Origin of the sequence: Methylobacterium sp. GC_Met_2, assembly GCF_026540795.1 — a bacterium.
Lineage (GTDB): Bacteria > Pseudomonadota > Alphaproteobacteria > Rhizobiales > Beijerinckiaceae > Methylobacterium.
This window is the reverse complement of the sequence record NZ_JALNUM010000014.1, coordinates 1-55,287: the sequence shown is the minus strand read 5'-3', so window position 1 is coordinate 55,287 and position 55,287 is coordinate 1. Positions and strand designations below refer to the sequence as shown.

Sequence of the window (55,287 nt, the reverse complement as noted above, 5' to 3'; positions counted from 1 at the left end):
CTTGAAGTAATACTCGACCGCCTGGAGGGTGTCCGGGTCCCGGTAGAGACCGACATGCGCGACCCTGGCCGAGGGAACCAGCGACAGCATCCCGTCCAGAAACCCGACCCCCGCGCGCAGGATCGGGGCCAGGACCAGCTTCTTGCCCTGGATCTGGCGGCCCTCCATCGGCTGCAACGGTGTCTCGATCGTCACGGCTTCCAGCGGCAGGTCGCGCGTGACTTCGTAGGCCAGGAGCATGCCGATCTCATTCAGGATCTGGCGGAAGCCCTTGGTCGAGCGGTTCTTGTCGCGCAGGTATGTGAGCTTGTGCTGCACGAGTGGGTGATCCACCACGGTGACCCGACCCATCGGCACAGCCCTCCCCTCAGCCTCGTCGATCGAGACATGCAGGACCCTGGGCGGGGGTGCAACTTTGAAGGCTGGGCGACTCGGCGCGCCGCAGCGACCTGGGGCGTCTGCCCGTCCAAGGGCAGGGCCTCGTTCCGGACTTGGTGGCTCCAATCCCGGAACGCGCACTTGCCGACAGGGCCGAGGACGATCGTAGACAGAGTTAGAACAGTTCCCTCTCCCGTCGAGAGATCCTCTGGACTGTGCACATTATATGCCCCGCGTCGCCACTTTTCGCTGAGCGACGAAACGATGCGTGAGGCCGCCATTCAAATTCTCGTTAGCGATCGCGCCGAATGGCTCCAATTTTTAATCGTTCGAGGAAAAATTATACCTTTATATTCGAACGTTTATATTGATCTATGGCCGTTACAAGACCCATATAATACAAAATATCATCGATGTATATTTCTTATACGAGCGCGTTATTGCAAAGATATAAAAATTTTATGTCTCACAGCGGCGTTTTCTTTGGCTTGCTGTTCGCGCATTCCGGCTTAATTCGGGCATCGCATTTTTTTGCTTCCGACAAGCACCCCTGAAGCAGGCAGAACCGAACGCGCCATGCACCTCAACCTCTCCATCAAAGCGACTCTGACGATCCTGTTCGGTGTGCTCGCGCTGATCTCGACAGGACAGGGCGGGCTGTCGCTCCGGGACGCGGCCGCTGTACGCCGATCCACGACGGCACTGGCAATCAACTGGCTTCCCTCCGTCGAGAGGATCAGCACGATCGAGGTCGCGGTTTCCGAAGTTCGGATCAAGCAATACCGCCTGATCCTGCTGTCGAACACGCCGGACAAGCGCACTGAGAATGAGGCCAACCTCGCGGCCACGCATGCGCGCCTGCGCGAGGCGCGCAACGTCTATGAGGCGCTGATCACCACCCCCGAGGAGCGGACGTTCTATGAAGCCTTCGCGGCAGCCTGGAGCAAGTTCGAGCGGGTGGATGGTGATGCGCGCCGCCTCGTCGCAGCCGGGCAAGCGCAAGACGCCATGGCGCTGCTGGTCAAAGCCGATGTGGTCGCCCTCTACGACGACGCCCGAAAGACCCTCACACGTCTCGTCGCACACGACGAGGAGATGGCCGGGCGTGACGCGAATGACGCGATGGCGGGCGCGAACTCGGCATCCGTCACGGCCATCGCCGGGATTGGGCTTGCGCTCGCGTCGGCCCTGGGTGCAGCCATTTTCGGCCTCCTGTACATCTCGCGGCCGATCGAGCGCATGACCGCTGCGATGTCGAGGCTCGCGGACGGCGAAACCGGCACGGCGGTGCCGCATGTCGGCCGCCACGACGAGATCGCCGCGATGGCGTCAGCCGTGCAGGTGTTCAAGGACAACCTGATCCGCAGTCGCGCCCTGGAGACCGAAGCCGCGGAGGCGCGCGCGGCGGCGGAGGAACAGCGCAAGGCCGGCATGCGCGAGATGGCCGACAGCTTCGAACGGGCGATCGGCGGCATTGTCGGGCAAGTCTCGGCGTCCGCTACGGAACTGCAAGCGACCGCCGGCTCGATGTCGGCCATGGCCGGCCAGACCTCGGCCCAGTCGACCGCGGTTGCCGCCGCCGCCGAGGAGGCCGGCACCAACGTCAACACCGTGGCGGCCGCGGCCGAAGAGCTGGGCTCGTCCGTGCAGGAGATCGGCCGACAGGTTCAGGGCTCGTCCCAGCTCGCCCAGGCAGCCGTCGACGAGGCCGATCAGACCGGCACGCTGGTGCAGGAGCTGAGCACCGCCGTGGCCCGGATCGGCGACGTGGTCGGGCTGATCACATCGATCGCCGGCCAGACCAACCTGCTCGCGCTGAACGCCACGATCGAGGCGGCGCGGGCCGGCGCCGCAGGCCGCGGCTTCGCGGTGGTGGCCTCCGAGGTCAAGGCGCTGGCCGAGCAGACCGCCAAGGCCACCGAGGAGATCGGCCAGCAGATCGGCCGGGTTCAGGGCGTGACCGGTCAGGCAGTGGGCGCGATCGGCACGATCACGGCGCGGATCCGGGAGCTCAACGCTGTGGCGACCACGATCGCGGCGGCGGTCGAGCAGCAGGGCGCGGCCACGCAGGAGATGGTGCGCAATGTCGGGCAGGCGGCGCAGGGCACCGGCGAGGTGACCAGCAACATCGTGGGTGTCGCCGAAGCCGCCGAGGAGACGGGTCGGGCGGCGAACCAGGTGTTGGGCGCGGCCTCGGAACTGTCACATCAGTCCGAGCATCTGACCGCTGAGGTCAGCCGCTTCCTCACCAGCGTTAGGGCCGCCTGACGTCGGCGGCCATCGCGGGTCGGAAGCGGTCGCGTTCCGGTCTTGCTCCGCGGGCGCCTAAGCTGGCGTCCGCGGAGAGGCATCGTGGGTTCAGGCCGTCTGGCCCTCACCGCCGGTGGTCCCGCGCTTCGCCATGAAGGCGTCGAACTGCTCGCGGTCCTTCGCCCGCTTCAGCTCATCGACGAACGCCGTGAAGGCGCGGCTCTCCTCTTCGAGGGCACGCCGCTGCGCTTCCAGCCGGTCGAGTTCCTCGCGGCGGTAAGCGTCGAAGGCGGCATTGCCGGTGCTGCTGCGCCGGTTAGCGGCCTCGAAGGCACGGGCGAACCGGGAGACCGGGCGCGCGCCTTCGAAATCGGACATGGTCCGTCGCGCCGTATCGCGCATCTCGGCGAAGGCCGGATAGCCGGTAAACTTCCAGGCCAGCAACGCGAGGCCGACCGGCCACCAATAGATGAAGCCGACGACGATCGCGCCGATCTCCAGGGAACGACGCGGGAACGGGCCGGACCGGCTTAGCTTGCCGGTCGCCCAGGGTGAGGAGGTTTGAGAGGTCACGGCAAGGCTCCGCTGTTCATGTGAACGGAGTTAACATGCGGGCGCCACGCGCAGCTTTCAAGGCCGCCCTGAAGCGGGTCCGTGGGCTGCCCCATGGACGAGGGCGAGAACGCCGGCCCGGAGCAACTCGAACTTGTCGGGAAAGCCGGGGCCGCGCGGCAGATGTCCGGCGGCCGATAGGGTCGCAAGACCGTGGGCGAGTGCCCAAACCTCCAGCGCGATGAAGCGGGGCGCGACGCCACCGAACCCATCGGCGAACGTCGCCTGAAGCGCTTCCACCAAGAGATCGAATGGGCTCGGCCGGGCGACGGGGGCGCCGACGCCGGACCCGCCGTCCTTCTCGACGGTCGGCAGGCCGCGGGTCTCGAAGATCGCGGCATAATAGGCCGGTTCCTCCTCTGCGAAGGCGAGGTAGGTCTCGCCCATGCGGGTGAACCGCTCCAGCGGCGTGCCGCGCGACGTGAGCGCCCGAGCGAGCCGGGCGGCCAGTTCGGCGAAGCCGCGCCCGGCCAGTTCCTCCAGCAGGGCTTCGCGACCACGGAAGTGCCTGTACAGGGCAGCCGGCGTGACGCCGACGAGGCGTGCGGCGTCCACCAGCGTGAAGCCACCGATTCCGCGCTCGGCGATGAAGCGGCGGGCCGCCTCGATAAGCGCCTCTTTCAGGTTGCCGTGGTGGTAATTCCGCCGGTCGTTCGGTCCGTCCCGCCAGGGTCGCAAGATCCCAAATCCTTCGCGCGCTCGTGTGCACCTCACAGACCTTCCGCGATGCTGTCGAGTCGGAAGACCGCTGGGGCGGATGGATTTCGCGGGGTGCCGTCCAGCATTACCATTGAACGCGGGCTTTGTTGCGATTCAGGATTTTGCGGTCGCGCTTGACCGGCGCGGATCCGCGCTCCACGCTCAATGAGGATGGAGTGGCCGACGTCGCGTGCTCAGGCGCTCGGTGCCGGCCCCACGCGCGACTGAGGACACGCCTCCCATATGGCTTTTGTCAGCCTCAAGGCTTGGCGTGCGCGCTCCGCGGAACGCGCCGAGATCGCAGCCCGGCTCAAGCGGGATCTGATCGCCGCCCTCGACCTCGGTGAGGCCGACGCCCTGGCGGTGAACGAGATCAGCTGCCCCGACCCCGGCTGCCCCGACATGGAGACGGTCGTTCTGGTGATGCGCGCGGGGGCGCCCACTCGCGCCCTGCGGATCCGGTGCCCGATGGAGGCCGTCGGCCCCGCCGACATCGATGCCCTGGTCGCCGAGGACCGCAACGGCTCATCCCGATGATGTGACCGGCCGTGCTCACTTTCGGGTTGTTCGCACCGTGGGCCGGAGCAACCTTTCGAGGCCGGTCGCGTACTGTACGCCGATGCCCCGAAACAACGGGGATCGGAACGTCCGGGAGGGGCGAACTATGATGACCCGCCGTCACGCCATGGCCCTGTCGTGCCTTGCCGCGCTGGGATCGATCCTTGCCGTCGCTTGCAATCCGGCGGCCGCCGGCGAGACCATGCCGTTCTCGGACACCGCCTTCGAGGCGGCGCAGAAGAGCGGGAAGCCGATCCTCATCGAGGTCAGCGCGCCCTGGTGCCCGATCTGCAAAACCCAGAAGCCGATTCTCGCCAAGCTGGCGCAGCAGCCGCGCTTCAAGGACCTCCAGATTTTCGATATCGATTTCGATAGCCAGAAGCCGCTGCTGAAGCGGCTGGATGTCCGCATGCAGAGCACGCTGATCGCCTACAAAGGGGCGACCGAGGTCGGTCGCTCCGTGGGCGAGACGCAGCCCGAATGGATCGAAGGGCTGATCGAGAAGACGCTCTGATCGGGCAGCCCCGGGACGGCGCTTGCGCGGCACCGATCCGCTTTTGCATTCGTTCAGGCAGCCTCCGGTAGAGCGCCACGGAGCCCGACTGCTTCGTCGGGGCCCGACGGAGACGATTCGGTGTCGCGCGTTCCTCCCCCAGCCGCCCCGATCCCGGATGCGATCATCGCGATACCGGTCCGTAACGAGGAGGAGCGCATCGCGGCCTGCCTGCAGGCCATCGACGCGCAGGTCGGCCTCGAGCCCGGACGTCTCGGGCTCGTCCTGTTCCTCAACAATTGCACGGACCGGACCGAGCAGATCGTCGCCGCGACGGCGCCGACCCTGTCGATCCCGGTCCGCGTGCTGACCGAGTCGTTCGCGGACGCGCATGCCGGCTGGGCCCGGCGCCGCGCCATGGATGCCGCAGCGGACTGGCTCGGAGACACCGGCGGTGGCGGGATCATCCTGTCGACCGATGCGGACAGCCGCGTGCCGCCGGACTGGGTCGCGCGCAATTGGGCGGCCATCCGGGTGGGAGCGGATGCGGTCGCAGGCCGCGTCGAGCTCGATGAGGCCGAGGCGGCGCTGTTGCCGCCGTCCCTGCCGGCCCGCGGCCGGCTCGAGGATCGCTATGATGCGCTGATCACCGAAGCGGAGGCGCGGATCGATCCCGATCCGCACGACCCCTGGCCGTGCCATCGGACTGCGATCGGCGCGACGCTGGCGGTGACCCGTGCCGCCTACCATGCGGTGGGGGGCATGCCGGAGATCCCCCTAGGTGAAGACGGCGCCTTCATCGCCCGTTTGATCGAGAACGGCCTGCGGGTGCGCCACGCCACCGATGTCTGCGTGACCATTTCGGCCCGCCTCGCCGGGCGGGCGCCCGGCGGGGTAGCCGATACGATTCGCGCGCGGTGCGAGGAGCCGGACGCCCTTTGCGACGCCCGGATGGAATCGTTTGTCCACGCCGTGCGCCGCTACGTCTGGCGGCGGCGATTCCGGCATGAGCACGGAAGTGGGCGGCTTGCGCGGGATCAGGCCTGGGCGCGACGGCTTGGGATCGGGCCGGCAGAGGCCAGCCGGATCGCGGCCCTTCCCCTCGGTCAGGCCGTGGCAGAGGCCGAGCGCGCGAGCGCCCGCCTCGCCTACCGCCCTATAGGCCCGCGCCAGTTGCCGCGGGAGATCCGCATCGCCCGCATGGGCGTCGCCACGATCCGCCTGTATTCGGCTCTCGCAAAATCGCTGCACCGGTTCACAGCGGCCCTGCCTGAGCGTCACATTATCGACGCGGAACGGGGACGCTCCTGATCGAACCGGCCAACGCCCTAAGCGAGCAGGTCCCGGGGCGAGAGACCGAAGCGCTGCCGGAAGGCACGGCTGAACGCGGCCGGATCGGTCAGACCGCAACTCGCCATGATCGACCCGATCCTGAACCCCATCTTGGGCGCCCGAAGGATCCGCTCGTGCGCGCGGTCGAGCCGCGCGTTGCGGATCGTGGCCGCGATCCCCTCGCCGCCCGCGAAGGCTGCGGAGAGGCGGCTGCGAGACACGCGAAGGTCGGCGACGAGGTTCGCCGACCCGAACGCGGGATCGTGCAGACACCGCTCGATCCGCGCCAAGGCCAGCGAGCGCAGGGCGTGCGCTGAGATGTCCTGTTCCGCGTCTGGGTTGTACCCATCGACGATGCCGCGCAGCAGATGGAGCGCACCCTCGATGGCGATGGCGGTCTCTGCCTCCGACATGGTGTGGACCGAAACCGCGAAGCTGCGAAGATAGGCGGAGAACAGCTCGTTCAGCGGCCCCGCGGGGATCTTGCTCCCGGCAAGCTCCCTGAGATTGCCGATCTGAGATTGAAACGTCTCACGGGGAATCAGGAGGCGAATCTCGTCGAAATCCGTCAATCCGCCTCCCGAACCGGGTTTACTCCAGGTCTGAAACGCGATGTCGCCGACGCCCAGCAGAGTTCCGTTGCGGTCGTTCTCGAGATAGCCGCGCCCCTTGCGCACCACCATGACGCCGACCTCGTCGCGGCCATCCCGGCGGATGTGAGCGGGCGTTCGTTCGAGGCTGTAGGGCCGACTGATCGTGTGAATGATGCCACCGTGCGGCGACTGCGCGATCATGCGGCTGGCCGAGAACGGTCTGTCCAGATCGAGCTGCTGCAGGTCGACGGTCGACATGACCGTGCTGCGCCAGTAGTCGAAGGCTCGTTTCTCTTCGACCGACTCCGTCGTGCCGAAGAAGACTGCGACCGTACTTGTGCCACTCACAGCCGACCAGCCTCGCTTCCCTCGGCCGACGACGCGCGATTTTTTGCCGAAGCGCCGGCGGGGACAGATTTTCAGGCCTAGCCCTTGGATGCAATTGCGCAGCAATGGTTCTCAAAACCTTGAGTTGCCAAGATCCTAAACTCGAAGAGTTTAGTATCTATTGAGCACAACATGGAGTTGTGAAACTATTCGATCAACGGTTCTTGTTCAAAAGCACTCGTTGAGACTGCTATCCGCATCGCGACAATTTAGCATCAGCGATCCAGAAAAGAGAGCTTGCGCAACCTTTCGCAGTCGCTTCTCGCAAAAACGATGCGACTGTACGTTGGTTGCGCGCTCTTGAGCCCGATGTCGTTTGAGCGGATCTTTCATCGCCTCAGACGATCGGTTGCGCCCTGAACGTTTTTGAATGGCGTTGGATGCGCAGCCGCTCAATTCGATCGGCCATCAACGCGGCTCGATCGTGCTCGATCGTTCGTTCGTCTGGTCGAACAGGTCGCGGCGTATCTTAACAGTGCGGCGCCGCGAGCCGTGGCCGGGCACTCCAGCATTGCGCGTGGCTCTCCACCTTAATCGCGAAGCCTTCGCGCAATCGGGATCGGATTTTCTTTCGGCAGGAGGCCGGCTAGTCGTGGCCGGATGCGATCCGGGCCGCCGCCCGCGACGAATCTGTCTGAGCGAATCGCACCACGATGGCGCGCCCTTCGACGGGGGGACTCGTCAGCGAGCCGCGGAAGCGCGCGGCCTCGGCGTGACCGAGTACCGCCCGCGGTGCCGCAACCGGAAACGTCCGGAGCACGCGACCTGCCGCGTCGAGGATTTCGGCGCTGAGCGGCGCGACGGGTACGTCCGATGCCGCGACGCCCATCAGATCGCCCTCGACGACGAGCTCGGCCGACCGGCCGTCCTCGCCCGGGTTGCTGTTGGCCATGACATCGCGGATCGCGATGCCGCGCAGGTTTACCGGAAGGCCGATCCGGGCGAACAAGGCTGCGGTTTGCGGCACCGTGCGCACCACGCTCGCGCGCGCCAGACAAACGAGCGGCAGGGCCGCCAGCAGCGTCAGCCCGAAAGCGAGGGCCGGGGTGAGGCCGATTCCCCGGCCGCGGGCCGTCGGACTCTTCGATGCGCTTGCGCGGGCCACGGGGATCGGAAGATCGGCGGCCTCCCGGACCGCGGCGGTCGCCTCCTTCCAGGCCGAATCGGCGACGGGATCCGTCTCCGCCGCCAGTTCGGCTTCGTGCCCGGCCAGAACATCGGCCGGCGAGATGAACCACGTCTCACGGCAGGCTGCGCAGCGGACCGAACGGCCCTCCATGCCAACCTTGCCGGCCTCAATCTCGTATCCGCTCGCGCAGCTCGGGCAGACGATCAGCATACGCACCATACTCGCATCGATCGGCCGAACCGGGGCCGGACAGTGAATTCGATTGAGAAAGTGTCGCTGAACAGGGTTAAGCGGCCGTGAAATCCGGAAGGCCTTGAAAACGCCCGCCGGTCCGGCGATGCCGGGATCGGGATCGGCGAGACACGGGACGGCGTTGAATTCACAGGCGAGCATGAGAAGCCTGCTGCCCGGCGCGGAGCGGCCGGTGGTGCAGTTCGAGAATGTCGGCATGCGCTACGGCCTCGGGCCGGAGGTGCTGTCGGATGTGAGCTTCCGCATCGCCCCGCGCTCGTTCCAGTTCCTCACCGGGCCGTCAGGCGCCGGCAAGACGACGCTGCTGCGGCTGATCCTGCTCTCCGCGCGGCCGACGCGGGGGCTGGTCTCGATCTTTGGCGAAGAGGTGAGCGGCATTTCGGCCAAGGCGCTGACCGGGCTGCGGCGCCGGATGGGCGTGGTGTTCCAGGATTTCCGCCTGCTCGACCATCTCACCACCTACGAGAACGTGGCGCTGCCGCTGCGCGTCCAGGGACGGACGGAGGCGAGTTACCGGGCCGAGGTGGTCGAATTGCTGCGTTGGGTCGGACTCGGAGAGCGGATGCATGCCCTGCCGCCGCTGCTGTCGGGTGGCGAGAAGCAACGTGCCGCCATCGCCCGGGCGCTGATTGCCCGGCCCGACCTGCTGCTCGCCGACGAACCCACCGGCAACGTCGATCCGGGTCTCGGCCGGCGTTTGCTGCGACTGTTCCTGGAACTGAACAAGCTCGGGACCTCGGTCGTCATCGCCACCCACGATTTCGGCATCATGGATGCCGTCGACGCCCGGCGCATGGTGCTGGGCGAAGGCCGGCTGCGGATCGAGGAATGAGCACCCAAGCCATCCCACGCGCGCGGCCCGAGCCTGCCGCCGGCGCGCCCTCCCCGCCCGTGCCGGCGCAACTGCGCCGCAACGCAGCTTTGGTGCCGACCGATACCGCGGCCGGACGATCCCTGGCGGCGGTCATTGCCATCCTGACCTTCCTGGCGGGGCTCTGCGCCGGCGCCGCCGAGATGGTGGCGGCCAACGCCGCCCAGTGGCAAGGGGACGTGGCCCAGGAAGTCACGATCCAGATCCGCCCGAGCCCCGGCCGCGACGTCGATGCCGATCTGACCCGGGCTGCCGGAATCGCCAAGGCGGAGCCGGGCATTGCCGAGACGCGGGTCTTCTCAAAGGCCGAGGCCGAGCGGCTGCTGGAACCCTGGCTCGGCAGCGGGCTCGATCTCTCGGACCTGCCGGTGCCGCGGCTGATCGCCCTCAAGCTCGACCGGGGACGGGGCTCCGACCTGAAGCGGCTGCGGGCACGGCTGCTCGAGGCGCTGCCCGGCGTCGCGAGCCTCGACGACCACGCGCTCTGGCTCCAGCGGCTGTCGACCGCGGCCGGCGCGTTCGTGGGGATCGGGATCGGGCTCGTGATTCTCGTGCTGGTGGCCACAGGCCTTGCCGTCACCTTCGCCACGCGGGGCGCCATGGCGAGCAACCGCGAGGTGGTCGAGGTGCTGCACTTCGTGGGCGCCGACGACGACTACATCGCCAAGGCGTTCCAGCGGCGGTTCTTCGGCCTCGGGCTGCGCGGCGGCGCCATCGGCGCGGGCTGCGCCATCCTGGCCTTCGTGACCTTGGGACTGCTTGCCCGGGCCGCACGGTCCGGGCCGGCGGGACAGGAGGTCGAAGCCCTGTTCGGGGCCTTCCAGATCGGGCTGCGCGGCTATGCCAGCGTCGTCCTCATCGGTGTGATCGCCTCGCTCGTCACGGGCGTGGTCTCACGCATCACGGTCCGCCGGTTCCTTGCCTGACCGGCGGCGGCGTGGATACCGGGGGCCTGTGCCGCGCGTTTACGAACCGGAAACTTAATCGTCGCGGTGTGGTTGCTGGGTTCCGGACTGCCTCCGGGCCGCCGTAATCGAAGCCGATCCTTCGGAGGATGACCACGCGTATGCTGCGCGCATCGGATCCGCACCAGTCCGACACCGTCGGCTGGTCCTGGCACGAATGGAGCCTCCCGCACCGGGCGGCCTGCCCCGCGCTGCCGCGCCATCGCGGCTCCATCCTCTGGCAGGTGTTCGGTCTCGGAGCGGGCCTCGCGACGGCGGCCCTGCTGATCGGCTTCCTGATCTTCGTCGGCGCCCTCGCCCGCCAGGAGCGAACCCCGTCCGATCGGGCCGACGGCATCGTGGCCCTCACCGGTGGCGCGCAACGCATCGGCGACGCCATCGACCTGTTGGCCGGCGGTTACGGGCGACGCCTGCTCATCACGGGGGTCAACGAACGCACCAGCCGTGACGAGATCGCCCGGCTGAACCCGACCCAGCGCGCGCTGATCGCGTGCTGCGTGGATCTCGATTACCGCGCCCGCAACACCATCGGGAACGCGATCGAGACCCGCCGCTGGATGCGGGCGCACCGGTTCAGCACCGTGGCGGTGGTCACCTCGAACTACCACATGCCGCGGACGCTGATCGAACTGGTCCACGCGCTGCAGGATAGCGATCGCGTCCTGCCGCACCCGGTCGTCACGGAAGCGTTCGATGCCGACCGCTGGTGGCAGAGCCCGCCCGCCGCGCGGCTGGTCGCCTCCGAGTACGTGAAGTTCCTGGCGAGCTGGGTCCGGACCCGGTTCGAGGACGATCCCGAACGCTCCCGAGCAGCGATCCTGATCGGACGCGGCAAGCCCGTGAAGATGGTGGCCGAGCCGCTTGCCGCCCGCACCCTGGACTGACGTATCCCGGGGTCGCGATGCTGCGTCGCCCTATGGGCCGTGACAGCGGGCCTTGATGGCCGCCGAGAATTCCCGGTCCGAGCCCTGAACCTGGGCCAGGCGCTCGCCGCGCTCCGAGCCGGACAGGCAGCGTCCGTAGACCCCCGCGACCCGGCGCATCGTTTCGACGTGGCGCCGCCAGATGCGGCAGTTCTTGGCCTCCTCGCCGTCCGCCTGCTCCAGCTGATCGACTGCCTGCCGCTGCATCGACTGCGCCACCAGGAGATCGCGCGCGCAGGTGGACTCGCCCTGCGCCAGGGCGGGACCGGCCATCATTCCCGCAGCCAGCAGCAGGCCCGCAGCTGCGATTCGAGAATCGGACATCAGGCGGCCTGCGGCGCCGTGGAGCGGGTCAGCAGGGCGTAGAGTGCGCCCGCGTCCCGGGCGGCCCGAATGTGGGCCAGCATCCCGGGCTCTCGAAGGACGCGCGCAACCTGTGCCAAAGCCTTCAGGTGATCGGCCCCGGCCCCCTCCGGCGCCAGCAGCAGAAACGCGATGTCGACCGGCTGACCGTCCAACGCCTCGAAATCGACCGGCCGGTCGAACCGCGCGAACAGCCCGAACAGCCGGTCCAGCCCCGGCAGCTTGCCGTGGGGGATCGCCACGCCGTCTCCAATGCCGGTCGATCCCAACCGCTCCCGCTGCAACAGCGTGTCGAAGATGGGACGCTCGCCGAGGGCTGGCAGACGACGCGCAGCCTGGGCGGCGAGGTCTTGAAGCACCTGCTTCTTGGCCCGCGCGCGCAGCGACTGCACGACCGACTCAGGGTCGAGGAATTCCAGAACTGGCATCGAACGACCGTTGCCCCGTCGCCCGTCCGGTGGGGAACGGGCCTCGTCGCGGGAGCATCGACGGCCAGCTCGGCCGTGCTCCCGCTCACCAATCGACCGGGAAACAAGCCGGTTCCGGCTCCGTTCCTCCCGACCGCCGCGTCAGTCGACGGCGTTGGGCGGGTCCACCCAGCCGATCGCGCCGTCGCTGCGCCGATATACGACGTTGATGCGCCCGGTGCCAGCGTGGACGAACACGACCACCGGCGAGCCGGTGAGATCGAGGGCCGTGACCGCCTCGCCGATCGTGCGGCGCTGCAGCGTTCGGGTGCTCTCGGCGACGATCGGGGGATGCGCATCCCCTTCAGCCGGCTCGTCGTCGTCCTCTTCCGGAGCGGCGAGAACCGCGTAGGCCGCCTCGACGGCCAGATCGTCGCTCGGCCCGGTGGCGTGCTGCTTGAGCTTGTGCTTGTAGCGGCGCAGCCGGGTCTCGAGCCGCTCCGCCGTCTGCTCGAAGCTGGATCGTGCTTCGTGCGCGAAGCCGTTCGCCTCGATGGTCAGGCCGGACGTGAGATGCAGCACGCAATCGGTCCGGAAGGCGGTGCCATCCCGCCTCAGGGTCACGTGGCCGGTGCAGGCGTCGCTCATGTGCGAGTCGAGGTACTTGGCCTGTATCGCAGCCATGCGTTCCTCGACGCGGCCGCGCAGACTCTCTCCGAGATCCACGCCGTGGCCTGTGACGCGCAACGACCCCATGCTGCCTCCCCCGTTTCGATGCAGGTGACCGAATTAGAGAGCCGGCTCGGGTTAAGTCAACGGAGCGGCTCATGGTTCGATCGCGCGCTTAACCCTGGGTTCAGCCGGAATGTCCGTATAGAGACCGATGCTAAGCGGGTCCCGACCGTACGGCGCCGGGCGCGGACATCGCTCCGGCGCCTTCCGTTCGTCTGGGATCCGCCCCGAAGCCTGCACAGCCGGGGACGGCGTGAGACACGAGAGACCGACGACCGCATGACGAGATACGCTCGCCAGCCCGTAACCCTGAGCCGCCGCGTCGTGCTGGCGGCCGCCCTCGGCGCGGCCGCAGGCTCGCTGCCCGGCCCCACGCTGGCGGCCGATCCCGAGACGATGCCGGATCTCCCCCGCGCGGGCGCGGCGTTCGAGGCGAATACGCTGACCGATCTGGCCCGCGCCCGCTCCAGGGTGGCTTACGTCGGCCCCAAATCCGGCGATCTGCCGGCATCCCTCAAGAACCTGTCGCGGGACGCCTACGAGGCGATCCGGCCAGCCGAGGGGCGCGGGATCTGGGCGGGGCAGGATATCGGATACAGCCTCGAACCGTTGCTGCGCGGCTCGATCTACGACACGCCGGTCGCGCTGTTCCTCGTCGAGAACGGCCTCGTACGGCCGGTTTCCTACGACAAGGCCTCGTTCCGGGCTCCGGGCTTCGACTTGCCGGACCTCGCGGACGACGCCGCATTCTCGGGTTTCCGGCTGCGGGCACGCTTCGCTGACGGGGGCGCACTGTCGGATTTCGCCCTGTTCCAGGGCGGATCGTTCTTTCGCCTCGTGGCGGAGGGGCAGGATTTCGGAATCAACGCCCGGGCGCTGGCCCTCCGGCCGGCAGATGCCCGCGGCGAGGAATTCCCGCTGTTCCGCGCCCTGTTCATCGAGACACCCGCCCCGGGGCAGCCGATCGTGATCCACGCGCTCGCCGAGTCCGAATCCGCCACGGCGGCCTTCAAGCTCACGCTCACACCGGGCCGGGAGGCCTCGGTGGCGGGGATCGACGGCACGGTCTTCGCAAGGGCCGATCTAGACCATATCGGGCTCGGCGGCATGCAGGGCAGCTACCTGTTCGGGCCGCTCGACCGCCGCCACGTCGACGACCTGCGCGCCGCCGCGTTCTCGGTTGAAGGCCTGGCGATCCATAACGGCTACGGTGAGCCGCTCTGGCGCCCGGTGCACAACCCCGAAACCCTGCAGATCTCGGCCTTCGTGGATCGCGGGCCCAAGGGCTTCGGCCTGATGCAGCGCGCCCGCGCGTATACTGATTTCGATGACGACCGGCGGCATTGGGAACAGCGGCCGTCCCTCTGGCTGGAACCGCTGGACGACTGGAACGAGGGCGCCGTCACGCTCCTCGAGATCCCGAGCGATTCCGAACTCAACGAAAACGTCTTCGCCTACTGGCGTCCCAAGGCGAAGCTCGCCAAGGGCGGGGAGATGCGCTTCCTCTGCCGCCAGCATTGGTCCAAGGGCTGGCCCGATCCGTTGCCGCCCGAGATCGCGCGGGTCAGCGACAGCCGCTGCGGCCACGGCAGCACCGGCAACCGACGCCTGTTCGCCGTCGACTTCCAGGGCGACGCGTTGTTCGAGCCTGGGGACATCGACGTCGATCTCAGTGCCTCGGCCGGAACGATCACCCGGCAGGACCAGTACCGCTACGCCGGTCGCAAGACCCTGCGGATCGTGTTCGAGCTCGATCCGGGTAGCGAGAGGGCCAGTGAGTTGCGCCTCGCCCTTCGGCGCGGACAAGCTCGGACCAGCGAGACCTGGCTCTATCGCTGGACACCCTAAACCCCGCTCACTGAACGAGGATCAGCCTTCGCCGTGCGATTGGACGAGACGATGACCCTGCCTCAGCCCGCGCTCCAGCCGGTATCCGCGTCCGGTGCGGCGACGCCGGAGATCGGACCCGTGCTGCCGCCTGAGGCACCGCTGGCGATGCCGGTCCAGAACCTGTCGCGCTGGGATGCTACAGCCGCCCACCGACCCGCGCATCAGCGACGCAACCCCTGGCTTGCGCGGCTCTGGGTGTTCGGCGGCGCGCTGGCGCTCACGGCTTACGGCGGCTGGCAGATGGTCGAGACCGTGTCGGTCTCCGGCAGCCCGACCGCGCTCCAGCTCGCCCTCGTCGTCCTGTTCTGCCTGACGTTCTCGTGGATCGCGCTGGCCTTCACCAGCGGGCTGCTGGGCTTCGCGATGCTGCTGCGCCGCGAACGACCGTCGCCGACGAACCCGGCGGCGCTGACGACCCGGACCGCAATCCTGATGCCGGTCTATAACGAGGCCACGGCCCGCACCTTCGCGGGCGTCGAGGCGATGCGGGAGGCCGTGGAAGCGACCGGCCTCGGGCGGCATTTCGACTGGTTCGTGCTGTCCGATTCGACGCAGGCCGATGCCTGGATCGCCGAGGAGCGCGCCTTCCTCGACCTGCGCCACCGCCTCGGCCCGGACGCCCGCCTCTACTACCGCCACCGGCCCAAGAACCATCACCGCAAGGCCGGCAATATCGGCGATTTCGTCACCCGCTGGGGCGGCCGCTACGACCACATGCTCGTGCTCGACGCCGACAGCCTGATGAGCGGCCCGGCGATCGTGGCGCTCGCCGCCGCCATGGAGGCGGACCCGGATGCCGGCATCATCCAGACGCTGCCGCTGATCATCAACCGCAACACGCTGTTCGCCCGGCTTCAGCAATTCGCGGCGCGGATCTACGGCCCGGTGATCGCCGCGGGGCTCTCCGCATGGTCCGGCCGGGACGGTAATTACTGGGGCCACAACGCGATCATCCGGACCCGCGCCTTCGCGGAATCCTGCGGTTTGCCGGATCTGCCGGGCAAGCCCCCCTTCGGCGGCCATATCCTGTCCCACGACTTCGTGGAGGCCGCTTTGATCCGCCGGGCCGGCTGGGCGGTCTACATGCTGCACCGCCTGGAGGGCTCCTACGAAGAGAGCCCGCCGTCCCTGATCGACGTGGCTGTCCGTGACCGGCGCTGGGCCCAGGGCAACCTCCAGCACGCCCGGGTGATCCGCGCCGCAGGCCTGCATCCGGCCACCCGCCAGCACTTCGCCACCGGGATCGCCGGCTATCTCGCCTCGCCGCTGTGGCTGCTGCAACTGGTGGTGGGTATCCTGCTGGTCCTCCAGACAGCGACGGAGCGGCCGGACTATTTCGGCGGTGCCGGGTTCTCGCCGGTCTTTCCGCGCTTCGACCCGGTCCGCGCGCTCCAGCTGTTCGGCCTGACCATGGCGGTGCTGCTGGCGCCGAAATTTCTGGGCCTGATCCTCGCCCTGCTCGACCGATCGGTCCGGCGGGCCTGCGGCGGCGGCGGGCGGCTCGTCCTCTCCAGCTTGGTCGAGATCCTGCTTTCGGCCCTGGTGGCGCCGGTAGCCATGGTGGTCCAATCCGGCTCCGTCATGAGCATCCTGCTCGGGCGCGACACGGGCTGGAACCCGCAGCGCCGCGACGATGGCTCGATTCCGCTGCGCGACATCGTCGGACGGCACACGTGGCACACGCTGCTCGGTGTCGTGGCGGGCATCTCGGCCTTCGCCATCGCGACCTCGCTGTTCCTCTGGATGAGCCCCACGATCGTGGGTCTGGTGCTGGCCATCCCGATCTCCTGGGCGAGCGGCCAACTCGGCCTGGGACTGGCGCTCAAACGCCGGCGGCTGCTCGCGACACCGGAAGAGGTCGCGCCCCCTGCAATCGCAAGCCGTGCCGCCGTTCTGGCGGCCCGCAACGTGGAAGCCGGGTTCGACGAGGCTGATTCCCTCGCCGTGCTCCACGCCAACCCGAACCTGGCCGAGACGCATGCCGACATGCTGCCGCGCGGTTCGCATCGGCCCCGCGGCGCGATCGACCCCGACCGAACCCTCGCCGCCGCCAAGATCGGCGAAGCCGAAACGGTCGCGGAGGCGCAGGCTTGGCTGACACCGCGGGAGCGCATGGCGCTGCTGCACGATCCAGCCCTGATCGAACGATTGGTCCGTCTCGCTTGACCGGACGGCCCGGCAAGTCCGTGCGTCGTGGACCGCGCGGCGATCCGGTGCCCAGGATCGTCACGCGCGGTCCAGCCGTTCCGGCGCAATTAACCGTTCAGCCGGTAGATTCACCCCGGTCCATCGCTCCCGTCGACCGGAACGCGCCATGATTCTACTGATCGGTTTCCTGCTTCTGCCGCTGACGGTCGCGATCGTGCTGGCGCGGTGTGAACCCGACCGCACCATCAGCTGCCTCGGCGCCATGGGCGTGGGCTGCGCGATCGCATGCCTCAGCACGATCGGTATGGTCCGTCACCGGACCTGACAGATCGGCTTCGATCAAAAAAATCCGACCTGACGCGGACCACCCGACAAGGTGCGCCCGGCCCGGGCAACGAGCTGCGAGAACGCCAGGGCGGCAGCAGTCGCCTGCGCCCGCGATGGAAAGCTCCGGCGCGACTCGGTGACCGTCTCGGCTGTCTCGTTCACGAGCACCCAGGACCACAGGGACCGATTGTTCTCGCGGATCACGAACTGCACGAGGCGCCTGCCTTTCGGAGCATGCGGCGGGAAAAGGATTGCATTCGGCTATGACATCGGGATGACACGCACAGTCTGCCGTCAAGATCCGCGCATGCGGTGCGACAGGCGATGCAGCCGATAGACTGAGGCGGCAAAGCATTCGCAAGATTTGATAGGCTTGGCTTGTGGCGCTTTTCGCGAGATGGTTGCAGGTTTCCGGTGACGCAGATACGCTCATTGCCTTGGCCCGGCTATCTGGGTCTTGTCCACAGATTGAACCTCTGGATCATTCACGTTTCGGGGCGGATCCAGCTGTGGCCGATCACTTCGCCGACCGGACGCCACGTTTCCGGCGGCTTGGCAGGCCAGGCGCATCTCACCCAACCGTCACCCTGCCGATCGGAGACCGCATGAAAGCCGTGACCGCGCTCATCGCCGAGGAACTCGGCGTCGCCGAAGCGCAGGTGGCAGCCACGGTGGCGCTGCTCGACGGCGGGGCGACCGTTCCCTTCATCGCGCGCTACCGCAAGGAGAATACAGGCGGGCTCGACGATACGCAGCTGCGCAAGCTGGAGGAACGCCTGTCGTATCTGCGCGACCTGAACGACCGCCGCCGGGCGATCGTGGCGAGCATCGAGGCGCAGGGCCGGATGAACCCGTCCCTGGCCGCAGCCCTGGTGGCGGCCGACACGAAGGCGCGCCTCGAAGACCTGTACCTGCCCTTCCGCCCGAAGCGCCGCACCAAGGCTCAGACTGCCCGCGAGGCCGGTCTCGAACCGCTGGCCCAGGCGATCTTGAAGCACCCCGATCACGATCCCGAAGCAGCAGCGGCGGCTTACGTGTCCGCCGAGCGCGGCGTGGCCGACGTGGCGGCGGCGCTGGAGGGCGCCCGGGCGATCCTGATCGAGAACTTCTCCGAGGATGCCGACCTGATCGGCCGCCTGCGGACGGATTACTGGCGCAGCGGCCAGCTCATCTCCAAAGTCCGCAAGGGCAAGGCGAACGAGGGGGCGAAATTCTCGGACTATTTCGCGTGGAACGAGCGGCTGGATCGGATGCCGTCGCACCGCATCCTTGCGATCTTCCGCGGCGAGCGCGAGGAAATCCTGGACCTCGTCTACGCGGCGGACGGCGAAGACTCCCCGCCTGGGATTCCCGGCCCGTTCGAGACAGCGATCTGCCGGCGTTTCGGTGTCGCAGCGGCCGGACGTCCGGGCGACGCATGGCTCCTCGAAACCGTACGAACCGCTTGGCGCACCAAGATCCGCACCGGGATCAAGCAGGACATGCGCACCCGGTTGTTCGAACGCGCAGAGAATGAGGCGGTCAAGGTTTTTGCCGGCAACCTCAGGGACTTGATCCTGGCCGCACCGGCCGGCGGTCGGCCCACGATGGGGCTCGATCCGGGCTATCGCAACGGCGTGAAGGTCGCGGTCGCGGACCGGACCGGCCGGATCGTCGCGGTCGAGACCACCTACCCGCACGAGCCGCAACGCCGCTGGCGCGAGGCTGTGGCCGCACTCGGGCGGCTCTGCCGTCTTCACGGCGTCGAACTGCTCGCCATCGGCAACGGCACCGCATCCCGCGAGACCGAGCGGCTGGCCGCCGAGATCGTCGCCGAGAACGCCGACCTGAAGCTCGTCAAGGTCACGGTTTCGGAGGCTGGCGCGTCGGTCTACTCGGCCTCCGAGATCGCGTCGCGTGAATTGCCCGATCTCGACGTGTCCCATCGCGGCGCGGCTTCGATCGCCCGGCGCCTGCAAGACCCCCTTGCCGAGCTGGTGAAGATCGATCCGAAATCCATCGGGGTCGGTCAGTACCAGCACGATGTGAGCGAGGCGAAACTGTCGCGCTCCCTGTCGGCGGTGGTGGAAGATGCCGTGAACGCGGTCGGCGTCGATGTGAACACGGCCTCCCCGGCCCTGCTGGCGCAGGTGTCTGGCCTCGGATCGACCCTGGCCGAGAGGATTGTCACGCATCGGGACACGCATGGCCCGTTCCGCTCGCGGGCCGCCCTGAAGACCGTGCCAGGGCTCGGTCCGAAGACCTTCGAGCTGGCCGCGGGCTTCCTGCGGATCCGCGCGGGCGACGACCCGCTCGACGCGTCCGGCGTCCACCCGGAGGCCTATCCGGTGGTGCGGCGGATCCTGCAGGCGACGAAGAGTGACATCCACGTCCTGCTCGGCAACACGGCAGCCCTCGCCAAGCTCGATCCCGAGAGCTTCGTCGACGCACGTTTCGGCCTGCCGACCGTGCGCGATATCATGACCGAGCTGGAGAAGCCGGGCCGCGATCCGCGCCCCGGATTCAAGACCGCGCGCTTCGAGGAGGGTGTCGAGACGATCGGCGACCTGCGGCCGGGGATGCAATTGGAAGGCGTCGTCACCAATGTGGCTGCGTTCGGCGCCTTCGTGGATATCGGCGTCCATCAGGACGGCCTCGTCCACATCTCGGCGATGGCGCGCCGCCGGATTGCATCGCCCACCGAGGTGGTGCGCATCGGCGAGGTGATCCGCGTCCTTGTCCTCGGCGTCGATGTCCCCCGCAAGCGGATCGCGCTGTCGATGCGTCTCGACGATCCCGTGGAGACGCAGGCTCCGGCGCGACCCATGGCAGACGCACGATCCGAACCGCGGCCGGCGCGCCCGCGCGCGTCGCCGGAGGCCACGCCGAACGGTCCACTCGCGGATGCGCTCCGCCGGGCGGCCTCATCCACGCGACGGCGCTGACCGGATATTCACGACGCACGTGAAACGGCCGAGACCGGCAGGCCCTCGGCGGGAGTGATCAGATGTCATCGCCAGCGACCTACGAAGCCGATCCCAGCCCGATGATCGGGCCCGCGCGCCTCATCCGAGCGGCTTTCGAGGGGGCCGATATGGCCGCCCGGGCCGACGCGATCCTGACCCAGGCCGGAAGCGGTACCCTTGAGGCCGGTACCGCCCTCGATCTGTCGACCATCCTGTTGCTGATGCATCGCTTTGAGCCTGCCTTGCAGCTCCAGAACGAGGTCCTGCAGAGCTGCCGTCATTTCCAGCTTCAAGCGAATGGGTGCGACGCGAAAACGCGCGTTCTGGTCATCGTCACGGCGGGAGACCTCATGGCCAACACGCCGGTCGATTTCCTGTTGGACCACCCGAGTTTCCGGCTCGAATACCTGTTCGTTCTCCCTGGGGAGGCGGTTCCAGCACCTCTACCCGATCACGACGTTTGCGTCGTCGGCGTCGCCTATTCCACGGCGAACGAGCCTGTGCTCGAAGCCTTGGCCATGGCCGCAGCGCACTGGGACCGCCCGGTGGTCAACCATCCGCGCCACGTGCTCAAGACATCCCGCCACGGGCTGGCCGAGGCGCTCGATGGGGCGGAGGGCCTCCTGATCCCGCGCGTCGTCCGTACGACGGGCGCGGACATCGCTTCAGGGGCCAACCAGCCGCCGGCACATCTCAGCTTCCCGATGCTCATCCGGCCGATCGATACCCATGCCGGCAATGCACTGCAAAAGATCGATCGCAGCGAGGATCTTGCAGCGTATGCCCGCAACACCGATGCGGCGACGTACTACATCACGCAATTCTGCGATTACAGCGGGCCGGATGGGCTGTACCGGAAGCTCAGGATCGTCCTCATCGATGGTGTCCCGTTCCTCTGCCACATGGCGATTCGGGATCATTGGATGATCCATTATCTGAATGCGGGCATGAATGCCGATGCCGCCAAGCGCATCGCCGAGGCCGCGGCGATGTCGGAGTTCGACGATCTGTTCGTGCCGCGTCACCGGACGGCTTTCAAAGAGATCCATCGTCGGACCGGGCTCGACTATCTGATCCTGGATTGCGCCGAGAGCCGCGATAACCGGTTGCTCGTCTTCGAAGCCGACACCGGCATGGTCATTCACGACATGGATCCGGTGGAGCTCTATCCCTACAAACGGCCGCAGATGCACAGGGTCTTCGCCGCCTTCCAGCGCGCCGTCGAAACCAGGGCTGCGGGCTCGAGGCGGCGCACGGGCAGTTCACCCGGCCCGAACGAGGTGTGAGGGCAGAGATAGCTACCTTCACGTGTCCGATTGCGGTGAAATGCACTATTTCTTTCGATGTTACATCTAAATCAAAATATATAAATGACATTGCTTGTAATTTTGAAGATCAAGTAGCTTACGAATAGCAAGGGCATCGGTGACCAATTGCGATTACAGAGAATCTGAATCGAGATACGCAGAGAAAATTAAGGATCGTCTCGCTTACTTGCAAACGCCGCCACCCTTTAACGCGAAAGAAACTTGTGCGGCGGCATTACTGCGGCACCCGAGAAACGGGTGGCACTTAATCAGAAAGATCAATCGATGTCCTCCATCACCCTGTCGGCCGCCACGCGTCAGAACCTGCTCTCGCTGCAGGATACGGCGGCCCTGACCGCGACCACCCAGAACCGCCTGTCCACCGGCAAGAAGGTCAACTCGGCCCTCGACGATCCGCTGAGCTTCTTCACCGCTCAGAGCCTCGACAACCGGTCCAACGACCTGAACAACCTGCTCAACGGCGTCAGCAACGGCGTGCAGGTCATCCAGGCCGCCAACCAGGGCATCACCAGCATCCAGAAGCTGATCGACAGCGCGAAGTCGCTCGCGAACCAGGCGCTGGCCAGCAAGAACTACGCGACCGCGGCTGTTTCCGGGTCAACGACCTCCACCACGGGTGGAACTTATACGGCTGCGACCAGCGGCACGACCGCTGTGAGCTTCACCGTCGACGGTGTCACCAAGAACGCGACGCTCGCAGCCGGCACCGGTACCAGCGGCGCCACGACCGCCAGTGACGTGACGGCGGCCATCAGCGCCCTCAACACCGCCGCCGGCACGAACGCCTTCTCCGCGGATGCTTCGGGACTCAAGATCGTGGCGGCTTCGTCCACGAATGCGGTCACGTTCGACGCGACGAACGGTGCGAAGATCGGCTTCGCGTCCGGCATCACCGGAACGGCCGGCACGCCGGCTTCGGGCGACGCCACCCGTACCAGCCTCGCCACGCAGTTCAACAACCTGCTGACGCAGATCGACCAGTTGGCCTCGGATGCGAGCTACAACGGTGTCAACCTGCTCGGCGGCGGCGGCTCGAACCAGCTCAAGATCCAGTTCAATGAGAACGGAAAGTCGAACCTTCAGGTCCAGGGTGTCGATTTCTCGTCGTCCGGGCTCAACCTGACAGCTGTCGCCACGTCAGGCGCCAACTCCAACTTCCAGGCGGACTCGGATATCACCGCCGTCCTGACCAAGCTCGACAGCGCCTCTTCGACGCTGCGCGCTCAGTCCGGCACCTTCGGCTCCAACCTGACCGTGGTGCAGAACCGTCAGGACTTCACCAAGCAGCTGATCAACATCCTCGGCACAGGCTCGGCGAACCTCACCAACGCCGATCTCAACGAGGAGGCCGCCAACTCGCAGGCGCTGTCGACCCGTCAGTCGATGGGTATCTCGGCGCTCTCGCTGGCGAACTCCGCGCAGCAGGGCGTCCTGCAGCTCCTGCGCTAAGATAGCTCTCGATCAATATAGAGGCCGGCCGGGGTCATGCCCGGCCGGCCTTTTCGTTTGGGTCCTGCCCGACCCCGTTTCGACCGACGTTCCTCACCAACGGACACGCAGGATCAAGCCGCGGCCTCGGCCGAGCGATGTCAGGCCTCAGGGATCGCAGCGACCAAGCCGAACCCGCATCGACGCAATTTGCCATTCCGGAATCAGACCGATCCATGGACCTCGCCGGTCACATCTCGGAAATTTTGCGGCTTCGGCCACGGGTCCAGTCGAGAGCCGGCTACTCGGCGGCCTCAGGCGCAACGACGTCACGCTCTGTCTCGTGCCGCAAGACCTCGAGGATGCGTTGACGCACCTCCGGGTGACGGATTGTACTCCAGAGGCTCAACAACTCGCAGGTCATGCCGACACCGAACGCGTCTTCGCCAGGTGCGTAGAAGCTGTCGACGGGGCAGCCCAAGAGTGCCGCAATCTCAACCAAGCGCCTGGCGGAGGAGTCCTCGACGGCCATGTCAGCCTCTGTACCCGCTTCGGCCATCGCCGAACGTTATACCCTGTAGCGCATACCGACAAGTGATCGATGCGTACTAGATATGACGGATTCATACTAAGTCAATTCAGTTTTCGGCAGCCTAATGGCACGCTCCTATCCAATGATCGTAGCCTGTCATACGAACGATTCAAACGCCGTCGCGCTCCACCGGACGCGGGAGCCGACGCAAGCTTCCGGCTCAGTTCCGCAGCGACGATCTGCGTAGCCGCGTCGCGTTCAAATCCACAAGCTCAGTAATCCCCGACGCTGTGATCGGTGAGAAAAATGGATTGGCGAATTATAGAAATAGAAACTCAATGTTGACCCTCGATTAACCGCGCCGGCGTAGTCACATGGAGGCTGTTGCAGAAGCAGTTCCAATTGGGTCGGGCGAGGCTGTGATGATCGTCCTGTTGGCTGTCGCACTCGGCACTGGGTTCCTCGCTGCGATTGCCCTTTTTCCTCTCGGGGCATGGGCCGCAGCCATCGGCGCGTCCCTGGCCGCGAGTTCGGCAACGGTTCTGGTCGGATGCTTCCTGGCGTGGCGAGCTCTTCGACACGACCGGCACCGCCGTGAACTCGACGCACAGACCGGTATCATGGTCGCGGCACTTCGTGACGTGTCGGAACAGGGAGAGCCGATTTCTCCTACTCCGAGGGTCGCACAACGGCGTCTGGGCGCCTGATGGGTGCCCCACCCGGCGGTCGGACCCGGCCCTTGTCCATGTCTGGCAATGGGGGCGGGACCGTGCCGATCGTCATTCGATACAGTCCGACTCCCCGGAGCATTGGGCTGAACGACAGGGACGCGCTCGAGAGCTGCAGTAGGCAGCTGATCGAGGGTAACCGCCACGAATTCGAGGGCTTGTCGCATGGCGCGAGTAAGCTACTCAACGGGAATGCCACCATTGCCAAGTATCTATGATCGAAAAATCACTTGCTGAATTGGATAATGGAGCTTGATTGAATTTACCGATGATTGCTCGGGCGCGATCACGACCATAGAAAAACAGACGCTAGCTTTTGCAGCATGGCCTGACTGAAACGGCAGCTAACGCCTCTTTCGAGTATGACGGCTTCGGCGCACGGATCGATGGAATCACCTCGATTGCCCGCACGATGACTCACAACGCGGGCGCAGACACGAGCGTGGAGATGCGGCCGCGCGTCAACCCGGGCACAAGCCAACGCTTCCGGCCGCCAGCGTGATGACATCCGTAACTGCACGGTGTGACCTTCGATCCGGCGCGATACCGATCGGGACCGCGGATGGGCGCGGCGCTTCAGACTGGGTTTGATGTCCGTGGCGACCTCAGCGAGGCCGACGCATGCTGGCGGAAGGGGTGGGATTCGAACCCACGGTAGAGTTGCCCCCACGGCGGTTTTCAAGACCGCTGCCTTAAACCACTCGGCCACCCTTCCAAGCCATTGCAATGCTTGGACAATCTGCCTGGACGGGTGGGCCTGAAAAGCGGCGTTTGCTACCGCTTTGCTACCCAATCATCCGGCGGACCTGTCTATGGCCGCGCGGAGGGCAGCGTCAACCTTCGCGGCTGCGTCTTCCTGCATTCCCGGCAGGACGTGCGAATACAGGTCCAGCGTGATTGCAATCGAGGAGTGCCCGAGGCGCTCCTGCGCAATCTTCGGATGCACGCCGTTCGCCAGCAATTGCGTCGCGTGGCTGTGCCGCAGGTCGTGGTAGCGAACCCGCGGCAGCGTCTTGGACAGCGCCAGGATGCGCGTGAACTCGTGCGTCAGGCTGTTGGGCTGGACCGGCCGGCCGTCGGCCTGGGCGAACACGTGATCATCGTCTGTGAGCCGCACGCCCAGCTTCAGCAGCTCTTCGGCCTGGCGCACCCGGTGACTGCGCAGTTCCTCGATGGCGAACGACGGCAGCGCCACGCGACGAGACCTCCCGCTCTTGGTGTCCTTCGTTCGGATGCCGGCCTTGGTCTGCTCGGTGCTCTCGACGATCGCGATGTGACCGGTGGCGAAGTCGACGGCCCGCCAACGCAATGCTGTGACCTCGCCTCGGCGCAAACCGCAGAGAACGCCGAGCACAACCGGCACGAACATGCGAGTTGGCCGGAAGTGCGTCAGGAGCGCCGCGGTCTCGTTGGCGTCGAGCGCCCGCATCTTGGTCCGCTCGACCTTAGGCGGGTCGACGGCGTCCGCGGGGTTCCGCGCCAGGATGCGCCACTTCACGGCTTGGCCGAGCGCTTGGCGGAGGATTCGGTGCATGTGGTGGACGGAGCGGGGCGCCAGACCACCGGTACCGTCCCGGCGGCCGCTGACGAGCGCCTTCGCGTAGGCCGCCGAGATCTGCTCCGGTCGGAGGCTCGTCAGCACCGCGTTGCCGAGGAGCGGCACGATGTTTTTGCGGGCGAGCTCCGTGTAGCGCTCGTGGCTGCGGGGCGAAATCAGCGTCCGCACATGTTCGAGCCACCGATCGAGGAACGCCGCCACCGTTTCCTTGGCCGGCTCGACGTAGTCCCCTCCCCCGATTGCCGTGATCAGCCGGGCACACTCCTTCTGCGCCTCGCGCTTCGTGCCGGCGAAGGTGTGCCACTTCCGTTTGCGCTTGCCGGTCTCCGGATCCCGCAGGTCCAGGATGATTGCCCATTTGCCTGGCGAGCGCTCGCGGATGTGACCTTTCATCGACGCGACCTCTTCTTCGGCGGTGAGGCAAGCTGCTTCTCACGGTCCAGGCGGTCAGCCTCAGCTCGCATCTGGTCCGCCGTACCCTGGAAGATGTGCGGTCGGTCAGCAAGTTCGCCCAGGTCGCTCTTAATCAGCGATCGGATCTGCGCCTTCCGGCTCCCGGTGAGTGGAAGAGCCCGCTCGGCATCCTGGATCCCTTTCAGGACTACCGCCGGATGTTCTGTCGCCGTCACGTCGGCGAGCGCTTGCTCGAGGTCGGATAGTTTCTGCGGCTCGCCTGGCGGGCGCATCGCCTTCAACACGGCAGAGATCTTTTTACAAACCTGATCGTAGGCCGTGGGATCGTGCTTCCAGTCAGCGGCGAGATCGGCTGGGTTATGCCAAAGCTCCAGCACCATCGAGATTACGCGCATCAAAGCGTAATTTTCTCGGCTGCCGAACGCGCTTATAATCTCGTCTTCCTGAATGAAGCTCCTTCTAATTCTATGTTCTACTTCCCGAGATATAGTGTTATTAGGTCGCTTCTCTACCTCAGACTCCAGTCTCGACCGGAGATCCGGCGTGAGACGCGTCGAGAGCACGGCAGTCTGGCCGACATACTCGCCCTTCGGGGCCGGTCCGCGCTTACCCATTCGACCACTCCAAAACCTGCTTACAAATCGTATGAGCATGGCTTGCGATGGTCAAGGACGAAGCAATATCATCTTTCAGATCGTAGGATAGTTACGGAGCTACGGTAATGAAGATGAGTCGTTCAGCCGGCACGGGTTCGAAGACGATCAGCGTCGAAGAGGCAGGCCGCTGGCTCGGGATCAGCCGAAACGCCGCCTACGAGGCGGTGAAGCGCGGCGAAATCCCGACGATCAAGATTGGCCGACTGTTGCTTGTGCCGGTCGCGCCATTTGAGCGGATGCTCGGCCTGTCCGTGAATACGAACACGGAGGCCGCGTAGCACGATGGCCCAGAAAACAGTTGAGGGACGGAGCGCTGGCCGGCGCTCACGTCCCTCGGAAGATGTCGCCTCGACAGCCGACGTCTTTCACATAGCGCACCGGGACCTCGCGGTCCATCGGATCACCCGCCGCCTCGGCTGCGGGATCGAGGTCGCGGCGGTCGTCGCACAGCTCGCCGGGCTCGGCCCGCGGGACGGTGCGCGATGATCCCCACCGCCGACGCCTGGGGGCCGTTCGCCAGCAACATCGAGCCGGGCGAGCGCATTGCTCGCCTCCGATGCCTCCGGGCGATCGCCCACCTGTCCTGCGGGCCCCGCGGTGTCGAGCTCGTCGCGTCGCTGCAGGCATCAGAGGTGGATTCGGGTGCCCTGCCGGAGGCGCTCGCGGCGCTGAACCGGCTGGCTCCGCTCGACCAGCGCCGGATCTGGGCCGCCTACGCAAACCTCACGGCTCCGACGCGGCGGTCCCGCGGCGACAATAACGCGGAGGATAGGCCATGAGCGAACCCCGCCACATCGCCACCGTGCCGAAGAACGCCTCGGAGGAGGTCCGCATCGCGCTGACCGAGTTCAATGGTCACGAGCTCGTCGACGTGCGGATCTTCGCCGCCTTCGACACCGAGGGCGAGCGCCGCGCCACCAAGAAGGGGGTGAGTCTGAGCCGGAGGCACCTGCCGGAGCTGATACGCGCGCTGCAGGCGGCCGAGCAGGAGGCATCGCGATGATTGACCTCCGCTCGGCCGCCCATGCACTCGGTGGCGAGGTGGTCGGCCGGGGCGTACTCTGCCCGGGGCCCAATCACTCCGCCCGCGACCGGTCGCTCAGTGTCCTGTTCGACCATGCGGCACCTGACGGCCTGCTGGTCTTCGACCATGCCGGTAATGACCACCTGGGCGCCAAAGACTACGTTCGAGCGCGGCTCGGCCTCGGCGGGCGCGAGAAGAAGACGTTTCAACGTCTTCTACCAGCAAGCAGGGTGGGTGTAGGTGCAACTACACCCTCTTCCGATAATGTCGACCGGTGCCACCGCGCTCTAGCGATGTGGCACACGGCCAGCGATCCGGCTGGGACGGTGGTAGAGCGGTACCTCGCTTCGCGTGGCCTCGGTCTGCCCGAGGCTGGCGCCGAGGTGCTGCGCTACCACGCTGCCTGCGCGTTCGGGGACCAGCGGCCGCCCGTCATGGTCGCGGCGCTCCGGTGTATCCACACCGACCGGCTGCAGGCCGTGCACCGGACTGCGCTGACGCCAGAGGGCGAGAAGATCGGCCGGAAGATGCTGGGACCGGCCGCCAGGGCCGCGGTGAAACTCGACCCGGACGACGCAGTGACCCTTGGGCTCGCCATCGGCGAGGGCATCGAGACTTGCCTTGCGGCGCGACTCCTCGGCATCCGGCCAGTCTGGGCGCTCGGCTCCGTCGGAGCGATCCGGGTGTTCCCGGTGCTGCCGGTCGTCGCGCTGACGATCCTGGTCGAGAGCGACGACGGTGGGGCAAGTGAGGCGGCTGCCCGGATCTGTGCCGAGCGCTGGCACGCCGCCGGGCGCGAGGTGATCCTGGCCCGGCCCCGTGTGCCCGGCGACATGAATGATGCGGTTCGGGAGGCGCGGCGCCTATGAGCGAAGCCGAGCACCTGCGGGCCGAGGATTACGTCGAGTTCTCGTCCTTCGTCCCGGAGCACGACGAGGAGGGCGCGGCCGGAAAAACAGCTGCGATCCGTGCAACGCCCTTCGTCCTGCCCGACCCGCGGTCAATCCCGCCCCGCCGGTGGCTCTACGGTCGGCACTACATCCGCCGCTTCACTACGGCCACCATCGCCCCCGGCGGACTGGGCAAGACGAGCTTGATCCTCGTCGAGGCGCTGGCGATGGTTACGGGCAAGCCGCTCCTCGGGATCCGTGTGGCGGAGCCGCTGCGGGTCTGGGTCTGGAATGGCGAGGATCCGCGCGAAGAAGTCGAGCGCCGTCTCGCGGCCGCCTGCGCGCACTATGGCATCACGGCAGAGGACATTGGCAGCCGGCTATTCATCGACTCCGGGCGTGAGACACCCATCGTCATCGCCCAGAAGCTCGGCGAGGGAACGACCGTCATGCGCCCGGTGGTCGAGGCGGTCACGGCGACGATCCTGGCCAACCGCATCGACGTGATGACCGTCGACCCGTTCATCTCGTCCCATGCCGTGCCGGAGAACGACAACGGAGCCGTCGATCGCGTCGCGAAGGAGTGGGGCGGGATCGCCGAGGCGGGCAACTGCTGCATCGGCTTCGTGCACCACGTCAGGAAGCCCGGAGCCGGTCAGGCCGCCTACACCGTGGAGGACGCTCGCGGCGGCTCGTCTCTGGTCGGTGCCGTTCGCTCGGCCCGGGTGCTCAACGGCATGTCGTCTGACGAAGCTGCGCAGGCCGGCGTCGAGGCCGATCAGCGCCGCCGCTTTTTCCGGGTCGACGATGGCAAGGCCAATATGCAGCCGCCGGCCGACGGTGCATCCTGGCATGAGCTTGTGAGCGTGCCGCTCGGCAACGACACGCCCGAATATCCGGGTGACATGGTCGGTGTCGTCACCGCCTGGAACCTGCCCAGCCTGTCCGATGCGCTGCAGCCTGGCGACGTGCGGAAGGTGCAGGACGCGATCGCCGCCGGGGCGTGGGCCGACAATGTCCGTGCCGACAACTGGGCCGGCAAAGCCGCCGCAACCGTCCTCGGCCTCGATGTGAATGATGCCGGCGATCGCAAGCGGATCTCCGCACTCCTGACGCTCTGGAAGAAGAACGGCTGCCTGAAAACCGACACCCGCCACAACGCCAGAACAGGCCGCGATCAGGTCATGGTCGTCGTCGGAGAGGTGTTCTGATGCCCTTCCACACTCCCACACTGCGACTGTGGATCACCGTGGCGACCGTGGATCCACTCCACCACACCACAGTCCCTATGGGGTGTGGGGGAGTGTGGGGGAATCCACAGTGGGGAAATCGTGGCTCTGTGGAAGCGGGGCTGTGATGGTCTCGGAGCCTGCCTGGCTGCCGATGGAGATCGCGCCCCGGGACCGACGCGTCGACCTCAGGGCCGAGCGGTGGATCGCCGGACACGAGCGTCTGCGGGTCGAGGTGTTCGAGCGCTGCCAGTGGTGCGAGGGCGGCACAGCCCGGAACCCTGGCCCGTACTGGCGCGCGCTTCCGACGGGATGGAAGCCGACACATTGGCGTGAAGCACAGGAAGACGCTGCGGCAGGCTGACACAGGCGTGGCGTGACGTCAGATAACAGAACATAACACAAGCAAACAGAACACCACAGAACGGAATGAAAAGGCAAGATCCGGCCGCTTGCTATCTGCCGACAATACAAACCACATAGCCCACACCGATTGTTCTTCGAGGTGCGGCCGCAATGTCCTCAGACCGTGTCGAGTTCTCCGTACCTGTCTGTTTCAAGGTCGAGCCCGGCCTGACCCAAGCGGTGGCCGCAGCCGCCCGACAATCCCGGACCACGTCGTCCGAGTGGATGCGCCGGACCCTGCGCGAGAAGCTGAAGGCCGAGGGCGTGGCGCTCCCGCCGCTCGACGCCCCAGCCCAACGACAGGCGGCCTGAACCTCCGATGCGGGGCGAGGCTGCCTGTCAGAGGGGGGATGGGTCCTCCCAAGACCGTGGAGGCGAGTTGCGGGCCAGAGAGGTGCGATCACTTCCTCCCGGCAAACCTGATTTTTGAGGTCTACACCTTGTCCGAACGTCTCACCCTTCGTGAAGTCGCCCGCCGCCTGGACCGTGATCCGACCGGGCTCGGCCGTCTGGTCAAGAAGGGGCAGGTTCCCAAGGGCGATGACGGAAAATTCGACATCGATGCGGTGCGGGCCGCGCTCGACGCCAACACCGATCCGGGCCGGCGGAAGGTGAGTGTAGACGGTCTACGGTCTACGCCTTCGCGGTCTACGGTCTACGCCCGGCCGGCAACCGGCACCTTCCCGACCCCGGACGCCTATCGCGACCGCGCCGACATCGGCGACGCCTTCGCCCGCGGCGCCCTCTACGGCGCGCACGTCGTCGCCTTCGCCCTGCCGACCGCCATCGCCTGCACCCTCGTCGAAGCCGGGATCCCGGCGGCGGCCGCCGTCCAGGCCCACGCTGAGGCTTGCGACGATACCCGCTTCATCGTGGGCGACGTGACCGAGGCGCTGGGTCTCACCATTGCCGGTGTCGACGACGCTGGCCCGCACGCCCCGACGGCCTTCGGCGCCTTCGATCCCGGCGCCTTCCCGGGAATCACCCCGTAAACCGAACCTGAAAGGCCAGCCCGTGAAAGCCCCCAAGATCATCCGCGACGGCCTCGCCGCCCTCATCTCTACCGCCCGCCGGGAAACCGACCTGGACAAGCTGATGTCGGCCCTATCCGAGGCCTACCGCCAGATCGAAATCGCCACCCGTGATCGGGAAGATGCTGAGACCATCTATCGCGAGCGGATCCTCGATAGCACGCCCAGCGAGTTGGCTCAGATTCAGGAGGGAAAGGTCGAGACGACCATCGCTCTCGACCGGGCCGAAGCCCTAGTCGCTACTCTGACCACCCGCATCGCGGCTGTGCGTGAGGCCGAGGCCCGCGCCGCCCGCCAGGCAATCCACACCGACGCCCTGGCGAAGGTCGAGGCGATCAAGGCGCGGCTCCCGGGCGAGTACCGCCGCCATGCCGGCGCACTTCGTGGTCTGCTGCGGGATCTCGCCGAAGCCGAGGTCGCCATCGCGCGCGCCGGAAAGGAGGCGCCGGACTTCCCTGCGATCGCAAGTCCGGAGGCCGAACTGCGCATCCTTCACGGACTGCCCGAGGATGTCGTCTCCGTTGAGACCGTCGAGTTGTGGGTGGTCGACGGTCGCACCGATCCCGTCCCGGAGCAGCGGCAGGGCGATGTCCGTGCATCCGCGGAGCACCCTGGGCGTGGCATGCTCTACCTGCCCGGCAGCGCCCACCACACCGCGCCGACTTCCGGCGTACCGCTGACCTGCACCCTGCGGACCTTCACCCGCACCCGGTATCGCGAGGCGGTGAAGCCCCGGGAGGACGGGTCGCTCCTCCGTGCGGTCGCCCTGCCTGCCTTTGGCCTGACCGATTCCGCCTTCGTCACGGCCAGCCCGTACCGGGACCACAACGGCGCGCTGATCGAACTGGCGTCCGACCTCCCGCCGCCCGCGCCGCTCGACCGGCCGGTCCGCGAGAAGCTGGATCTGCTGCCCGCCGTCCCGCGCGCCGAGGCCGACGTGGTGCAGTTGCGGGGCGCGGCATGAACCCGTCCCTCCGCCAGGAATGGATCGACGACGAGCGCGGCGTGGTCCCGGCGGAGACGCCGCTCCAGCGCATCGAGCCGATCATGGCCATGCCGGAAGCGAAGGGCCGCCAGGGCGTGGCCCTGCTGCTCGCGATCCGGTGGGACGTCCCGGCTGACATCGTCCGCGAGCTGCTGCTCACCGCCCCCGTCGACCTTGAACCGGAACAGGCTACCGCCTGGGCCGGGACCGTCGCCTACAACCCCGCCGCATCGGAGGTCCGCCAATGAGCAACGCCTACCACAGCCAGCGTCCGCAGCCCCGCGCCACCGCACAGCAGGTCGTCAACGCGATGGTCAAGGCGCACACCGCTGCCGCCACGCCCCGCGCCAACAGCCGAGGGCTCGCCCGGGCCGACATGCTCCAGCAGCTCGAGGCCCGCGGCACCAAGCCGGCGGCCTGACCACCCCCTGACTGAACGAGGACATCACCATGCCCACCCTTCGCGCCGAAACCTTCCGAGGCAGTTCCGCAGACGGCATGCCGATCGCCGGCACCACCATCCCGCTCACCGGGTCTACCCCGGGGGCTTGGACGCCGAGCTACCCCGGCGCGCTTCCGCCCCCGACTCCCAACTACCCTGAGACCCCGGCACTCATCGTGCGCCTGGAGGCGCTTGCCGGCCCGATCTACGTGGCTTTCGGCCCGACACCGGATGCAACCGTCGAGCCCCGGCGCCTCGTGCACCCCGGCTTGGTGGTCGAGGCCCGCATCCGCTCCACCGACAAGGTGGCGGCTGTAGCAGCAGGGGACATCCCGGCCTGAATCATTCGGCGGCGACCGCGCCGTCACAGCGAATGCGGGGCTGACACTGACGGCGCCGCGGCCCGCCGAATATCGGAAAGCCCAGCTCTCTGCCCCGCACGGCTTCGGTCGAGGAGTGAGACAAGCCGGGCAAGGCCGCCCCCTTCATCATCGAGGCGAACATGACTGATCTGAAAAACCGGGCCCAAGCCCTGAAAGGATCGGCCGACAAGCTGAAGGCTGCGGCCGAAACCATGGCCGCCGTAGAGCTCAATGCGCCTGCCGATGCCGTACCCGAGACCTGGGACAAGCTCTCGGTGGTCGTGCTGGCCGCCGACCGCGCCGTGTTCTCGATAGATGACGCCGGCAACCTCCAGGTCCCCGCTACCTACGCCCTGCGGTCCGAGGTCGGCGTGGCGCTGGCGCGGGCGACCGCCGCGCTAGCCGCGCAGCCCGAGCCCAACTCGTCGCAGCAGATCCTGGCCGCGGTGTTCCGCCAGCTCGGCCAGATCGACACCGACGCCTCGCGCGAGGCCTTTGCCAAGCTGGAGGCCGCCGTGAACGGCCAGACGGCGGCCCTGGCCGCGGCGACCGTCGCCCTCGACTCCGTGTCGGCCGAAATTGGCCAGTCGATCCCGACCGCTCCCGGAACGCACTGAGGATCACGCGCCATGGCGTCCAAGGTCATCGAAGCCAAGCTCCTCATCACCGCCGAGTCGCGGGTCGAGGCCGAGATGGCCAAGGTCGCGAAGGCGGTCCAGCAGGGCCTTGACGTCACCAAATACACGGCTGAGGTCGCGAAGCTGAACAAGGCCTGGGAATTTCAGGCCAAGGCGGCCAAGGCGGCGGCGGACCTGATGGACGCTCGCAAACCGCTGGAGGCGACGGTGCAGGGGATGCAGCGGGTCGGCGCGCAGGCGGCACGGCTCGCCCGTGAGTACGATGCGGCCAAGAAAGCGGCGACCGACTACAGCAAGTCCACGGCGTTCGTGAAGGGCAGCGAGCAGGCCGTCCGCCTCACCGCCGAGGTGCGGCGCCTGAGCGAGGCGCACCGGGCGGCAGTTGGCGATACGAAGGCCCTGACAGCGGCCTTCAGCGCGGAGACGGCGGCTCTCAGGGCGGCCGAGGGCGCGGCGTCCCGCCTGGGCGTCGACCTCTCACGGGTCGAGCAGCAGCAGCGCACCCTGGCCCGCAGCACTGATCAGGCCGCTGCCGCGTTCAAACGCCAGATCGCCGTCGAGGACCTCGCGGCCAAGCAGAGCGTGGTTCGGCAGGAACGGTCCGCGGCCCGGCAGGGCTTGGTATCCGCCGGCGCGGTCGTGGTCGGTGGCAAGATCGACGCGACGGCGAAGGCCGCCACGCACAGCTACGCCGAGTTCGACATGGAGATCCGCCGGCAGGTGGCCATGGCGAGCCTGACGAAGGAGGAGCGGCAGAGCCGGATCGACCAGGCCGTGCGCCTCGGCGGCTCCTCGACCTTCAACGACATCCAGGTCTTGCACGCGCAGCGCACGCTCGCCGGCCGCGGCGTGCGCAAGGATCTGGTCGAGCCCTTCGTGGAGGAGATCAAGGACTACGCCCAGGCGATGAACGTCGACCTGCCGAGCGCGGCCAAGACCCTCGAAGGGATTGTGTTCTCGACCAACCAGCACATCGAGGACGCCGCCACGGCCAAGAAGGTCATGCGCCGCAACGTCGATCTGGCGGTGAAGACTGCGAAGGTCGGCGGCCTCGAAGACCACGACATCCAAGCCGCGTTCAAGATGGGCGGCGCGACCGCGACCGGGGCCGGGTTCTCGATCGAGACCATGGACACGATCTTCGCACTGCTGCGGAAATCCGGCTACTCGGGCGAGGAAGCCGGCACCGCGGCGCGCGGCATCTCCTCGAAGTTCATCGCCCCCTCGAAGCAGGGGCTCACTGCCCTCGACGCCATGGGGGTGAAGTACCAGAACTTCGTGCGCATGCCGGACGCGCTGAACGCCGACCGGCTCGGCAACTCGGTCAAGCGCAGCTTCGGCAAGCAGATGTCGCCGGAGCAGATGCAGCGTCTCCAGGCGATGATGAACGATCCCGACGCCCTACTGGACCGGGACAAGTTCACGGCCGATGCCACTGGGATCATCGGGCAGAGCTTCGACAAGAACAAGAAGGGCCAGCTCAAGGCGGCCGACGCCCACGCCATCGCGAAGACGGTCGGCGACTTCTACAAGATGGCCGCGGACTCGGTGGATACCGAAGGCCTGCTGAAGGCCGTCATCAACGCTCACCCGACCCAGGCGCAGCTCAACGCCCTGGTCACGCGCGAGCACGGTGGCAAGCTCGGTTCGATCGCCCAAAAGCCCGAGCTGTTCGATGAGTACCGCAAGAAGATCGCGGAGACCCCGGAGGGGTTCGCGAAGTCGATCGGCGATGCAGTCATGGGCGGGTTCTACGGCGCACAGAAGCGGATCGAGAACACCCGGCTCAACGTCGAAACCGCCATGGGCCGGTCGCTCGACAACAACGGCGAGGGCGGTGGTCTACTCACCAAGGCCTACACGGCCATCGCTGATTTCCAGCAGCACATCGCCGAGCTGGATCCGAAGATCGTCGCCCTCGGCACGTCGGTGGCCGTCGTCGGCGGCGAGATCGCGCGGGCGGCCGGCACGCTCGGCCTGATGGGCTCGGCGCTGGCACTCACGAGGTCGGCTGCGTCCCTGGAGCTGGCGGCGGCGAAGCTGGCGGTGAACGGCGGCCTGCCGGACGTGGCGAAGAAGGGCAGCAGACTGGCCGGGCTGGCGAAGGGCGCTCTCGGCCTCACGGCGATCGGCGGCCTCGCCGAGCTGGCGCAGCAGTACGGCGTCTTGCAAATGCCGGACATGAAGGACGGGGTCGGCCGCGGTCTGCTCGGCGCCCTCGATCCCAACCTGCCCGACATGGTGTTGGGCAAGAAGGCCGATGACGTCGGCAAGGACGCCGGGACCAAGGTTGGCAAGGGCGTGGCGGACGGCATCAAGGAGAAGGCACCGGAGGTCGAGGCCGAGGGCAAGACCCTGTTCCAGCGGCTGAATGAGCAGTTCCGGGCCGGCATCTTCGTCCCGATCAACTTCGTACTCGGCGAGGGCATGGGCGGTGGTGCCGGTGGCGGATCCGGCGTGCAGTCGGCCAGCTTCGGCGGTGGCGGCAGTGGCCTTGGCGGGATGATCCGTAAGGCCAGCCTCGGCGGAGGCGGAGGCGGCGGGCTTGGCGGCGACGTGTCGTCCGTTGGGGGTGCCGTAGGCTCCGGGGTCCCGGGCTCGGTCCAGATGACCGACACCGAACGGAACCAGCTTGGGCTCATCACGAAGTACGAGGCCGGCGGCCGCAACGTCCCGAACTACATCAACGACCGCCGGCACACGGCGCAGGGCTACTACCAGATCACCAATTCGAACTGGCGCAACATCGCCCCCAAGCTCGGGATCACGGCCCCCAACGCCATGTCGGCGAGCCTGGAGGATCAGACGCGCGTGGCGCTGCACCTGCGGCGAGCGAGCGGCCTTGGCAACTGGACCCGGTACAATCCTCGGCTTCGCGGTGCGCTTGGGCGCGGTGAGCAGATCCAGGCGGGCCCGACAGCGCCGAAGACGGCCGACGGCGACCCCCATCTTGTTCGTGGCCTCGACGGCAAGGAAGGCTTGGACCTCGGCAACGGCACGATGAAGATGCCTGACGGGTCGATCCGGTCGATCACCCGCAGCGGTTTGGAGATCCCAGATCCGCCGGCGGGAGGTATCGGGGCAGCCGGCAACGGCCGGGGCGGCATCGGTGCTCACGTCGAGGAGTTCGGCCGCCACGTCGACCGGCTCGCCGACATGGGCTTCCATGGTCAGATCGAGGTCACGGGCCTCCGCCGGGCCGGCCTGCGGGCCACGTCGCTCAAGATCCGCAGCCGCGGCGGTATCGCCGACCTGGGCGTGACGGAGCCGGGGGCGAAGGAGGATCTGTCGGACTGGAGCTGAGGGAGGGCGGTTGGCTCCGTTTGATCATGCTACGGATGCACAGGGACGAGCATAATGACCGAGGCTGATCTTACCAAACTGGCCCTGGACGATGTCCGGGTGAGGCAGAAGGCTTTGCTTGATCTAATCCTGTTTCAGGATCAGCAGGCGATGGGTCTGCTGCGCCTCTACGTGACCCTTGGGATTGCCGCCGCTTCTGGGTCTCTTGCCACAATATTCAGCAATGAAGCTTGGAAAAGCGCACTCGGTGCAGGTCTGCTTGTAGCGGTGGCGCCCCTCTCGCTTGGGACGGCGTACTGCTTCCGCGCAACCTGGGCGGCCAGCATCGGCTTCCCAGGACGAGAGCCTAATTTCTGGCAGTGGGCCTCACACCCGGACATTGAGGAAGGCGGTGTCAGAGAGGCATATCTGGCTCAGCTCTCCGACTCGATGGAAGTCAATCATGGGTTGAACGCTAAATGCGCAACACTAATTAAGTGGGCGAAACTATGCGGGGCCCTGACCCCCGCAGTTACTGTATTCATTGGCTTAGTGACATACTGTGTTTTGACGCCGTAGGCCCTGCCTAACGTTTCTTCGTTGGGTTCGTATTGCTCTTGATACCGAGCCGATCCGTCGGTGGCGGGGGTGGTTTCCCATCCTGAGCTAGGCCACGATTGGGCGGTTCGCTAGGCTGTTTCGCCGGTGGCGGTTTCGACCCGCCCTCGTTGGATTTGCTGTCCTTCGCCATGCAACCGGCTCCCTGATTCGGAGGGCATACTACACCGTGAAATTTGGTGCTGCCGCCGACATCGCGACGACGAGAGCGAGGGCGGCGAGGGCTGTGCGCATAGGGGCAGGATAGCGTGAGCGAAGTCGGTGTCGAGCGTGGCACCTCGCATCATCGCTCACTTGCGATCTTACTCAACGGTTTCCTCATCGACATCAGAAACCGGTTTAGGCGCCGCGGGCTCATGCTGCCGAGCTGCTAACGAATTACCTAACCCTCTGTGCAGCGCCCTGATGCGGGCCCTTTCATCAGCAGAGAGCTCTGCATCGTCTTTGTGAAGTCCCGCCGCTTCATAAAGTCCATCAACGTCGTGATACTTCTCTTTTGGGGCATTATGCATCGAGTATATCCGCGGATTTGATCCGACGGTGTGGCCAACTATGCTACGACATATTTTCGATAAAAATTTGCCATCAGCTTTTGACTTGTTAGTAATCCAATTTTTCACTTCAGTTTCATTGCCGCCGAATGCCCAAGCCTCTGCTATGTGGTAATAGGAATGCGCTGTATCAATCTCACCGCTCTCGATAGCGTCCTTGATATGCTCGACGAGCAACCGATGCAGTTCATGTAGCAATGATGAATCTAATGTATCCTCTCTTGCGTGCCCTTCGATTTTAATCAAACCAGACTCGGCTGCCCTCCAAACCCAAAATCCCGCACTAAAGCTCAAATCAGGACGTGATTTATATAGTTCAACGAGCCTTTTGCTCAGAATGCTGCTGTCTGCTGACTTGCAAATTTCCGACATAAGTAAAGATGCGTTCGCTTGGGGGCCAAGCATGAACGCGCCGACATCCTTATCGATGGTTTGCAATACAGGCCCAAAATCAAACATCGCTTCTAATAGCGCGATGGGAGCGGTGCCTTTTTGAGCTTCATGCAGTCGAAATCGTAGATCCTGGAAATACTCTCCGAGCGGCGGTCTCGCGGTTTCGGCCTGGCGAGCAAATATGCTTTGTATAACCGAGAGCTGATCTTCTCGACTAGTGTCGTGTGATAATGCCCGATCAAGCAAACGAACGGATATGCTTTCATCAGAAAGGTGTAAACTGAAATAAGCGTCGTAGCCTTGTTCTGATCCGACACCACGTCGGTTAACAACGCTAACATGAGACTCGGAATGGATTGCAAAAATGCTTTTCTTCTCGAACAATCTAGTCATCGAGGGTACTAGTATGCACAACAGTCTAGCGCTTCTTTCCTTCTGAGAGCTTGCAAACTGCGAAAGAAATTCATCTCCTACTTTAGCCACGCCTTCAGCCGTCGCCATATTCCAGTTACCGGCACCAAACATCATTTCACGATTGCTTCTTATCCAATCGTACAATTCATTTTCGAACAATCTAACTCCTTCCATTGCGAGAACGTCTTGTGGATCGATCTCGCCTTCGATAGCTGGCCATGTGAATTTTACTGCGTTAGAAAGCCGAGCTGCGTCCCTTGGATACTTGATCCAATGCTGCACACCATCCATTACTATGTACTGCCACCGGGCATTTTGCGGCGTACTGGCAGTGAGAAAACCGATTTCCGTATCCAGCATCGACAGCAGAGCATTTCGACTTGGCTTTGGAAGCTCAATTTCCTGTTGTATTATTTTCTCGGCGAAGTTGGGGCCGACTTTCTCAGTCTTCCGACCATCATCAAGTACGGGCCACACAATACTGCGATCGTAAGCTAGCAGATATACGACATGGGGCAGTCTGCCCAATGTCTTAACCATCTGCATGATGGTGCGAATTTCATCCTGATTGAGGCGATCAAGATCATCGATAATAACTAAAAATCTTTCGTCTTGATCGATAATACGCTTTCGAAGCTTTTCATAAGCAGACTGAAGTGATGGCTCTGCTAACCATTCATCTATCTTGCTAGCTCCACCTTTCTTAACTGCCTCACTAGCAAACTTGATGCCTGCACTTGCTAGAGTTCCAGCGCCAGGAGCGAGAATGCTCCCTATTGTAGCAGCCGCATCAACGACCGGATCAACAGTCTTACGAAGCGTTCGTAGACCGGACTTGCCGCGCTTAGTCCAAGCATCTTTTCTATTCGCAAGCTGCTCGGTAATGATTTTAAAAAATGACTCGATCAGATCTTGATGGCCAGAAACTATCCATGGCCTGAAATCTACGACATGAACGGCCTTTTGGCCATCCTCTAGTTCATCGTTGTGCTTCTTGATAAAAGCTTGGACAAAGTTGAGCGCTGTCGATTTCCCCGACCCCCAAGCGCCTTGCAAGCCAATTACGTAACCATTCGGCGCTTCGACCTCTAAAATCGAGGCCGCCAGCCGTTTGGCGAAAGGCGCGAAACCGAGCCGATCTTCCGTCCAGGGGTCTTCTTTCGGGTTGTCGTCGGAGAACTGAGGCCGAGACATGCTTTGATCACGCCATCTAAGGGCGGCCGTTTGTGCCGCGTCGGCGTCAGATAGGGTGGCCCGCTCGAACTGCGACTGCCACGTTCATGCCTTCCACAGCCGCACACCCGGCCCCTCGCCGTTCTCCTCGATGAAGATGACGCCGGCGGCAGTCAGTTCGGGCCTTTAGCCTTCCCGGCCGCGCGGCTCGCTCGCCAGGCGAAATAGGCGACGGCCAGCTGCGTCAGGAAAAGTCCGGCCCATGAGCCGCCCTCCGAGACCTTCGCGACGAACCATTCCGCCGGTGTCGGCGCCGCGGGATCCTGTAACCAACCAATCCCCATCACCGTGGTCGCCAGCAGGGCCAGAACGAGCAAGACCAGGTTCGTGACCGTCATCAGTTCGCCCCTCTCAGGATCCTCGCGGACCAAAGCCTTTGAGCGCCACGCCGGTCCTAAACCGGCCGTACTTGCGGCCGAGGGCGTCAAGGTAGGCTCCGACCACCACTAAAGCGGCGTGACGATCCTTCTCGGACACGACCCGTAGCAGGCGCTTGCGGAACAGCTCGTCGGGCTCAGGGTCGCTCACTTCAGGTAGCCCTTCGCCTTCAGGTGCTCTGCCAGCGCTTCGCGGATGACCTCAGGACGCGATGGCTTCGGATCGGGCTGTGCCTCGATCCACGCATCAAGAGAGGCATCGAGCTCTGGATAGAGCCGAAGGCCGATAGGCTTGCCGATCCCTGTCACCGGGCGGCCTCTAGGTTTTCTGCTATCGGCTATTGACATCGTTCTTTGATGATAGCAGAAATGTACGGGCCGACCAAGAGCTTGCACCCTCCTGATCGGCCCTGACCACGCACGTCCGTTCGGAGACGATCATGGCTATCCGTCATTCTACAGCACCGGCACGCGCCGGTGAACGCTCTCGCTCGCCCTCAGCCCTATACAATCGCGCCAAGCCGCCCCTGGAGGTCGACGAGGATGCGCCCGGCACCGTCGAGGCCTGGGAGGCCGTCGCGCCGATCCGACCCGACACCGCCCATGTCCGGGCCCCACGTTTCCTCGACCTCGCCGGCGAGCTGCTGGCCGCCACCCTCATCATCGCCGGGGGCGTGTTCGCCTACGGCTACCTCCCTCTCGCGTGAGGGAGAGGGCCATGACGAAGCAGAACACCGCGAAGGCTGCTCAGCCCGCCACCGACCTTCGCCAGCGCGCCGCCCGTGCCCGGGACGCCGCTGGGCGGTTCATCAAGCGCTCCGCCCCGGTTGAGGCCGCCGCTTCCTCACCCGCGGCCGCCGAGATCATGGAGGGATGGCGCGCATGGGACGCGACGCTCGGAAAACCTGAGGGCGATCCTGAGGCTGACGCCGCCTATGAGCGAGCCGCCGAGCGTCGAGATGCCCTGCTCGACGCTGCCGAGGCCATGCCACCGACGCCGGAGAACGTACTTGCGAAGGCGCTGGCCATCTGCTGGCTCGAATACGTGTCGGAGGTCTCACCGGGGAAGCGCCGGTCCGAGCAGCCTTTCGCGGGACGGATCGCGCTCGACATTCACGAGGCGATCATCGGCGAAGCGAGCGCACGCACATCAGCCGAGCCAGTCGACTGGTACGCCCCGCCGCCCGGCTTCATGGCCTCGCCCGCGATCGAGCCGTTCGGCTTCGCCCGGATCCCGGACGGCATCGCGATCGAGCTGGGTCGGCTGCGTAGCATCGCTTTCGCCGAACTCAATCGGCGGACCGGCCCGGAGACGGCGGCGGAGGAAATCGAGCGACTACGGCGCGAGTTGCACCTCGACGTGCTGGCGAGCGGTGCGAACTGGCGCGCCGGTTTCGCGGTCAATGCTGGTCCGCCCAACCTCGTCAGCATGCTCGACCTCGGGTCGGCTTCGATGGAGGATCTGCGGGCCCTGCGAGAGACGGCCGATATGGTCGGTGGAACAGCCTTCGCTGTGTGCTGGCAGGACCGATGTAAGGCCCGGGGGTGGAGGCAGCAGAACCCACCCGCCGACCAGTACAACGTCGCCGGCCAGCTCATGCAGTGGCTCGGTGATGCGCTGACCGACGTCGAGACGGCGGTCGACCGAGAACTGGACCGCCGGACGCCGAGCGACAGCCATAACCGCGAGATCTGGCTCACCATGCGGGCATGGCCGGTCATCAACGACGGCGACCCGGACGCGATCGAGGCCTTCGCCCGCGAACTGCTCGACCACGCCGCCGCCGAACGCAGGGGACACTGACATGGCCGACATCATCCCGTTTCAGCGCCGGCCGCAGCCACCGACCGGTGACACCCGCCACCGCATCGAGGGCGCGCTCGCCCTGGCCCTCGACGTCGTCGACCACCTCGTGGCCGCGCTCGACATCATCGATGGGGACCCTGACATCGAGGAAGGTGGAGATGCGGAGCCGAGCCTTGGCGCGCCCGAGAACCATCACGGGTCCCAGGTCGTGTGGCTGCGAGGAGGCGATCGTGACTTGGAGGAGTGATCGGGCATCCACGCCCGCCCGCGTTGCTGCCAGGGGACAGAGCTGGGGCGGGCGTGGAGGTCAGCGACCCATCCCGAGCGCCGACGCCGGGCAGGAGCAAAAATCATGCATCCACGCCCGCCCTAGACAGCTGAGGGGCATATCTGCGGGCAGGCGTGGCGGCCGACCGAAGCCGACTAATCCAGGCTAGCAAAACCAAACCGAGCGCAGCGCCTACCCATGATGTCCTCGTTCACGAAACCGTGACATCGACCTCACGAACGTCACTTGCGCATCTGGTTTGGGTGGAAGGCAGCGATCGGAGGAGACCTAGGAGATCCAGCCGAGCACCGTCACCAAGCGGTCGGCCTGGGCCCGGGTCAGTCCGGACGCGACGGCCGCTCCGTTCCGGTAGACACCGAACGAACCGTCGCCCGCCACACGGATCTTGATCGAGGCCATTCATACGCACTCCATACCCGCCGAGGCGGCGCCGGAACGTAGCGGATGGGGGACCTCGATGTTGCTGGCATCCGGGGTTGTCGACAGGGGAATCTGTCGGGGGGCCGCAGCCGACGAACACCGCTTGCGCACCTGGTGCGCGCGGTCACGGTTTCCGGAACAGATCGCGTCCGGCTGCTACCGCTTTTGCTACCCAACTGGTTGGGATTGGACGGGACGTGGAACGATGAGCGAACGACCGCAAGCCGATTTTCGCTTACCGATCAGTGCTGTAAGGGATTGGACAGGATTAAACGAGATGGCCGAGAGCGAATTTCAAGACCGCTGCCTTAAACCACTCGGCCACCCTTCCTGGCAGCATCCGCAATTCAACGGTTACGGCGGCGGCCGATCCCCAGTCAACCGGAGAACGGTGGTTGACCTGCGAGACCAATCCGCCTATCCCACCGCCCACGCCAGACGCCGCTGTTCGCAGCGCGGCCGCTCCGACCGTCATCAAGACGAATGGGTACGGCCTCCGGCCGATTGGGGGATAGTTTAACGGTAGAACGGTGGACTCTGACTCCTCTAGTCCTGGTTCGAATCCAGGTCCCCCAGCCATCGAGTTCAACCCGCCAAGTCCTGCACTTGGCGGGTTTTTTGTTGGCTGCCACGCATTGGGCGGCTGAACGATCCGGTTGGCCTCAAGCGGCCTCGCGATTTGAAACGCGCAGTCATGCAAAGGGGCGCGGTCGGGCTCGACAGCGGCCCATCGCAGCGTCATCAAGCGGTGATCTGACTTTGTCTGCACGTGATTTGAGATCAGGCCGGGCCGCGAAGTCCTGCTCTGACGATCAGCCGAAAGAGCCGGTCGTAAAGGAACCCCATGGCGACCACCCCGGCCGATCCTGTCCAGAACGCGGGCGGCGCCGCGTCTGACCCGAGTACGGGCAGCGCAAGATCGCTGGAACGGCTCGGAGTCCGCTTCACCAATTGGGCAGAGCGCTGGTTCCCGGACGCGTTCATCTTCGTGTCCATCGCGGTGGTCATCGTCGCCCTCGGTGCCCTGACGAACGGCGCCCCGCCGGCCGCCATCGCCAAGAGCTTCGGCGACGGGTTCTGGAGTTTGATCCCCTTCACCATGCAAATGGTCTTCGTCACCATCGGTGGTTACGTCGTCGCCACGTCGCCGCCCATGCAGGCTCTGATCGAACGGCTGGCGCAGGTTCCGAAGACCGGGCGGGGCGCCGTCGGGTTCGTGGCCGGCGCCACGATGATCTCCTCGTTCATCAGCTGGGGGCTCAGCCTGATTTTCGGTGGCCTGCTCGTCCGGGCGCTGGCCCGCCGCACGGACCTGCGCATGGACTACCGGGCCGCGGGCGCGGCCGCTTATCTCGGGCTCGGCGCCACCTGGGCGCTCGGGCTCAGCTCCTCGGCGGCGCAGCTGCAGGCGAACCCGGCGAGCCTGACCAAGAACCTGCTCGCCATCTCGGGGGTGATCCCATTCAGCGAGACGATCTTCCTGTGGCAATCCATGCTGATCGCCGCGATCCTGTTCGTCGTCTCGGTGGCGATCGCGTACGCCTCCGCCCCCCGCCGCGAGACGGCCGTCACCGCCGAGACGCTCGGTGTCCCGGTCGCACGTGAGACGAGCGACATCCCACCCGCCCGCCAGCCCGGCGAATGGCTGGAGCACTCGCCGATCCTGACGATCCTCCTCGTGGTGATCGCAGGCGGGTGGATCGTGCAGGAATTCGCGCGCCAATCCTGGATCGTGGCGATCTCGAACCTCAATACCTACAACCTGCTGTTCCTGACCCTCGGTCTGCTGCTGCACTGGCGGCCGAAGCGCTTCCTCGCGGCGGTCGCGAAGTCGGTCCCGGCCACCGCGGGCATCCTTATCCAGTACCCGCTCTACGCCGCGATCAGCGGCATGTTGACCGGACCGAAGAACGCTGCCGGCACCTCCGCGTCAGATGCGATCACCCACGCCTTCGTCAGCCTCAACACCGCCGGTACCTTCCCGCTGACCATGGGCGTCTACTCGGCGATCCTCGGCTTCTTCGTGCCGTCGGGCGGCGGCAAATGGCTGCTGGAGGCGCCCTACGTGCTGCAGGCGGCCAACGAGCTGAAGGTCCATCTCGGCTGGGCGGTGATGATCTACAACGCCGCCGAGGCGCTGCCGAACCTGATCAACCCGTTCTGGATGCTGCCGCTGGTCGGCATCCTCGGTCTGAAGGCGCGCGACATCGTGGGTTTCAGCTTCCTCCAGCTGATCGTGCACCTGCCACTGGTGCTATTCCTGCTCTGGGCGCTCGCCTTCACGCTGACCTACCATCCGCCTGTGATGCCGTAACGGCGCCGGACTTAGGGCCCGGTAGCGGGGCGCGCATTGACGCGTGCCGCCGCCGGCGCCTAGATCGCCGCATGCGCAGGCGCCCGCCCCGGACGGTCCAAGGCCGCGCGATCCTTTCAGTGATCGCGCTCTACGCGCTGCTGTTCCAGGCCTTCCTGGGTCTCGCCGCGCCAGCCCGCGCCTTCGCGGCACCCGGTGCCGTCCTGTGCGCCGAGCATCCGGCAGGCGATCCGGACCACGGGCCGATCAGCATCCACATCCACGCTTGTTGCACGCTGGTGCAGGCGGGCAATTTGACCCTGCCGATCTCCGTGTCGGCCGTGCCGGCTTCGGCCATCGGACCGGTCGTACAGGTCGTTTGGCGTCCTAAAGCGGAGCTTCCGAGAACCGGTCCGCCGCCGCGTTCCGGCACGGCACGAGGTCCACCCGCCGCCTGACGATCCCGCCCCGATCGCTCAGGCCCGGACCCATACCCATGTCGACCGTCGTTTCCGGCAACGCCCCCGCCTATGGGGCGCGTACCGCGCTGCGTGCCTCGCGCGAGGTGATCTATCGCGCCGTCTGGCGCTGGCACTTCTTGGCGGGCCTGTTGTGCCTGCCGTTCCTGATCACCCTGTCGGCGACGGGATCGCTCTACCTGTTCAAGGACGAGATCAACGGCAGCCTGTTCGCCTATCGGACGCGCATACCGGTTCGCGAGACGCCGCCCCTCGGTCCGGACCGCCTGATCTTCAACGCGATGCAGGCCGTGCCGGATGCCGGGCCGGTATCGTATACCGATCCCGCCACGCCGGAGACGTCCGCTCTCGTCACCCTCGCGGTGCGGGATCACAGGATCCTCGTCTACCTTGATCCCTATACCGGCGCCGTGCTGGATTGCCTGGCCCGCGACCAAGAGTTCATGGTCGTCCTCCGGGGGTTACATAGTCTTGCCTATCTCGGCGCATTCGCGAACGCCGTGATCGAGGTGGTGGCCGGTTTCGCGGTGATCCTCGTGCTGACGGGCGCCTATCTCTGGTGGCCACGCGGCCGGGACGGCGGTGTGATCAGCGTGCGCGGGACGCCGCGGCAGCGGGTTTGGTGGCGCGATCTGCACGCCGTCACCGGTCTTCTGGCGGGGGGTGGGCTGCTCTTTTTGGCGCTCACTGGGCTGCCCTGGTCGATCTGGTGGGGCCAGCAGATGCGCGGATGGTCGAATGCAGCGGGCCTTGGCCAGCCCGGCGCCCTCTGGGCGCATCAACCGGTCTCGACGGTGCCGCTGCGCGAGCGCCTATCCGATCCGGGCTGGACCCTGGAGGACGCACCGGTCCCGCGCTCCAGCCCAGCCGCCGCGTCGACTCAGACCCTCGGGATCGACCGGGCTGCCGCGATCCTCGCCGAACGCGGGATGCCGCGGGGCTATGAACTGGCCCTGCCGGTCGGGGACGATGGGGTCTACGCCGCCTCGGTCTACCCCCGCCACGTCACCCGCCAGCGGGTCATCGCCCTCGATCAGTATACCGGCGCAAATCTGCTCGATGTCCGCTTCGCCGATCTCGGTCCGGTCGGCCGGGCGATCCAGTATGGGATCGGCATCCACAAGGGCGAGCATTGGGGCCGCGCGAACCAGTTCGCCATGCTGGCCTTCTGCCTCGCCACGATCCTCCTGGCCGTCACCGCCGGGACGATGTGGTGGAAGCGGCGGCCGGCCGGCGGCCTCGGCGTACCGCCCTGGCCGCGGGACCGACGCGTTATCGCCACGGTGACGCTGCTTGTTGCGGGCCTCGGCGCCCTGTTCCCGCTGACCGGCCTCGCCATTCTGGGGATGATCGGCCTCGACCTGGCGGCGCAGCGCCTCCGACGACGGGTCCGGGCCTAAGACAGGGCGGGCGGGCTGGATGCCCGTGCTGCTCCCCCCGAGATCCATGGGCCGGCTTCCGGGCCTCCTCGGCATCGCGCTGATCGCGCTCGCGCTCTGGGTCCAGGCGCTGGCGCCGGTCGGGGCGCTGCGGATGATGCTAAGCGCTCCCAAAGACCTGCCCATCGGCATCCTGTGCGGGCACGGGCCGGATGGCGATGGGGCGACCGCCTCGGTCGAACAACAGGATCCGCAGGCGCGGGCGTGTGACCTGTGCCAGCTGTGTCGTGCCGGATTGGCACCACCTCCCGTCCCGACCGGACCGACCCTCGCCCGCAGGCTGCGCTGGCGCGCGGTGGTTTGGCCGTTCCCGCCGCCCGTCCATAGCCAGCCTTCATCCCGATGGTCCGTCCGTCCCCGCGCGCCACCTACCGCCGCCTGATCGCTCCTGTCCGCACCGGATGGCTGTCCGCCGTCCGCCACTTTCGATCAGACGAGACCACGCGATGTCCCTGAACCCAGCCGCCTTGCGCCGCGGCACCCTCGCCCTGTTGCTTGCCGGCAGCCCGATCTTCGCGATCGCTGAGACCTCCGTGACGCTGGAGGAACTCTCCGTGGAGGGCGAGGCGCAGCCTGCCAATGGCCGGGTCAGCCCGGGCGCCTTCGGCGTGGCCGCACCGCCGGGCTCGGCACCCGTCGTCATCGAGCACCCGGTCGGCGAAGTCGTCACCGGCATCGGCCGCGCCAACACCATCGCGGACCGGCCCGCGACCAGCATCGGTTCGGTGCTGGTCAACAGCCCCGGCGTTACCGTGCGCCAGGGCAATGGCGGTCGCGACGTAGTCATCTCGATCCGCGGCAACAACGCCCGCTCCACCGGCGTGATCAAGAACACCATCGTGCTGGAGGACGGGTTCGTCCTGACCCAGCCGGACGGCGCCTCGCGCTTCGATCTGACCGATCCCCGGGCCTACAGCCGCATCGACGTGTTCCGCGGTCCGCAATCGCCACTGTTCGGCAACTACGCCACTGGCGGTGCGATCGCGTTCCGGACACGGACCGGCCGGGAGATCGACGGCTACGAGATCGGCACCGATGCCGGCAGCTTCGGCTATCTCAGCCATCACTTCACGGTCGGCGGCGTCAGCGGCCCGGTCGAGATCAGCCTGTTCGCCAGCGACGTCCGGGCCAACGGCTATCAGGACCATTCGGCCTACGACACGCAGACCATCAACCTTCTCGCGAGCTACACCCCGACGCCGGACAATCGCTTCACCCTCAAGGTGATCAACAACACGCTCGACACCAATCTCGCGGCCCGGTCCTCATTGGCGCAGTACCGCATCAACCCGTATCAGCGTGGCTGCGCCGCGGCGGCCATTGCGGCGCCCGGCTGCACGACGTTCGCCCTGTTCCGCAACGGTGCCTTCGGCGCCACGGTGCCGGTCACCGCCGACGAGGGCGGCTTCGGGCGCAACGACCGCCGCACCGTCGTGGCGGCGCGCTGGGAACATGATCTCGACGCCTTCACCACGTGGCGGACGCAAGTCGGCTTCGACGAGCGAAACTTCAACCAGCCGTTCTACGTGAATGCCTTCCTGGGGTCGTTCCCATCGTGGAACGTCATGAGCGACCTCACACGGCGCGGCGACCTGTTCGGCCTGCCGGCGGTCGGCTACGTGGCGCTTGCCTACAACGCGATCGACAACCACACCGCGACCTACAACCGGGCGCCCTATGGCGGCCCACGGCTCGGGGCGCTGATCGGCGATCAGGCGGCGGTGCAGTCGAATCTCGGCGGGCGCGCGCGGCTCGAACTCGCCCTGTCGGACCGCTGGACCGGCGTGCTCGGACTGAGCGCCGAGAGCACCGCCATCACAGGCCGCAACCTCGCCTTCGGCTACTCGGCGAGCGGCACGACCCGGACCGTCGCGGATGCCGACCGATCGTTCCTCAACGTCGCCCCCGAACTCGCCCTGGTCTACCGGCCGGACGAGGCCTGGGCGTTCCGTGGCCGGGTCGCCACGGGATACGCCACACCCGCCGCCTCCAACCTGTTCGTCACGGCGGCCGGGTTGCCGGGCAACAACACCCAGCTCCAGACCCAGGAGAATCTGGGCTTCGATCTCGGTGCGGATTGGAGCCCGGTCGAGGCTCTGCGCCTCAGCGTGACCGGGTTCTACGAGTTTTTCCGCAACGAGCTGGTCTCGCAATCGCCCGGGGCGGGCCTGCAGACCTACACGTTCAATGCTCCGGCCTCCGAGCATCGCGGGATCGAGGTCGGCGCCGATTGGGCCTTCGCGCCCGGCTGGCGCGGGACGCTGGCCTACGGCTTCGACGACCAGATCTACACGCGTTACACCGAGCAACTCAGTGCCGGCAGCCTGACGCGGCGGTTCGACCGGGCGGGCAACCAGATCCCCGGCGTGCCGGCCCATCAGCTCCTGGCGCGCATCGGCTACGATGTGCCGGCCGGTCCGCTCGCGGGCCTGGGCGCCTTCGTGGAGACCGTGGTCCAGGGCGATTTCTACCTCGACAACGCCAACCTGCTGAAGGCACCGGGATACGCCGTCGTCAACGCCAATCTGCACTACGCGACCGAGTTGAGCGGCGTATACGCCAAAAGGTTGAGCTTCTATCTCGAAGTTCGCAATCTATTCGATACGATTTACGTCGCATCAGCACAAAATATTTCCAACTCGATCAGCGGAACGACCGGTATTCAGAACAATGCAGCCGTTCTGGCGAGCACGACGGGATCGGTGTTCGCGGGTGCGCCACGCAACATCGTCGGCGGGATGCGGCTGTCATTCTAGAAACCGCGTTCCGGCTGCCGCGTGGTCTTACGGCTGAGCTCGGATTACGCTACGGGCTGGCTAATCGATCATGTCGCGTGCGTGCCGCTCGGCCCATCCGGCCGGTCGATGGAGTTCGAGGATCGGATGAGGCGGCGAACCGTGATCGCTGGGTTGCCTTGGCTCCTGTCGAGCCCGCCCCTCGCGGCCTGGGCCGACGTGTCGAGGCGCGTGGTGGCACTCTGGCCGTTCCCCGAGGGTGACGCCGAGGGCCAGGCATTGTCGGCGGCGTTCGATGCGGCGCTTCGCGATCATGGACAGAACGATCTCGAACTCGACCATCGCTGGAAAGGCGCCGATCGCGAAGATGTACGTGCGCTCGCCGCCGAAGTTGTGCGGTCCGAACCGCGTGTGATCGTCACGTATCTCAACGGACAGTTGCGCGCGGTCGCCGGGCTGACCCGAAGGATCCCGATCGTTTTCGTCGGAGCGGCCGATCCGGTCGGCTTTGGCTTGATCGCAAGCCTGAAGCGCCCGGGGGGAAACATCACGGGCTTCACCCTGTACGAGTCCTCGCTGGGCGGGAAGTGGCTCGCCGTCCTCCGGGAAGCCGTGCCGACGACCCGGCGGGCCACTCTGCTGCTCAACCCCAGCGCAACGATGCGCAGCGGCTATCTCTACGCGAACGCATTCAAGAACGCCGCAACCGCCCTCGCGATCGAACACAGCATCGTCGTCGCCGAGAAGGCCGAGGATATCGAGCCGGTCATCGCGGATCTCGCCCAACACGGACAGGCGGGGCTCATCGTGGCACCGGGCGCTTTCAGCGAGGCCAACGGGGATCACCTCGTCGCGCTGACCACCCGACACCGGATCCCGACCGTGTTCGCCATCCGCCGCTTCGCCCATCGCGGGGGTATGATGTCCTACGGGCCTGATCCGGCCGAGGTGGTCCGTCGGGCGGCCCTGTACGTCGATCGCATCCTCTACGGCGACAATCCCGGGGCCCTCCCCGTCCAGACGCCGACCAAGTTCGATCTCGTCGTGCATCTGACGACCGCGCGCGCCCACGGTTTCGAAATCCCCTCTGCGCTGCTCACGCAGGCGGACGAGGATGTGGAATGACGGGTCCCGACGCACCTCACGGTGCCCGACCGAGACGGTTCGGTCTGCCGTTGTCGGCGAAATTCGCGGTCGCCTTCGTGGGCTTGGTAACGCTGGTGCTGCTGATCAACGGCGCGGTCGACCTGACGCTGAACTTCCACGACGCGAAGGACAACGCGATCGCGGTGCAGCGCGAGAAGGCGCACGCGGCCGCGGAGCGCGTCGACGCCTTCGTGTCCGAGATCGAGAATCAGATCGGCTGGACGACCCGGGCCGAATGGCGCCGCCTGTCGCCGGACCAGCAACGCTATGACTTCATCCGCCTGATGCGTCAGGCACCCGCCATCACCGAGGCCGCCTATCTCGACCAGAACGGGAAAGATCAGCTGCGGGTCTCGCGCCTTGAACCGGACGTGATCGCGAGCGGGAGGGATTTCTCGACCTCACCGCGCTTCACGGAGGCGCTCAAGGACAAGACATGGTTCGGACCGGTCTACTTCCGCCGGGGCTCCGAACCCTACATGACGGTCGCGGTCGCGCATGCCGGGCGTGAACCCGGGGTGACGGTCGCGGAAGTCAATCTGAAGCTGATCTGGGATGTTGTCGGCACCGTCCACAACGGTGAGGGCGGCTACGCCTTCGTCACGACGTCGACCGGACGGCTGATCGCCCACCCGGATCTCAGCCTCGTGCTGCGCGACACCAACCTGTCCGATCTGCCGGCCGTCGCCGACGCCCTGTCCGGAAAGGGCGGCGCGCGCGACGACGGGCTCGCCAAGTGGCTCGACGGCAGCCTCGTTCTGGCGGCGCACGCCCCCGTGGCCCGGCTCGGCTGGATCGTGTTCGTACAGCTGCCGTTGCGCGAGGCGATGGAGCCGCTCGTCGAGTCGGTGATCCAGACCTTGTCGCTGATGGGCCTCGGCGTGCTGATGGCGACGGTGGCCGGCACCTTCCTGGCCCGGCGCATGGTGGTGCCGATCCGCCAGCTCGAGGACGGGGCGGAGCGGTTCGGCGCCGGGGATCTGTCGGAGCGCATCGTGATCCGCACCGGCGACGAGATCGAGACCCTGGCGCACCGGTTCAACGCGATGGCGAGCCGGATCCAGGAATCCTACGAGACCCTGGAGGCCAAAGTCGAGGAACGGACCCGCGATCTCAACGCGTCGCTCGACGACCTTCAGAAGGCCCAGAGCCGCCTGGTCCAGTCCGAGAAGCTCGCCTCGCTGGGTCAGCTGACGGCCGGCATCGCGCACGAGATCAAGAACCCCCTGAACTTCGTGAACAACTTCGCGTCGCTCTCGCAGGAGCTTGTGGACGAGCTGAACGCGATGCTTCAGGCGATCGACCTCGACCCGAAGATCCGCGCGGAGGCCGACGAGATCGCCGAGCTTCTGACGAACAACCTCGACAAGGTCGTCCAGCACGGGAAGCGGGCGGACTCGATCGTCAAGAACATGCTGCTGCACTCGCGCACCGGATCCGGCGAGCACCGCCCCGTGGACATCAACGCCCTCGTCGAGGAAAGCTTGAACCTCGCCTATCACGGCGCCCGCGCCGCCAAGCCGAGCTTCAATGTGACCCTGGTGCGCGACTTCGACCCGGCGGCCGGACTGGTCGACATCTACCCGCAGGAAATCACGCGTGTGCTCCTGAACCTGATGTCGAACGGGTTCTATGCCACCGAGAAGCGGACCGACGGGGCCGAGCCCGGCTACGCGCCGACTCTGGCGATCTCAACGCGCGTCCACGGCGATACGGTCGAAATCCGCGTCCGGGATAACGGGACGGGGATCCCCGAGGGCGTCAAGGCCAAGATGTTCGACCCGTTCTTCACCACGAAGCCGGCCGGTGAGGGTACGGGGCTGGGCCTGTCGCTCAGCCACGACATCGTGGCGAAGCAGCATGGCGGGACGCTCGACGTCGCCACCGAGCCCGGTCAGTTTACCCAATTCACGATCACGCTGCCGCGCGGCGGCGCAACGACCGTGGCCGCCGGTGCGGGCGTGCCGGCGCGCGAGCCCGAGAGCCACCCATGAACGTCCTGATCCTCGTCGTCGACGACGAACCCGATGTCACCGAACTGTTCCGGCAGCAGTTCCGCCGCGAGTTGCGCGCCGGCCGCTTCGAGATGGCCTTCGCGCATTCGGCTGCCGAGGCCCTGGAGCGGGTGCAGACGACGAACGGGCCGAACCTGCTCCTGATGTTCTCGGACATCAACATGCCCGGGATGACAGGGCTCGAACTGCTGCCGCTGGTGCGTACGGCGCAACCCGATGTGCCGGTGATCATGATCACCGCCTATGGCGACGCCGAGACGCGGGAACGGGCCGAGGCCGCCGGGGCGGTCGGGCTGATCACCAAACCGATCGATTTCACTGTGCTCAAGGCGGAGATCGAACGGCGGCTCGCCCTGCGCGCGGGGACGGCATGACCGAAGGTTTGCCCAGCGCCAAGATCCTGGTCGTCGACGACGAACCCGACCTCGAAACGCTGATCACCCAGAAATTCCGTCGCCAGATCCGGCAGGGCGCAGTCACGTTCCTGTTCGCGCATGACGGACAGGAGGCGCTGGACAGTCTCGCCGCGCATCACGACGTCGACATGGTGGTGTCCGACATCAACATGCCACGCATGGATGGGCTGACGCTGCTCACCAAGCTGCAGGACTTCGCCGAGCAGCCATCGACCATCATCGTGTCGGCCTACGGGGACATGGCCAACATCCGCACCGCGATGAACCGCGGCGCCTTCGATTTCCTGACCAAGCCGATCGACTTCGTCGACTTGGAGACGACGATCGAGCGGACCCTCCGGCATGTCGCGGCGCTGCGCGAGGTTCGACGGCGGAAATCCCTGGCCGAACGGGCGCATGCCTCGCTGGCGCGCTACTTCTCGCCAAACCTCGCGGAACGGCTCGCCGGAGATCCCTCGGGCCTGGAACTCGGTGGCCATCGCCGCGACGTGGCTTCCCTATTCACCGACATCGCCGGCTTCACCAGCCTCGTCGAAAGCCTCGACCCAACGCTGCTGGCAGAGATCCTGAACGGCTATCTGGCCGAGATGACCGACGTCGTGTTCGCCCATGAGGGAACAGTAGCCAAGATCGTCGGCGACGCGCTCCACGTCCTGTTCAACGCGCCCGGCGACCAGCCGGACCACGCAGCCCGGGCGGTGGCCTGTGCCGTTGACCTCGATCAGGCGGCCGAAGGTTTCCGCGCCCGCTGGTACGAGCGCGGCATCGCGTTCGGGATGACACGGATCGGCGTTCATGCCGGGCCGGCCATCGTGGGCAATTTCGGCGGCGGCCGCTATTTCGACTACACGGCCTATGGGGACACCATCAACACGTCAGCGCGGTTGGAGAACGCCAACAAGGCGTTCGGTACGCGGATCTGCGTCAGCGAGACGGCGGTGGCCCGTTCCGGGGCCTTCCGCGGCCGGCCGCTGGGCGATCTGCTGCTGCGCGGCAAGCAGGAGGCTTTGCGCGCCTTCGAGCCCCTGACTGAGGCCGGTTATGACGATACGGCCTTGAACCAGTACCGAGACGCCTTCGCCAAGCTGGAAGCCGGTGACGTGGGTGCTCTGGCGGCCTTCGCCGCCCTGGTCGGACTGCGTCCCGACGACGGCGTGGCCGCCTTTCACCTGAAGCGCCTCCTCAATGGAGCGAATGGCACACGGATCGAGGTCCGCTGAGGGAGCACCTGTCTCGGCCTTCCGCTCTCGAAGGCTGCGTCGTCGCTCGCAGTGCCAATCGGCGTGGCGAGGCACTCGATCGGGGTGATGCGCGGCGGACCTGCGCATCACCCGTAGCATAGGCGATCAATGCTTGCCGGTGATCTTGTCGGCGAGGGACTTGGCGCCGTCCTTGACGTCGCCGGCGGTCTTCTGCGCCTCGCCCTTCAGCTCCTGCACCTTGCCCTCGGCCACCAGCTTGTCGTTGCCGGTCACT

At 66.2% G+C, this 55,287-nt stretch carries 56 protein-coding genes, 2 tRNA genes and 1 pseudogene (1 of these 59 only partly in view); 40 read left to right on the top strand and 19 right to left on the bottom strand.

All coding sequences use genetic code 11. From position 1 onward, the window contains the following. Window positions 1-351: the 5' portion of a uracil phosphoribosyltransferase gene (gene upp / locus OXS49_RS07890; protein WP_244005924.1), read on the bottom strand. 279 nt of this gene lie to the left of the window's left edge; only the first 351 of its 630 coding nucleotides appear in the window; the start codon lies at window positions 349-351; its stop codon lies off the left edge, out of view. Between the two features lie 603 nt (window positions 352-954). Between upp and OXS49_RS07885 the strand changes: the two genes are divergently transcribed. After that, window positions 955-2,646 carry a methyl-accepting chemotaxis protein gene (locus OXS49_RS07885; RefSeq protein ID WP_267423282.1) on the top strand — a complete coding sequence of 564 codons (1,692 nt, stop codon included), beginning with the start codon at window positions 955-957 and terminating at the stop codon, window positions 2,644-2,646. Window positions 2,647-2,736: 90 nt separating this feature from the next. On the opposite strand, the gene OXS49_RS07880 is transcribed toward OXS49_RS07885, so the two are convergent. Both OXS49_RS07880 and OXS49_RS07875 read right to left on the bottom strand, forming a co-directional pair. Then, complete coding sequence (locus OXS49_RS07880; protein WP_244005928.1) at window positions 2,737-3,201, bottom strand: DUF2852 domain-containing protein; 465 nt, start codon at window positions 3,199-3,201, stop codon at window positions 2,737-2,739. A gap of 57 nt (window positions 3,202-3,258) precedes the next feature. Further along, on the bottom strand, window positions 3,259-3,918 hold the full coding sequence (locus OXS49_RS07875; protein ID WP_267423280.1) for a TetR/AcrR family transcriptional regulator: 660 nt from the start codon (window positions 3,916-3,918) through the stop codon (window positions 3,259-3,261). 264 nt (window positions 3,919-4,182) lie between these two features. Here OXS49_RS07875 and OXS49_RS07870 point away from each other — a divergent pair, with 264 nt between their 5' ends. From OXS49_RS07870 to OXS49_RS07860, 3 genes are all read left to right on the top strand, one after another. Then, window positions 4,183-4,476, top strand: coding sequence for a hypothetical protein (locus OXS49_RS07870; protein WP_244005933.1), 294 nt, complete (start codon window positions 4,183-4,185; stop codon window positions 4,474-4,476). 127 nt (window positions 4,477-4,603) lie between these two features. Continuing rightward, window positions 4,604-5,011, top strand: coding sequence for a thioredoxin family protein (locus tag OXS49_RS07865; RefSeq protein ID WP_267423246.1), 408 nt, complete (start codon window positions 4,604-4,606; stop codon window positions 5,009-5,011). A 120-nt stretch (window positions 5,012-5,131) separates the two neighbouring features. Beyond that, a complete protein-coding gene (locus OXS49_RS07860; RefSeq protein ID WP_244005937.1) occupies window positions 5,132-6,301 on the top strand; it encodes a glycosyltransferase in 1,170 nt (389 codons plus the stop codon). A gap of 17 nt (window positions 6,302-6,318) precedes the next feature. Here the strand turns inward: OXS49_RS07860 and OXS49_RS33595 are convergent, their stop codons facing one another. Together OXS49_RS33595 and OXS49_RS07850 are read right to left on the bottom strand one after the other, a co-directional pair. Continuing rightward, window positions 6,319-7,263: a helix-turn-helix domain-containing protein gene (locus tag OXS49_RS33595; protein WP_267423245.1), complete on the bottom strand. Its 945-nt coding sequence runs from the start codon at window positions 7,261-7,263 to the stop codon at window positions 6,319-6,321. A 625-nt stretch (window positions 7,264-7,888) separates the two neighbouring features. After that, complete coding sequence (locus OXS49_RS07850) at window positions 7,889-8,650, bottom strand: zinc-ribbon domain-containing protein (RefSeq protein WP_346016936.1); 762 nt, start codon at window positions 8,648-8,650, stop codon at window positions 7,889-7,891. Between the two features lie 172 nt (window positions 8,651-8,822). On the opposite strand from OXS49_RS07850, the gene ftsE reads away from it, so the two are divergent. The 3 genes from ftsE to OXS49_RS07835 all read left to right on the top strand — a co-directional run bounded on the left by ftsE (window position 8,823) and on the right by OXS49_RS07835 (window position 11,403). After that, entirely contained in the window at window positions 8,823-9,515 is a 693-nt protein-coding gene (ftsE, locus tag OXS49_RS07845; protein ID WP_244005940.1) for a cell division ATP-binding protein FtsE, read from the top strand. After that, entirely contained in the window at window positions 9,512-10,480 is a 969-nt protein-coding gene (locus tag OXS49_RS07840) for an ABC transporter permease (RefSeq protein ID WP_267423244.1), read from the top strand. The genes ftsE and OXS49_RS07840 overlap by 4 nt, the downstream gene beginning before the upstream one ends. Window positions 10,481-10,620: 140 nt before the next feature. Continuing rightward, complete coding sequence (locus tag OXS49_RS07835) at window positions 10,621-11,403, top strand: YdcF family protein (protein ID WP_267423243.1); 783 nt, start codon at window positions 10,621-10,623, stop codon at window positions 11,401-11,403. A gap of 30 nt (window positions 11,404-11,433) precedes the next feature. Here OXS49_RS07835 and OXS49_RS07830 read toward each other — a convergent pair whose 3' ends face one another. From OXS49_RS07830 to OXS49_RS07820, 3 genes are all read right to left on the bottom strand, one after another. Beyond that, window positions 11,434-11,766 (bottom strand): hypothetical protein, encoded by a 333-nt coding sequence (locus OXS49_RS07830; RefSeq protein WP_267423242.1) that lies wholly within the window; start codon window positions 11,764-11,766, stop codon window positions 11,434-11,436. Then, window positions 11,766-12,233 (bottom strand): PTS IIA-like nitrogen regulatory protein PtsN, encoded by a 468-nt coding sequence (ptsN, locus tag OXS49_RS07825; protein WP_267423241.1) that lies wholly within the window; start codon window positions 12,231-12,233, stop codon window positions 11,766-11,768. The genes OXS49_RS07830 and ptsN overlap by 1 nt, the downstream gene beginning before the upstream one ends. A 141-nt stretch (window positions 12,234-12,374) precedes the next feature. Continuing rightward, the gene (locus tag OXS49_RS07820; protein ID WP_244005945.1) at window positions 12,375-12,968 is read right to left on the bottom strand and encodes an HPF/RaiA family ribosome-associated protein; all 594 of its coding nucleotides are present in this window, start codon (window positions 12,966-12,968) and stop codon (window positions 12,375-12,377) included. Between the two features lie 255 nt (window positions 12,969-13,223). Here OXS49_RS07820 and OXS49_RS07815 point away from each other — a divergent pair, with 255 nt between their 5' ends. The 3 genes from OXS49_RS07815 to OXS49_RS07805 all read left to right on the top strand — a co-directional run bounded on the left by OXS49_RS07815 (window position 13,224) and on the right by OXS49_RS07805 (window position 17,307). Beyond that, a complete protein-coding gene (locus OXS49_RS07815; protein WP_267423239.1) occupies window positions 13,224-14,792 on the top strand; it encodes a glucan biosynthesis protein D in 1,569 nt (522 codons plus the stop codon). Window positions 14,793-14,843: 51 nt separating this feature from the next. Then, complete coding sequence (gene mdoH, locus OXS49_RS07810) at window positions 14,844-17,000, top strand: glucans biosynthesis glucosyltransferase MdoH (RefSeq protein ID WP_267423238.1); 2,157 nt, start codon at window positions 14,844-14,846, stop codon at window positions 16,998-17,000. A gap of 148 nt (window positions 17,001-17,148) precedes the next feature. Next, on the top strand, window positions 17,149-17,307 hold the full coding sequence (locus tag OXS49_RS07805; RefSeq protein WP_267423237.1) for a hypothetical protein: 159 nt from the start codon (window positions 17,149-17,151) through the stop codon (window positions 17,305-17,307). A gap of 14 nt (window positions 17,308-17,321) precedes the next feature. Here the strand turns inward: OXS49_RS07805 and OXS49_RS07800 are convergent, their stop codons facing one another. Continuing rightward, window positions 17,322-17,522: a hypothetical protein gene (locus OXS49_RS07800; protein WP_244005949.1), complete on the bottom strand. Its 201-nt coding sequence runs from the start codon at window positions 17,520-17,522 to the stop codon at window positions 17,322-17,324. Window positions 17,523-17,914: 392 nt separating this feature from the next. Between OXS49_RS07800 and OXS49_RS07795 the strand changes: the two genes are divergently transcribed. The 3 genes from OXS49_RS07795 (at window position 17,915) to OXS49_RS07785 (ending at window position 23,031) form a co-directional block, all read left to right on the top strand. Continuing rightward, window positions 17,915-20,233: a Tex family protein gene (locus tag OXS49_RS07795; protein ID WP_267423234.1), complete on the top strand. Its 2,319-nt coding sequence runs from the start codon at window positions 17,915-17,917 to the stop codon at window positions 20,231-20,233. A gap of 101 nt (window positions 20,234-20,334) precedes the next feature. Beyond that, a complete protein-coding gene (locus OXS49_RS07790; RefSeq protein WP_267423233.1) occupies window positions 20,335-21,540 on the top strand; it encodes a hypothetical protein in 1,206 nt (401 codons plus the stop codon). A 306-nt stretch (window positions 21,541-21,846) separates the two neighbouring features. After that, window positions 21,847-23,031, top strand: a complete 1,185-nt coding sequence (locus OXS49_RS07785; RefSeq protein WP_244005952.1) for a flagellin — start codon at window positions 21,847-21,849, stop codon at window positions 23,029-23,031. A gap of 280 nt (window positions 23,032-23,311) precedes the next feature. Here the strand turns inward: OXS49_RS07785 and OXS49_RS07780 are convergent, their stop codons facing one another. The 4 genes from OXS49_RS07780 to OXS49_RS07765 all read right to left on the bottom strand — a co-directional run bounded on the left by OXS49_RS07780 (window position 23,312) and on the right by OXS49_RS07765 (window position 26,856). Continuing rightward, complete coding sequence (locus OXS49_RS07780) at window positions 23,312-23,542, bottom strand: hypothetical protein (RefSeq protein ID WP_244005953.1); 231 nt, start codon at window positions 23,540-23,542, stop codon at window positions 23,312-23,314. Window positions 23,543-24,895: 1,353 nt separating this feature from the next. After that, window positions 24,896-24,985: transfer RNA gene (locus OXS49_RS07775), tRNA-Ser, on the bottom strand. Between the two features lie 78 nt (window positions 24,986-25,063). Then, window positions 25,064-26,221 carry a tyrosine-type recombinase/integrase gene (locus OXS49_RS07770; RefSeq protein WP_267423212.1) on the bottom strand — a complete coding sequence of 386 codons (1,158 nt, stop codon included), beginning with the start codon at window positions 26,219-26,221 and terminating at the stop codon, window positions 25,064-25,066. Continuing rightward, entirely contained in the window at window positions 26,218-26,856 is a 639-nt protein-coding gene (locus OXS49_RS07765; RefSeq protein WP_267423210.1) for a hypothetical protein, read from the bottom strand. The genes OXS49_RS07770 and OXS49_RS07765 overlap by 4 nt, the downstream gene beginning before the upstream one ends. 113 nt (window positions 26,857-26,969) lie before the next feature. Here OXS49_RS07765 and OXS49_RS07760 point away from each other — a divergent pair, with 113 nt between their 5' ends. From OXS49_RS07760 to OXS49_RS07695, 14 genes are all read left to right on the top strand, one after another. Next, a complete protein-coding gene (locus tag OXS49_RS07760) occupies window positions 26,970-27,176 on the top strand; it encodes a helix-turn-helix domain-containing protein (RefSeq protein WP_267423208.1) in 207 nt (68 codons plus the stop codon). Window positions 27,177-27,380: 204 nt separating this feature from the next. Next, window positions 27,381-27,677 carry a hypothetical protein gene (locus OXS49_RS07755; protein WP_267423206.1) on the top strand — a complete coding sequence of 99 codons (297 nt, stop codon included), beginning with the start codon at window positions 27,381-27,383 and terminating at the stop codon, window positions 27,675-27,677. Then, window positions 27,674-27,901, top strand: a complete 228-nt coding sequence (locus OXS49_RS07750; protein ID WP_267423203.1) for a transcriptional coactivator p15/PC4 family protein — start codon at window positions 27,674-27,676, stop codon at window positions 27,899-27,901. The genes OXS49_RS07755 and OXS49_RS07750 overlap by 4 nt, the downstream gene beginning before the upstream one ends. Further along, window positions 27,898-28,791, top strand: a complete 894-nt coding sequence (locus OXS49_RS07745; protein WP_267423201.1) for a toprim domain-containing protein — start codon at window positions 27,898-27,900, stop codon at window positions 28,789-28,791. The genes OXS49_RS07750 and OXS49_RS07745 overlap by 4 nt, the downstream gene beginning before the upstream one ends. Then, window positions 28,788-30,023 (top strand): AAA family ATPase, encoded by a 1,236-nt coding sequence (locus OXS49_RS07740; protein ID WP_267423199.1) that lies wholly within the window; start codon window positions 28,788-28,790, stop codon window positions 30,021-30,023. Before OXS49_RS07745 ends, OXS49_RS07740 begins: the two co-directional genes overlap by 4 nt. Before the next feature lie 534 nt (window positions 30,024-30,557). Then, window positions 30,558-30,758, top strand: coding sequence for a hypothetical protein (locus OXS49_RS07735; protein WP_267423197.1), 201 nt, complete (start codon window positions 30,558-30,560; stop codon window positions 30,756-30,758). A gap of 128 nt (window positions 30,759-30,886) precedes the next feature. Further along, window positions 30,887-31,438 (top strand): hypothetical protein, encoded by a 552-nt coding sequence (locus OXS49_RS07730; RefSeq protein ID WP_267423195.1) that lies wholly within the window; start codon window positions 30,887-30,889, stop codon window positions 31,436-31,438. A gap of 22 nt (window positions 31,439-31,460) precedes the next feature. Continuing rightward, window positions 31,461-32,441: a hypothetical protein gene (locus OXS49_RS07725; protein WP_267423193.1), complete on the top strand. Its 981-nt coding sequence runs from the start codon at window positions 31,461-31,463 to the stop codon at window positions 32,439-32,441. Next, window positions 32,438-32,710 carry a hypothetical protein gene (locus OXS49_RS07720; protein ID WP_267423191.1) on the top strand — a complete coding sequence of 91 codons (273 nt, stop codon included), beginning with the start codon at window positions 32,438-32,440 and terminating at the stop codon, window positions 32,708-32,710. Before OXS49_RS07725 ends, OXS49_RS07720 begins: the two co-directional genes overlap by 4 nt. After that, on the top strand, window positions 32,707-32,883 hold the full coding sequence (locus OXS49_RS07715; protein WP_267423187.1) for a hypothetical protein: 177 nt from the start codon (window positions 32,707-32,709) through the stop codon (window positions 32,881-32,883). The genes OXS49_RS07720 and OXS49_RS07715 overlap by 4 nt, the downstream gene beginning before the upstream one ends. Window positions 32,884-32,912: 29 nt before the next feature. Further along, window positions 32,913-33,245, top strand: a complete 333-nt coding sequence (locus OXS49_RS07710) for a hypothetical protein (protein WP_267423185.1) — start codon at window positions 32,913-32,915, stop codon at window positions 33,243-33,245. Window positions 33,246-33,406: 161 nt separating this feature from the next. Then, the gene (locus OXS49_RS07705) at window positions 33,407-33,883 is read left to right on the top strand and encodes a hypothetical protein (RefSeq protein ID WP_267423183.1); all 477 of its coding nucleotides are present in this window, start codon (window positions 33,407-33,409) and stop codon (window positions 33,881-33,883) included. 12 nt (window positions 33,884-33,895) lie between these two features. Then, on the top strand, window positions 33,896-37,207 hold the full coding sequence (locus OXS49_RS07700) for a phage tail tape measure protein (RefSeq protein ID WP_267423181.1): 3,312 nt from the start codon (window positions 33,896-33,898) through the stop codon (window positions 37,205-37,207). Between the two features lie 54 nt (window positions 37,208-37,261). Then, a complete protein-coding gene (locus OXS49_RS07695; protein WP_267423178.1) occupies window positions 37,262-37,765 on the top strand; it encodes a hypothetical protein in 504 nt (167 codons plus the stop codon). 341 nt (window positions 37,766-38,106) lie between these two features. On the opposite strand, the gene OXS49_RS07690 is transcribed toward OXS49_RS07695, so the two are convergent. From OXS49_RS07690 to OXS49_RS07675, 4 genes are all read right to left on the bottom strand, one after another. Beyond that, a complete protein-coding gene (locus OXS49_RS07690) occupies window positions 38,107-40,356 on the bottom strand; it encodes a P-loop NTPase fold protein (RefSeq protein ID WP_267423175.1) in 2,250 nt (749 codons plus the stop codon). 152 nt (window positions 40,357-40,508) lie between these two features. Next, window positions 40,509-40,733, bottom strand: coding sequence for a hypothetical protein (locus OXS49_RS07685; RefSeq protein ID WP_267423174.1), 225 nt, complete (start codon window positions 40,731-40,733; stop codon window positions 40,509-40,511). Between the two features lie 13 nt (window positions 40,734-40,746). Next, entirely contained in the window at window positions 40,747-40,923 is a 177-nt protein-coding gene (locus OXS49_RS07680; RefSeq protein WP_267423171.1) for a hypothetical protein, read from the bottom strand. Then, window positions 40,920-41,081 carry a CopG family transcriptional regulator gene (locus OXS49_RS07675; protein ID WP_267423168.1) on the bottom strand — a complete coding sequence of 54 codons (162 nt, stop codon included), beginning with the start codon at window positions 41,079-41,081 and terminating at the stop codon, window positions 40,920-40,922. Before OXS49_RS07675 ends, OXS49_RS07680 begins: the two co-directional genes overlap by 4 nt. Before the next feature lie 131 nt (window positions 41,082-41,212). Here OXS49_RS07675 and OXS49_RS07670 point away from each other — a divergent pair, with 131 nt between their 5' ends. The 3 genes from OXS49_RS07670 to OXS49_RS07660 are packed head-to-tail and all read left to right on the top strand — an operon-like array spanning window position 41,213 to window position 42,826. Further along, window positions 41,213-41,479: a hypothetical protein gene (locus tag OXS49_RS07670; protein WP_267423166.1), complete on the top strand. Its 267-nt coding sequence runs from the start codon at window positions 41,213-41,215 to the stop codon at window positions 41,477-41,479. Between the two features lie 11 nt (window positions 41,480-41,490). Then, window positions 41,491-42,576, top strand: a complete 1,086-nt coding sequence (locus tag OXS49_RS07665; protein ID WP_267423164.1) for a hypothetical protein — start codon at window positions 41,491-41,493, stop codon at window positions 42,574-42,576. 1 nt (window position 42,577) lies between these two features. Next, window positions 42,578-42,826 (top strand): hypothetical protein, encoded by a 249-nt coding sequence (locus OXS49_RS07660; protein WP_267423162.1) that lies wholly within the window; start codon window positions 42,578-42,580, stop codon window positions 42,824-42,826. Window positions 42,827-43,135: 309 nt separating this feature from the next. Here OXS49_RS07660 and OXS49_RS07655 read toward each other — a convergent pair whose 3' ends face one another. Beyond that, entirely contained in the window at window positions 43,136-43,267 is a 132-nt protein-coding gene (locus tag OXS49_RS07655; RefSeq protein ID WP_267423159.1) for a hypothetical protein, read from the bottom strand. 526 nt (window positions 43,268-43,793) lie between these two features. Between OXS49_RS07655 and OXS49_RS07650 the strand changes: the two genes are divergently transcribed. The 10 genes from OXS49_RS07650 to OXS49_RS07605 all read left to right on the top strand — a co-directional run bounded on the left by OXS49_RS07650 (window position 43,794) and on the right by OXS49_RS07605 (window position 55,031). Then, window positions 43,794-43,867, top strand: a tRNA-Gln gene (locus OXS49_RS07650). Window positions 43,868-44,132: 265 nt separating this feature from the next. Continuing rightward, entirely contained in the window at window positions 44,133-45,602 is a 1,470-nt protein-coding gene (locus tag OXS49_RS07645) for a TIGR00366 family protein (RefSeq protein WP_243999254.1), read from the top strand. 119 nt (window positions 45,603-45,721) lie between these two features. After that, entirely contained in the window at window positions 45,722-46,039 is a 318-nt protein-coding gene (locus OXS49_RS07640) for a hypothetical protein (protein ID WP_267423157.1), read from the top strand. A gap of 38 nt (window positions 46,040-46,077) precedes the next feature. Continuing rightward, entirely contained in the window at window positions 46,078-47,460 is a 1,383-nt protein-coding gene (locus tag OXS49_RS07635) for a PepSY domain-containing protein (RefSeq protein ID WP_267423155.1), read from the top strand. Window positions 47,461-47,506: 46 nt separating this feature from the next. Next, the gene (locus OXS49_RS07630) at window positions 47,507-47,881 is read left to right on the top strand and encodes a DUF2946 family protein (protein ID WP_267423152.1); all 375 of its coding nucleotides are present in this window, start codon (window positions 47,507-47,509) and stop codon (window positions 47,879-47,881) included. 64 nt (window positions 47,882-47,945) lie between these two features. Then, the gene (locus tag OXS49_RS07625; protein WP_267423150.1) at window positions 47,946-50,255 is read left to right on the top strand and encodes a TonB-dependent receptor; all 2,310 of its coding nucleotides are present in this window, start codon (window positions 47,946-47,948) and stop codon (window positions 50,253-50,255) included. Window positions 50,256-50,381: 126 nt separating this feature from the next. Next, complete coding sequence (locus tag OXS49_RS07620) at window positions 50,382-51,359, top strand: ABC transporter substrate-binding protein (protein WP_267423149.1); 978 nt, start codon at window positions 50,382-50,384, stop codon at window positions 51,357-51,359. After that, window positions 51,356-53,374: an ATP-binding protein gene (locus tag OXS49_RS07615; RefSeq protein ID WP_267423148.1), complete on the top strand. Its 2,019-nt coding sequence runs from the start codon at window positions 51,356-51,358 to the stop codon at window positions 53,372-53,374. Before OXS49_RS07620 ends, OXS49_RS07615 begins: the two co-directional genes overlap by 4 nt. Continuing rightward, window positions 53,371-53,769: a response regulator gene (locus tag OXS49_RS07610; protein ID WP_267423147.1), complete on the top strand. Its 399-nt coding sequence runs from the start codon at window positions 53,371-53,373 to the stop codon at window positions 53,767-53,769. The genes OXS49_RS07615 and OXS49_RS07610 overlap by 4 nt, the downstream gene beginning before the upstream one ends. Continuing rightward, window positions 53,766-55,031, top strand: coding sequence for an adenylate/guanylate cyclase domain-containing protein (locus tag OXS49_RS07605; RefSeq protein ID WP_267423145.1), 1,266 nt, complete (start codon window positions 53,766-53,768; stop codon window positions 55,029-55,031). Before OXS49_RS07610 ends, OXS49_RS07605 begins: the two co-directional genes overlap by 4 nt. Window positions 55,032-55,157: 126 nt before the next feature. Here OXS49_RS07605 and OXS49_RS07600 read toward each other — a convergent pair. Next, window positions 55,158-55,287, bottom strand: a pseudogene (locus OXS49_RS07600) (CsbD family protein); the annotation flags it as partial.

What these genes read in the sequence shown, in the direction of transcription:
- OXS49_RS07660 (WP_267423162.1), top strand. Translation starts at nt 42,578, where the DNA reads ATGGCCGACATCATCCCGTTTCAGCGCCGGCCGCAGCCACCGACCGGT.
- ptsN (WP_267423241.1), bottom strand. Translation starts at nt 12,233, where the DNA reads ATGCCAGTTCTGGAATTCCTCGACCCTGAGTCGGTCGTGCAGTCGCTG.
- OXS49_RS07840 (WP_267423244.1), top strand. Translation starts at nt 9,512, where the DNA reads ATGAGCACCCAAGCCATCCCACGCGCGCGGCCCGAGCCTGCCGCCGGC.
- OXS49_RS07645 (WP_243999254.1), top strand. Translation starts at nt 44,133, where the DNA reads ATGGCGACCACCCCGGCCGATCCTGTCCAGAACGCGGGCGGCGCCGCG.
- OXS49_RS07790 (WP_267423233.1), top strand. Translation starts at nt 20,335, where the DNA reads ATGATCGGGCCCGCGCGCCTCATCCGAGCGGCTTTCGAGGGGGCCGAT.
- OXS49_RS07795 (WP_267423234.1), top strand. Translation starts at nt 17,915, where the DNA reads ATGAAAGCCGTGACCGCGCTCATCGCCGAGGAACTCGGCGTCGCCGAA.
- OXS49_RS07625 (WP_267423150.1), top strand. Translation starts at nt 47,946, where the DNA reads ATGTCCCTGAACCCAGCCGCCTTGCGCCGCGGCACCCTCGCCCTGTTG.
- OXS49_RS07690 (WP_267423175.1), bottom strand. Translation starts at nt 40,356, where the DNA reads ATGTCTCGGCCTCAGTTCTCCGACGACAACCCGAAAGAAGACCCCTGG.
- OXS49_RS07865 (WP_267423246.1), top strand. Translation starts at nt 4,604, where the DNA reads ATGATGACCCGCCGTCACGCCATGGCCCTGTCGTGCCTTGCCGCGCTG.
- OXS49_RS07760 (WP_267423208.1), top strand. Translation starts at nt 26,970, where the DNA reads ATGAGTCGTTCAGCCGGCACGGGTTCGAAGACGATCAGCGTCGAAGAG.
- OXS49_RS07715 (WP_267423187.1), top strand. Translation starts at nt 32,707, where the DNA reads ATGAGCAACGCCTACCACAGCCAGCGTCCGCAGCCCCGCGCCACCGCA.
- mdoH (WP_267423238.1), top strand. Translation starts at nt 14,844, where the DNA reads ATGACCCTGCCTCAGCCCGCGCTCCAGCCGGTATCCGCGTCCGGTGCG.
- OXS49_RS07740 (WP_267423199.1), top strand. Translation starts at nt 28,788, where the DNA reads ATGAGCGAAGCCGAGCACCTGCGGGCCGAGGATTACGTCGAGTTCTCG.
- OXS49_RS07615 (WP_267423148.1), top strand. Translation starts at nt 51,356, where the DNA reads ATGACGGGTCCCGACGCACCTCACGGTGCCCGACCGAGACGGTTCGGT.
- OXS49_RS07835 (WP_267423243.1), top strand. Translation starts at nt 10,621, where the DNA reads ATGCTGCGCGCATCGGATCCGCACCAGTCCGACACCGTCGGCTGGTCC.
- OXS49_RS07765 (WP_267423210.1), bottom strand. Translation starts at nt 26,856, where the DNA reads ATGGGTAAGCGCGGACCGGCCCCGAAGGGCGAGTATGTCGGCCAGACT.
- OXS49_RS07635 (WP_267423155.1), top strand. Translation starts at nt 46,078, where the DNA reads ATGTCGACCGTCGTTTCCGGCAACGCCCCCGCCTATGGGGCGCGTACC.
- OXS49_RS07805 (WP_267423237.1), top strand. Translation starts at nt 17,149, where the DNA reads ATGATTCTACTGATCGGTTTCCTGCTTCTGCCGCTGACGGTCGCGATC.
- OXS49_RS07780 (WP_244005953.1), bottom strand. Translation starts at nt 23,542, where the DNA reads ATGGCCGTCGAGGACTCCTCCGCCAGGCGCTTGGTTGAGATTGCGGCA.
- OXS49_RS07735 (WP_267423197.1), top strand. Translation starts at nt 30,558, where the DNA reads ATGTCCTCAGACCGTGTCGAGTTCTCCGTACCTGTCTGTTTCAAGGTC.
- OXS49_RS07885 (WP_267423282.1), top strand. Translation starts at nt 955, where the DNA reads ATGCACCTCAACCTCTCCATCAAAGCGACTCTGACGATCCTGTTCGGT.
- OXS49_RS07705 (WP_267423183.1), top strand. Translation starts at nt 33,407, where the DNA reads ATGACTGATCTGAAAAACCGGGCCCAAGCCCTGAAAGGATCGGCCGAC.
- OXS49_RS07870 (WP_244005933.1), top strand. Translation starts at nt 4,183, where the DNA reads ATGGCTTTTGTCAGCCTCAAGGCTTGGCGTGCGCGCTCCGCGGAACGC.
- OXS49_RS07630 (WP_267423152.1), top strand. Translation starts at nt 47,507, where the DNA reads ATGGGCCGGCTTCCGGGCCTCCTCGGCATCGCGCTGATCGCGCTCGCG.
- OXS49_RS07610 (WP_267423147.1), top strand. Translation starts at nt 53,371, where the DNA reads ATGAACGTCCTGATCCTCGTCGTCGACGACGAACCCGATGTCACCGAA.
- OXS49_RS07830 (WP_267423242.1), bottom strand. Translation starts at nt 11,766, where the DNA reads ATGTCCGATTCTCGAATCGCAGCTGCGGGCCTGCTGCTGGCTGCGGGA.
- OXS49_RS07605 (WP_267423145.1), top strand. Translation starts at nt 53,766, where the DNA reads ATGACCGAAGGTTTGCCCAGCGCCAAGATCCTGGTCGTCGACGACGAA.
- OXS49_RS07820 (WP_244005945.1), bottom strand. Translation starts at nt 12,968, where the DNA reads ATGGGGTCGTTGCGCGTCACAGGCCACGGCGTGGATCTCGGAGAGAGT.
- OXS49_RS07850 (WP_346016936.1), bottom strand. Translation starts at nt 8,650, where the DNA reads ATGGTGCGTATGCTGATCGTCTGCCCGAGCTGCGCGAGCGGATACGAG.
- OXS49_RS07700 (WP_267423181.1), top strand. Translation starts at nt 33,896, where the DNA reads ATGGCGTCCAAGGTCATCGAAGCCAAGCTCCTCATCACCGCCGAGTCG.
- OXS49_RS07750 (WP_267423203.1), top strand. Translation starts at nt 27,674, where the DNA reads ATGAGCGAACCCCGCCACATCGCCACCGTGCCGAAGAACGCCTCGGAG.
- OXS49_RS07785 (WP_244005952.1), top strand. Translation starts at nt 21,847, where the DNA reads ATGTCCTCCATCACCCTGTCGGCCGCCACGCGTCAGAACCTGCTCTCG.
- OXS49_RS07710 (WP_267423185.1), top strand. Translation starts at nt 32,913, where the DNA reads ATGCCCACCCTTCGCGCCGAAACCTTCCGAGGCAGTTCCGCAGACGGC.
- OXS49_RS07685 (WP_267423174.1), bottom strand. Translation starts at nt 40,733, where the DNA reads ATGACGGTCACGAACCTGGTCTTGCTCGTTCTGGCCCTGCTGGCGACC.
- OXS49_RS07665 (WP_267423164.1), top strand. Translation starts at nt 41,491, where the DNA reads ATGACGAAGCAGAACACCGCGAAGGCTGCTCAGCCCGCCACCGACCTT.
- OXS49_RS07670 (WP_267423166.1), top strand. Translation starts at nt 41,213, where the DNA reads ATGGCTATCCGTCATTCTACAGCACCGGCACGCGCCGGTGAACGCTCT.
- OXS49_RS07720 (WP_267423191.1), top strand. Translation starts at nt 32,438, where the DNA reads ATGAACCCGTCCCTCCGCCAGGAATGGATCGACGACGAGCGCGGCGTG.
- OXS49_RS07745 (WP_267423201.1), top strand. Translation starts at nt 27,898, where the DNA reads ATGATTGACCTCCGCTCGGCCGCCCATGCACTCGGTGGCGAGGTGGTC.
- OXS49_RS07755 (WP_267423206.1), top strand. Translation starts at nt 27,381, where the DNA reads ATGATCCCCACCGCCGACGCCTGGGGGCCGTTCGCCAGCAACATCGAG.
- OXS49_RS07770 (WP_267423212.1), bottom strand. Translation starts at nt 26,221, where the DNA reads ATGAAAGGTCACATCCGCGAGCGCTCGCCAGGCAAATGGGCAATCATC.
- OXS49_RS07815 (WP_267423239.1), top strand. Translation starts at nt 13,224, where the DNA reads ATGACGAGATACGCTCGCCAGCCCGTAACCCTGAGCCGCCGCGTCGTG.
- OXS49_RS07655 (WP_267423159.1), bottom strand. Translation starts at nt 43,267, where the DNA reads ATGGCCTCGATCAAGATCCGTGTGGCGGGCGACGGTTCGTTCGGTGTC.
- OXS49_RS07620 (WP_267423149.1), top strand. Translation starts at nt 50,382, where the DNA reads ATGAGGCGGCGAACCGTGATCGCTGGGTTGCCTTGGCTCCTGTCGAGC.
- ftsE (WP_244005940.1), top strand. Translation starts at nt 8,823, where the DNA reads ATGAGAAGCCTGCTGCCCGGCGCGGAGCGGCCGGTGGTGCAGTTCGAG.
- OXS49_RS07695 (WP_267423178.1), top strand. Translation starts at nt 37,262, where the DNA reads ATGACCGAGGCTGATCTTACCAAACTGGCCCTGGACGATGTCCGGGTG.